The sequence below is a fragment of the Deinococcus misasensis DSM 22328 genome (assembly GCF_000745915.1).
Classification (GTDB): Bacteria; Deinococcota; Deinococci; order Deinococcales; family Deinococcaceae; genus Deinococcus_C; species Deinococcus_C misasensis.
The window spans coordinates 1-56,874 of the sequence record NZ_JQKG01000012.1 but is presented as its reverse complement, the minus strand read 5'-3'; the positions used below and the strand labels follow the sequence as shown (position 1 = coordinate 56,874).

The window sequence follows — 56,874 nt, the reverse complement described above, 5'->3', positions numbered from 1 at the left end:
GATCCTTGGTCACGGTCAGGTGGTATCCCTCTGGCCCGAGGTCCTCTGCGGACCACCCAAAGCAGATGGTTTTGCCCTGACGGTCCTTGACAAGGGGCACAGGGAATCCGGTGCTTTTGCGCAAGTGTTCTGCCAGAAACTGGGCGGTTTGCTCTGCCGATGGCAGGGTTTGAATGGAAGTTTGGGCATCCAGAGTGAAATGGGCGGAATCCGAAACAAGATGCTGTGGCAAAGGAAGGATCATGGGTTCTCCCGTGGGGTGGCCACCGCACCCAGCGCAACACACCACAGGACTCCCGGAGGCAGCAGGGTGGCGGTGATGGATGCCACTCGGAATGTGACGTGTGTCGTACTGAAGCTTGCCAGACCTCTGGAAACGTTTGCAAGCCTGCACGGTTTGGCAAGTTTCAGAAACCGGGCAAAAAAATCATTTCAACAGTTCCTGCAAAGCCCCTTCAAATTTCCCGGTTTCGTACACGCACCCGAGGTGCCCCAGATCGCACTGGATTTCCAGATGCTGGTGCTGCACTCCGGCCTGCTGCATGTGACGGGCAAAATCCCCCATGGGGGCACTCGGGAAGAACTGGTCGCCCAGAATGTTCACGCTGAGCACCTTCAATCCCTGCGCTTTCCAGTTTTCGGTGATCTGCTCCAGAGGGGAGTGCCGGAAAATGTCATGCCGTGCCACCGTTTCGCCCACCGACAGGATGTGGGGCAGACTGGCAAAGTGCTTGCGGCTGTTCAGGAACACATCCACATCGGCCTGCTGAAACTGGCGTTCCATGCCGTCTGACCCCAGACCGCAAAAAGTGATCAGGCGCAGGGTTTCATGCAAACCGTCTTCCGTGCGTGCAAGGTGCCTGAGGGTCGGCAAAAAGAAATGCTTCAACGCCACCGCTGCCTGAGGAGACCCGGCAATGATGCCCAGTCTGTGGGTGCGCTCTGGATACAACGCACCCCACATCAGGGTTTGCATGGCCCCGTAACTCGGGCCAACCACCGCATGCCAGCGCTCAATCTGCAAATGCTCCATCAGGGCTTTTTGCAAACGGGTCACATCTTTGAGGTCCACGGCAGGAAAAGTGGGGTTGTCCTCTGGCCCCGAGGCGATGATGCGCGGGTCTTTGACCTGCACGTTGGCCGGGGTGTTCATGCACACCACGAAAAACCTCTGGGTGTCGATGGTCTTGCCGTCGCCAATCAAAGGGTCCCACCAGCCCACCAGTCCATCTTCAGGGTAAACGGAGGCTGCGTGCATGGTTCCGGTGTAGTAATGGCACACCAGAATGGCATTGGAACGCGCCGGATCAAGTTCGCCGTAGGTTTCGTACCCCAGCTTCAGAGGTGATGTGCTGCCCTCCTCAAAGGTGTGCTCCACCTTGAGGACGCCCTGTCCTGTTTGCATGGTTTCAGCTTAGAGACGGGGCATCACATTGATGTAACACCGAACCTTCAGGCAAAATCTGGGCTTTGCAGAATTTGGAAAAATCCTCAGCTTCTTGTCAGAGAAAACCTCTGTTCCAGAAAGGGTGCAACAACAGCTTTGTTGGGCTCTGGCTCTCCATTTTCTGTCTGTGCTTGACTGCTGTAACACCACTGTGATGCCAGAGGTATACCCTCTAAACACAGACAAATGGAAAGGAGCCGTATGCGCGAATTTGCGGTTCAAACCTCAAGACTCCAGATGTGGGTCAGGGAACAGGGAGAAGGCACCCCGGTGCTGTTCATTCACGGCAATGCCAGCGATTCGGTGTTCTGGGAAGATGTGATGGGTCGCCTGCCCGCAGGTTACAGGGGCATTGCGCCAGATTTGAGGGGTTACGGAAAAACCGAAGACCTGACCATCGATGCCACCAGAGGCGTGATGGACTGGGCAGACGACCTGCTCTCGTTGCTCGAAGCCCTGAACATTGAGCGCTACCATGTGGTCGGACACAGCCTTGGAGGTGCCGTGATCTGGGGCCTGTTGGCAGCAGACGCCCCGAGGATCCTCACGGTCACCCTTGCTGCCCCCGGTTCTCCTTTTGGATTTGGAGGCACCCGGGACCCTCAGGGCACCCCCACCACCGAAGACTTTGCAGGCTCGGGTGGAGGCACCGTCAACCCGGATTTCCCCGCCCGCATCGCCAGAGGGGACACCAGCAACGAACCCGGTTCGCCCAGAGACATCATGAACCGCTTCTACTGGCATCCTCCGTTTGTGGCCCCCAACGAAGACGCCTTGCTTCAGGGGTTGCTGAATGAAAAAGTGGGTGCAGACCGTTACCCCGGTGATTTTGTCCCCTCTCCCAACTGGCCCGGCATGGCCCCCGGCGTGCACGGTCCCATCAATGCCCTCTCTCCGAAGTACGTGGGAGACACCGTGCAGCGTTTGCTGGCCCAGAGCCACAAACCCCCTGTTTTGTGGGTGCGCGGAGACAAAGACCAGATCGTTTCCGACCAGAGCCTGTTTGAACTGGGGACCCTCGGGATGCTCGGGGCTGTGCCCGGCCACCCCGGTATAGAAGCCTATCCCCCTCAGCCGATGGTGGCCCAGACCCGCCACGTGCTGGAGCAATACGGCCCTTACCGCGAAGTGGTCTTCGAGGACGTGGGGCACACCCCTTACCTCGAAAAGCCAGAGGCGTTCATGCAGGAATTCCTCTCCCACCTGAAATCCGCCCCTGTTCACCCCGAGAAGGCCTGAGGAAAACCATGACACCCAACCACAAAAAACACCTGATGCTGCTTGGAATTGCCCTGCTCTCTTCCGCTTCTGCGGTGAAAATTGGCGCACTGATCCCCCTGACTGGTGCCTCCAGTGTGTCCGGTCAGGCCCAGAAAAACGGCCTGATGCTGGCCCTTGATGAAATCAACAAAGCCGGAGGGGTGCTCGGACAGCCCCTCGAACTGGTCATCGAAGACGACCAGAGCAACCCCGCCAAAGCGGTGCCGGCTTTCACCAAAATGGTCACCGTGGACAAAATCGAATTCATGGTGGGCGGACTGGGCTCCAGCACCACCCTCGCGATCACCGGTCCGGCCAAACAGTACAACACCTTCATGGCGTGGTCCGGGGCTGCTTCCCCTCTGGTGGAAGATGCCATGAAGGATTACCCCTACTTCTTCCACTACCACCCTTGGGCCTACTACAACTTTGAGGCGATTCTGGGCTTTTTCAAGAACCTCAAAGGGAACAAGAAAGCCAAAAACATCGCCATTGCCTACGAAGACGGTCCTTTTGGTTCCACAGGCATTCAGGACACCGTCAACGCCTTCAAAAAAGCCGGATTCAACGTGGTCCTCACCGAAGCCTTCAAAGCGGGCAGCGGCAACTTCGCCCCTCTGGTCAACAAAGCCAAAACCCAGAAAGTGGACATCTTCTACTGGGTCGGCTACGACGTGGACGCCCTTCCCCTGATGCAGCAAATCAAAGAATCGGGTCTGGATGTGGGCATCGTGTACGGCGCACCCCCGAGCTGGCCCGTCAACTTCGAGAAAAACAAACTTGCTCAGGGGGTCGCCAGCCTGACCATGTGGACCCCAGAGCTTCCCTCGACGGCCTCCAAAAACTTTGTGAAAGCCTACAAAGCCAAGTACGGCAACATCACCGACGAGTACTTCGCCCCTCTGGCCTACCTGAACCTCAAAACCCTTGCCGAGGCCATCAACAAAGCCGGAAGCCTCAACAAAGACAAGGTCGCAGAGGTCATGGCGAAAAGCACCTTTGACACCCCGCTCGGAAAACTGAATTTCAGCCCGAGCCAGAAGATCAAATACCAGGGCTTCAAAGGCTCCAACTGGGTGACCTTCCAGTTCAGGGACGAGAAACGGATTCCGGTGTTTCCCCTGAAGGTGGCCAAAAAGACCGTGCTGTATCCGATGCCTTAAAGCCGAGGGCTGAGAGCCGAGGGCGTTGCAAAAGTGAACCCTCTGGGGGATCCTCTGTGGATCCCTCTGCAAGCCTCATGCCTTCCCAACCATCCCACAATGGAGAACCCACTTGACACTCTTTCTGGAAACATTTCTTGCTGGATTGCTGCAAAGCGGAATTTATGCGCTGGTGGCTTCCGGGTTGGCGCTTTCGGTGGGGGTGATTCACATCGTGAATTTCGCCCACGGGGAATTCCTGATGGTGGGGGCGTTCCTTTCGTGGGGCCTGTTCACCCTGCTGGGGATGGACCCCTTGCTGTCTGCTGTGGTGGCTGCACTTGCCATGTTTGCTGGAGGTGCCCTGACCTACCGCACCACCATCAAGCATGTGCTGCTGGCCCCAGAGCTGAACCAGATGCTCCTGACGTTTGGCATCAGCATCACCTTGCAAAACCTTGCGCTTTTGCTGTTCGGGGGCAACACCCGCGTGGTGAACACCAGTTATCAGGGTGAAGCGGTGGTGCTGTTTGGCCTGTCCATCGGGCTCACCAAACTGATGGCGTTCCTGCTGGCCCTTGTGCTGTTGGTGGGGTTGTACCTGATGCTGTACCGCTCAAAACTCGGGCGCAGCATGCGTGCTGTGGCCCAGAACCGTCTGGGGGCGCAAATCATTGGTCTGGATGTGCACCGCATTTACCTGATTGCCTTCGGGATTGCTTCTGCACTGGCCGGGGTGGCCGGGGTGCTGGTGAGTGTGCTGCTGTTCGCCAGTCCAGCGGTGGGTCTGGTTTACACCCTCAAAGCCTTTGCGATCATTGTGATGGCGGGCCTCGGGAACATGACTGGGGTGCTGTGGGCCAGTGTGCTTTTGGCCCTTTCGGAAGCCTTCGTGCAGACCTACATTCCCAACGGTGGCCGCATGAGTGAAGCGGTGTTCTTCCTGTTGATTTTTGCCACCCTCGTGTTCCGGGCCTCCAGAGGTGCCCGATGATCCGCACGGTCCTTTCCGTGGTGCTCGGGCTTCTGGCACTCAGTTTTCCGTTCTTGCCGCTCGGGGCTCAATCGGCGTTCATGCTGCAAATCGCCAACTTCACGGTGATCACGGCGGTGCTGTCTTTGAGCTGGGACATTCTGGCCCGCACCGGGCAACTTTCTCTGGCCCACGCAGCGTTTTACGGCATCGGGGCATACACCTACACCATCCTGATGGCCCAGTCGGCCCCGTGGTGGCTTGCGGTGCTGGTCTCGGGCCTGATGGCGGGTCTGCTCAGCCTGATCCTCGGGGCGGTCACTTTGCGTTTGCAGGGGATGTACTTTGCCATCGCCACCCTCGCTTTCACCGAAGTGATCAAAACCGTGATCCAGAACCTCCCCGAGAAGTTCGCCGGGGGTTCCACAGGCATGCTGGTGCCAGGCCTGTTCAACGGGCAACCCACCGCCCAGTATTACGCTGCGGTGGTGCTCTTGGCGGTCACGTTGCTGGTCAGCATCTGGGTGAGGAACAGCAAACTGCATTACGCATTCACTGCCATCCGTCAGGGAGAGCAGGTGGCGAGGGTGCTCGGGGTGTCGGCCAACCGCTACAAGCTGCTGGCGTTTTTCATCAGCAGTGTGCTGGCCGGATTTGCCGGGGTCTTGTACGCCTCCAAGACCTTTTTCATCATTCCTGCCGAGACCTTCAGCCTGTCGGTCAGTGTCAGCAGCCTGACCACCGCAATTTTTGGGGGGCTGTACACCACCCTCGGGCCGGTGATTGGGTCGGTCATCCTGATCACCCTTGAAGAACTTTTGCGCCTGAAAATCCCCAACGGGTACCTGGTGGTGTACGGGGTGATGCTGGTCCTGACCATCCTGTACCTCCCCAGAGGCATCATGGGCCTGCTGGAAAGGAAAAAGCCATGATTCTGGAAGTCCGCAACGTGCAGAAATCCTTCGGTGGCCTGATGGCGGTGCGGGACATGGGCCTCCACCTCGATCAGGGGGAAATTCTGGCGGTCATTGGCCCCAACGGTGCTGGAAAAACCACCCTGCTGAACTTGCTCTCCGGGCTTTTTCTGCCCGATGCAGGGCAGATTGTGCTGTCCGGCCACGACATCACCCGCGCATCCCCAGAGAAACGCTGTCACCTCGGGATCGGGCGGGCTTTTCAGGTGGTGCGGCCTTTTCTGGAAATGACCGTGTTTGAAAACGTGATGGTGGGGGCGATGTTCGGCAAAAACGGCCTGACCCGCAAGCAGGCCACCGAGCACACCGAAAAAGTGCTGACCCTGACCGGACTGGAGCAGCATGCCAGCAAAAACGCCCACGACCTGACCCTGATGCAGGACAAGCGTCTGGAGGTGGCCCGTGCTCTGGCGACCCGGCCCTCGGTGCTCTTGCTGGACGAGGTGATGGCGGGTTTGCGTCCCACCGAAGCGCAAGATGCCGTGCAACTGGTCAAGCAGGTGCGCAGCAGTGGGGTGAGCGTGCTGTTCATCGAGCACGTGATGCCGGTGGTGCGCGATCTGGCAGACCGGGTGGTGGTGATGGAATACGGCTCCAAACTGGCAGAGGGGCTGTACCACGATGTGGTCCGCAACGAGAAAGTGATTGCTGCCTACCTCGGGGAGGAGGTGTCATGAAACTCGAACTGCACAACCTTCAGGCTGCTTACGGCAAAATTCAGGTGCTCTGGGAGGTTTCCCTGACCGTGGAAGAAGGCCAGTTTGTGGCCCTGATTGGCGCAAACGGGGCAGGGAAGACCACCACCCTGAGGGCCGTGAGTGGCCTGATGCCTCTGAAAGCCGGACAGATCCTGCTGGGCGGTCAGGACATCTCCAAACAGTCCAGTGCTGCCAGAGTGCAGCAGGGCCTCGGGCACGTTCCAGAGGGCAGGCAACTGTTCCCCTTGATGACCGTGCAGGAAAACCTCGAACTCGGGGCGCAGGTGCGCAGTGCAGCATGGCAGGTCAAAGACCAGACCCTGCAAAAAGTCTACGCCCTTTTCCCCCGTCTGGGAGAACGCAAAACCCAGCTTGCAGGCACCCTCTCTGGGGGTGAACAGCAGATGGTCGCCATCGGACGGGCGATGATGGCTTTGCCCAAAGTGCTTCTGGTGGATGAGCCTTCTCTGGGCCTCAGTCCCCTGCTCACCAAAGTGGTGTTTGCTGCCCTCAAAGAAATCAACACCCATGGGGTGGGGGTGCTTCTGGTGGAGCAAAACGTGCGCCAGAGCCTGCACCTTGCCGATCAGGCTTACGTGCTGGAAAACGGTCAGGTGGTCCGCGAAGGACCGGGTCAGCGTTTGCTGGAAGACCCTGAAGTGCAAAAAGCCTATCTGGCGTTCTGAGCAGGGGTTTACCCCCAGCAGATTTCAGAAGATTTGACAGTTTCGATCCTCCAGAACAGGCATGCTGCTCTGGAGGGTTTTGCTGGGTTTGCAAAACCATGCTCTTTTAACCATGAATGAACTTTATTTTAGGTGGGCCTAAGATTCAGGGTGTAAAGTGGACCCTGTTGAATGCAGATCCATTCTGGCATCCACCCATTGACACCTTTTGCTGAACTTGCAGCACAGAATTGAGGAACCCCATGGCCACACCCCCCGAAAACCAAACCTCTGGCTGGAGGCAAGCCAACACCTCCCAGTCGCTTTCCGAAGCACACGCTTCGATTCCTGTTCACGACAACAAACCGGCATGGCGCAGGTTTCTGGCCTACGTCGGACCGGGTGCTCTGGTGGCCGTGGGCTACATGGACCCCGGCAACTGGGCCACCAACCTTGCAGGTGGCTCCAAATTTGCCTTTGCCCTCCTGAGCGTGATCCTGATCTCCAACCTGATGGCGATCTTGCTGCAAACCCTGTCGTTGCGCCTCGGGATTGCCACAGGCCGGGATCTGGCACAAGCCTGTCGGGACCACTATCCCAAACCTGTTGCAGTGGTGCTCTGGCTCCTTGCAGAAATCGCCATTGCAGCCACCGACCTCGCAGAACTGATTGGGGCTGCCGTGGCCCTCAATTTGCTGTTCGGGCTTCCCCTCATGTGGGGACTGGTGATCACCGCCTTTGATGTGATTTTGCTGCTGGCCTTGCAAAACAAGGGTTTCAGGTGGCTGGAAGCTTTTGTGATCACCCTGATGGTCACCATCTTCGTGTGTTTTGGCATCGAAATGCTGCTGGCCCAGCCCGCGTGGTCACAGGTCCTCAAAGGCTACATCCCCACCCGAGAGATCCTCAGCAACCCCGAGATGCTCTACATCTCGATTGGCATTCTGGGGGCCACCGTGATGCCCCACAACCTGTACCTGCATTCCAGTCTGGTGCAAACACGGGCCTTCAAACGCACCGAGCAGGGCAAAAAACAGGCCATCAAATTCGCCACCCTCGACACCGTGATCTCCCTGATGCTGGCCCTCCTGGTCAACTCGGCCATGCTGATTCTGGCAGCCAGTGTCTTCTTCAAAAGTGGGCGCACCGAAGTGGTTGAAATCACGCAGGTCTATGAACTGCTGTCTCCCATGCTGGGCACCGCTCTGGCCAGCACCCTTTTTGGGGTGGCCCTTTTGGCCTGCGGTCAGAACGCCACCATCACCGGGACCCTCAGCGGTCAAATCGTGATGGAAGGCTTCCTGAACTTCAAAATCAAACCGTGGATCCGCCGCCTGATCACCCGCCTGATTGCCGTCACCCCGGCGATCATCGTGACCTACCTGTACGGCGCAAAAGGGGTGACGGACCTGCTGGTGCTCTCACAGGTGATCCTCAGCCTGCAACTGTCCTTTGCGGTGTTTCCCTTGCTGGTTTTCACCTCGGACCGCAAAAAAATGGGGGTGTTTGTCAGTCCACTCTGGTTGAAAGTGCTGGGCTGGACGGCTGGATTTGTGATTGCAGCCCTCAACATTTACTTGTTGCTGGTGACGTTTGGTGTGGTCAAAAGCGTGGTTTGAAGCTTTTGGCAGTGAAACCAGAGGTTTTTATGGCATCCTCTCGTTTTACGGATCAATCAAGAAAACCAGACACTTCTTTTGAACCTGTTTTTGTGTAACATGAAACCAAGTGCTTTCGTTTTCTTGGAATGCGTTCACAAAATAAAAAGGAGTGCCCATGAACCCACAATTGTTATGGAATGCCCTGCTTTTCCCATTTCAACCTGAAAAAAAGGGCCGTGTGTTGCTGGAATCCCCCCTCAAGCATTTCGGACTGGTTTTTTTGCTGGCTGGAGCGTTCTGGCTCTGGTCGATGTATGCCGGATGGCAGGGTGCATCATCCATGCTGGACATCACCATGGGATTGGTTTCGTCAGGATTGTCCATCTGGTTGACAGCCCAGTTGTTGCAGATGATCGGCGTGCACATCCAATTCGTGGATTTGCTCAAATTGGGCATTTCTTCCAGCCTTTTGCTGATGGTGCTGGCACCTTTTCTGATCCCCAATCAGGTGATGGTCAGCACAGGTGGTCTGGCTTGGACGGCTGTGATCTTCATGGTGATGTTCTGGTCCATCGCAGCTTACTGCATTGCTTTGGGAAGGTATTTTCAGAGAAGCCCGTGGGCCATTTTTGGCATTGGTGTGCTGTCTGGCCTGTTGATCTCAGGGTTGGGCTTTGTGTTGGGGGCTCTGGGACTTCCCATGGATTCCTGGCAAGGTTTCAACACGGTGTACCTCAAACCCAACTGATCCACACATAAACTGCACCTGAGACCGGGCTTATGAAAGATGAAGCCCGGTTTTTGTCATCTGGTACAGTGCTCAATCAAAAAACCCCGAGAATGGGCTGGTTTTTCCAGTTTCAACTTTGTTTGATGCAGCCCAACCCGAGGCAAGCCTTCATGTTTCTCTTGCAGCATGAGGTTTTTGGTGAAGTTCGCTTTGCTGGAACATCACCTGTTGTCTTGCACGGCCTGAGATCATGAGGGTGTCGATCTGTGAAGTCGAATCTGATTTTGTTTTCACTGTTTTCATTGCCCTGCATGCACATTCTTTCACCACAGGGGCATCCGGAGGAAGAAACCATGACCACAACCATGACCACCCTGAATCCAGACCCCCATGCACCCAGCAATTCACGCATTTTGATGTTCCAGCACGATCTGGTTGAATCCATGATGATCCGGCGTTTTGTGAACCAGTTGGGTTACTTGGTGCACGAGGTTGCCCACCCAGAGGACGCCACCGAAGCCCTCAGCCATGAAGAAGGGTTTGGTGCGATTTTGCTGGACCTCGGGGTGAAAATGGACCGGGCTTTTCAACTGCTCAAATCCTGCCGTGAACATTTTCCCAACACCCCTGTGATCGTGGTGTCCAGCATCCGTCAAGAGGAAGTGCTGGAATGGCTCAAGCGTTTTGGGGTGCAGGATGTGATTGTCAAACCCCGTTCCTTAAGAGAACTGCTCTTGCGCGTGGAGAACGATCTGGAAAAATACGCCCCTCTGGCTTCCTGAGGGAAGTTTTCACGGAAGAGATTTCAATCAGCCATACATCAAAAGAGGACAGGAATGCTCCTGTCCTCTTTTGTGTGTTCTGTCTTCACCGGTCAAAACGGAAGATGTCCCAATCGGGATGAGACCCCTTGAGCAGCACATCCCGGATCATCTGGGCGGCCAGAATGCTGTAGGTGATGCCGTTCCCTCCGTACCCCAGAGCAAAATAAGCCTGCGGAAAGTCCGGGTGGTCCCCGATGTAGGCCAGACCGTCGCGGGTTTCTCCGAAAGTGCCGGCCCATGAGTAAGCGGTTTCCAGAGGAATCTCTGGGAAAAGCGCCCTGAATTTGGTTTCCAGTCTGGCTTGCTTGAAGGGAATCCTTCGTTCACGGATGGGCAGGGTGCGGAAGGTTTCGTCTTCTCCGCCGATCATGATGCGGCCATCTTGCGTGGTGCGGGCATAGTGGTAAGGCCGCGCTGTTTCCCAGACAAGGGCCTGTTCGTGCCACCCCTCAAAAGTCTTCACGGGTTCACTGACCAGAGCGTAAGAGTTGCGCAGATTGACCACTTTTTGCTTCAGGATGCTCTGGGCCTCATAGCCAGAGGCGAAGATGATCTTTTTGGCCCTGACCTCCACGTTGCGGTTGGTCCTGACAGTCACACCAAAATGGTCCATGTCCCAGGACAGGGCTTCGGTGCGGTCAAAGATGTGTGCCCCTTTTTGCTCTGCCTCTTTCAGCAGGGCATGACACAGGCGGTAAGGATCCACCTCTGCTGCCACGGGCGAGTAAAGGGCTGCTTTTTTCTGGAAGGGGAAACGTGCAGCAAGGTCCTGTTCGTCCCAGAGTTCCAGTTCGATGCCGTGTTTTTTGCGGAGGTCGTATTCGGCCCTGAGAAGTTTGACATCCTGAGCTCTGGAGGCATAGTACAGGCTGGATTTTTTCTGGAAACCCACATCCGCATCCAGCTTTTCAGAGAGCTTCTCGATGTCCAGAATGGCCTGCAAGCACAGCAGATACGCTCTGGCTGCGTGGTCTTCGCCCAGCATCTGGCTGAGTTCGGTGAGGGGCGTGTCAATTTCGTATTGCAGCATGGCTGTGGACGCACTGGTGCTGCCATAAGCCACATCCCGTTTGTCCAGCACCACACAACCGATGCCTGCTTCAATGAGGTGCCATGCCAGAAGGGCTCCGGTGATGCCTCCTCCCAGAACCACCACATCGGTGTTCACAGGGGCATCCAGAGCGGGATAACTTTCCATCAATCCATTTCGAATCGGCCAGAAGGCCTTGCCTGATCTGAGGTCCATATGCTGGCATTTTCTCTGGTTTTCGGGCTTCAAACTGCAAGCCTGCACGGGATTGATTTGTGTGCTGGACGGTCCCATTCTCATGTTGTTCTTGCTCTGGTTGTGGCTGTCTTAACACTGTGTCGATTCTTCCTTCTCTGGCTTTCAGAAATCCCTAGCCTGTCATACAGAAGCACGTGATTTTCATTCAGGAGGACCCATGTTGAACAACGAACAAACCATCAGTAAACTGCAATTCTTGCTTGGCACCCTGCGCGACGGCGAAAAAGGCTACCGCGAATCTGCCGACGAAGCCACCCACGCCGATTACAAGCAACTTTTCAATGAATACGCTGCCCAGCGTTCCCGTTTGATCGGTGAACTGGAGCAGGCCATCAGCCGACTGGGTGGAAAGCCTCAGGACCACACCAGTGTGGGTGCTGCTTTGCACCGTGCATGGATCAATGTGCGTGATGCCATCACCGGCAAAGACGATTACGCCGTGATTGCCGAGGCCGAGCGCGGTGAAGACGCTGCCGTGGAGAACTACCAGGACGTGCTGAAAGAAGAACTTCCCAGCGAGATCCGCACCTTGGTCGAGCGCCAGTACGCCGAAGTCAAATCCGCCCATGACCGGGTGCGCGACCTGAAACACAGCCTGCAAGCTGCCCGAAGCTGATTTTTGCTGCTGAACTGCTGAAAAGAGAACCCCCGAGTTGCTGCGCTCGGGGGCTTTTTGTTTCTGGATGGTACAGTCAGCGTTTGACCACGAACACCACAAACACCGTCTGGTCCAGCGTGGCTTCCAGTGTCACCATCAGGTCTCCGTCAAACTGGACCAGATCTCCGGCTTGCACTTCAAAGGGTTGATCGTCCAGCAGGATTTTCAGGGCACCAGAGGTCACCTGAATCAGCACGTCCTCTCCAGGGTGGTTGTGGGGGGGCATGCTCTGGCCAGCATCCAGTTTCTTGCGAACCACTTTGCTGGTGGGGCTTTTGTGCACCACTCCGGTGGCATCAATGGTTTTCAACATGGTTTCTCCTCAGGCAGGCCTCGGGATGGGGGGATGCTCTCCGTACTGGGTGCGGTATTGCTCCCAGCACTGCTGGGCATCCTGCAAGCGGTTGTTGCCGTTCAGGAGGTCAATCAGGGCTTCATAAGCATCAAACTGGAAGGGGTCAATCGACAGGATGCGGTAGTACATCTCCTGTGCATCGGCCTGCTGGTCGTTTTCCTGCAGGAAGTCGGCCATGCGGAACATCACCCGCACCGCCTGTTCTTTCAGGTAATTGCGTTCCAGAGCGCACCAGTCTGCGTAGGCTTCATCGGCCATGAAATCCCCTTTGTACAGCTTGAGGGCCAGACGGTACTGCTGCACCGCTTCTTGCCCCTGCATCTGGTCGGCCTGATGCACCAGACGCTCGAACCGCTCCACATCCAGATGATGCACCGCTTCGGGGGCAAAACGGTAGGTGTTTCCGTCCCGGACAATCAAGGTGGGTTTGGAGGGGTCCTGTTCGATGGCTTTGCGCAGGGCGTTCAAGACCACATGCAGCCTCGGGGTGGCTTTCTCGGGATCCTCCTCGGGCCAGAGGGTGTCCAGCAGTTCTTCGGTGGTGATGGGCCTTCCCCATCTGGACACCAGAATTTTCAGGAGCAGGTAAGCTTGCCTTCTGCCGAAGTCGGTGGGTCCCATCAATTGGCCCTGTTTTTTGACCCGGAAGGCCCCGAGGGTTTCGATTTCCAGCCACGGCACATCCACCGTCTGGACTTCGGTTTCTTTGCGTGGAGCAAGCGCTTGCCATGCCAGACGGTTGAACCACATGAGAGGGGCCACCGCCTGCGTGGACGGTGCCCAGCCTTTCGAGAAGTGCATGGTTTGCACCCCCGAGACTTCCGATCCAGACCACAGGGGCAGGCACACCGTGCGGGTGCTTTTCTCCTGATGGTCGCAGGCCATGCCCGGAATCGAATTGACCAGAATTTTGCCTTTGACCGCCGGACAGTGGCAGATGTGGTTGCAGGCCGGGAGTTGCTCGGGGTGGGACTCGATGCGTTGCCCGTTCAGCAGGTGAATCACCCCGCATTGACCGCCAGAGATTCTCAGGCCCTGTTCCAACAACTGGGTCATCCCTTCTGTGGAAGCCCCGGAGTGCACCGAGTCGGTGATTTGCTGAAAAGCCCCTTCGCTCAGGGAGGTGAGCACCGAATACAAACTGGAAGCCAGCAATGGGGCCACATGGCTCAGGATCCTTTCGGTTTCTGAAGAAATTTGAGGGGCTCTGGTGGCCAGACTCAGCACCCCGATCACCTTGTGGGGCAGCAAGAGGGGATAGCAGATGTAAGACTGGTACCCGAGTTTTTTCACATCGTCGCGCAGGTAACGGCGGTCTTGTTGCACGTCATGGGTGATGATGGGCTGTCTGCTCTCGGCCACAATGCCGGGATAACCCATGCCGAAACGGAACACCATCTTTTCCAGAAAAGCGCTGCGGTGCTTGCCATCGTAAGAGGTGAGCAGCAAATGGGTTTGCTGTGGACTGGCCAGAAACAATTCCGCAGAATCCACTGCGGTTTGTTGCCGCAATTCGGACAGGAACACTTTGAGGATCTGGAAAAAGTGCTCTGGGGATTGCAACAAGCGTCCGGTGGCCCAGCTCAGCGATTGCAAAACAGACTGTACAGCAGGCGTGTTCATGGGGCTCCTGAGGGTGACCCTGTGAAACAGGTCCAGAAAAGGGGAGATGTGCTCAAGGTGTCCCCATTATACTTTTCTGTTCAAGGACAAAACCCTTAAGGTGCATGTTAAATGCACTTTACAATTCGGATCAACGCCCACAGCAAAAAAGACCCATCCAGAGATGGGCCTGACTGCTTTGAAACCTTCACCAGCCTTCCAGCACGATTTTTCCAATGGTGCGCCCGGTTTCCAGTTTGGCATGGGCCTGTTTCAGGTGCTCTGCATGGATGGTCCCGAGGTTCTCCTGCACGGTGCTTCTCAGGGTGCCTGCATCGATTTCTCGGGCCACGCTGGTCAGGATGTGGTGCTGCTCGATCATGTCGGGGGTCTGGTGGGTGCTGCGCGTGAACATCAGTTCCCAGTGGAAGCTGACGCTTTTGCCAAACAGTGCCCCCAGAGCCAACTTTTCACCGGTGCCATTGATGCACACGATGCCTCCCTGTGGCCGGATGATTTTGACACTGACATCCCAGTACTGCACGGTGTTGACGGTGTTGAAAATGAAATCCACCTCGGGGATGCCCACACGGGCCAGTTCCTCATCCAGAGGCTTGCTGTGGTCAATCACCACATCGGCCCCCATTTCCTTAACCCATGCCCGGGTTTCGGGTCTGGAAGCCGTGGCGATCACCTGCAGACCGGCATTTTTGGCCATTTGAATGGCAATCGAGCCTACCCCACCTGCACCGCCAATGATCAGGATGCTCTGGCCCTGGTGCTCTTCAGAGAGGCGCAGGCGGTCATGCAAAGCCTCCCACGCAGTCAGGGCAGTCAGAGGCAGGGCTGCGGCGTCTGCGAAGCCCAGAGACTCAGGCTTCAGGGCCACAATGCGTTCATCCACCAACTGAAACTGGGCATTCGAACCGGGGTGCACAATCGACCCCGACCAGTACACCGGATCTCCCACTTTGAACAACGAGACCTGATCGCCCACGGCCTCCACCACCCCGGCCCCATCCCACCCGAGGATTTTCGGCTCGGGCAATTCAACCCCGGGTCGGGCTTTGCGTTGTTTGAAATCCACCGGATTGACCGAAATGGCCTCCACGCGGATGAGCAGGTCCCGTCCTGTGGCCACAGGGATGGGCAACTCCAGATCCAGAAAACTTTCAGGATGTTCGATGGGCAGGTGTGCTTTGATGCCAACGGCTTTCATGTTTGACCCCTTGAAGGTGTGAATGGATTGGGCAGCCTGCCTTGCTTGCTGCTCTGTCATGCAGTATCGTGCAAACATGCAGCATGCACAAGTACTTACAGTTCTGATACGTAGTCACAAAAATGAGACCATTGTGTCTGGAACGCAACCAAGAAAGGATGCCTGATGTCTGAAGACACCTCAAGCATGGACCGCAAATGGGATTGTCGTTTTGGTTGCCCGGTCGAACTGACCCTCGAAGTGATTGGGGGTCGCTGGAAAGGGGTGATCATGTACCACCTCAGCAAAGGCACCCTGCGTTTTGGACAACTGAAACGCCTGATTCCCGGCATCACCCAGAGGATGCTGACCCTGCAACTCCGTGAACTTGAGTCCGATGGACTGGTCACGCGCACGGTGTACCCGGAGGTGCCCCCTCGGGTGGATTATACGCTCACTGAAGTGGGGAAAAGCCTGCAACCCATCATCCACGCCATGCTGGAATGGGGCCGTGAGAATCAGGATTACGTGTACGCCCTGAGAAACAAAAGCAACACAGTGGCCTCTGCCGGTTGAAGGGCGCAGAAAGGTGAATTGAAAAACCACCTGCAAATGCAGGCGGTTCGGGTTGGAGGGTTTCAGGGAAGGTTGCTTTCTGCAACACCCGATTCGGTGGCGGTGTACAGGCGTGTGCCCTGTCCATGTTTGACAAGGTAAGTGAAAGAGCCACTGCTGACTGCTTCACCTGCCACAGTCAATTGGTCGTTCTGGCAAGCATGTGTGCCGTACAACTCTGGTGAAGCGGTCAACACAGATGCAGCAGGATAACCTGTAGAAAAGAAATTGTCGATTTTCCAGATGGCGGCGGCCCTGACCAGGTTTTGAGCACAAGCCAGTGCTGCGGCATTGGGTGGGGTATATCCCGGAGTGATGCCTTGCTCAGTGACGGTGTATGTGATGTTGCCGTAGCGGTGACCGACGGCATAGTTGTAAGAACCGCTGTTGACAGGAGCCCCAGTAAGGACCAGATTGTAATCGCTGCAAACCCCGGTCCCGTATTGAGCGGCTTTGCTGGAATCTCCATACAATGAGACGACAGAAGGGTAGCCAGTAGAAGTGGGGTTGTCAATCTTCCAGATGGCAGCGGCTGTTCCCAGAGCCCGCGCACATGTTCGGGCCACTTCGTTGCTTGCCTCAAAAGCAGGGTTGGCTTCCACATCGGCCCAGAAGCAACGGGTGGCGTTGGTGGCCTGAGACAACTGGCTCTGGCAGGTGCCCGATCCGCCAGCAGGATTGACTTCACGGGGATTGCTGAACGCCAGGTCGGTGGTCAATTTGCTCTGGAAGTCTGCAAGGGGATTGCTGCTCGCTTGGGGTCCACCGCTTTGACCCTCTGCAGGGAAATCCACGTTCACGTAGGTCTGGGTGCCATTGCTCCATCCGTACAGGGTGGTGGCTGCACAGATCACTTTGATGTTGATGCCGCTTCCAAAAATCCAGTTGGCACCCGCAGTCTGTCTCGGATCGTTGGTGTACAACCTGAGCTGCTGGGAGTAATTGAGCAGAAGGGGTTTTCCTGTTGCTGGATCAATGGGGCATCTGCCAGACACCGTGACGGTTCTCGAGGTGCCCGGGGCCAGGGTTTTGCTGAGGTTTTCATCACTGAGAATCAAGTCATGACCGCTGCCCCAACTGTAAGTCAAAGGCTGCGTGCCAGAGTTCTTGAGCACAAAAGAAGTGGTGGCTCTGGTTTCGCTGATCTTGGTGTCCGGACTGGTGACGGTTCGGGCCGTTCCAGAGGTCACGGATGGACCGGCCAGTTTGGGTGCGTTCACCACAGAGGCTGGCATGATGTGGTCAAAGCGCCTCTGGTCGTTGTAGACGGTGGTGGTTTTGCTGATGCAGTTGAGCTGGTTGGTCGTGGACGGTGTGCCCAGATTCCAGTCCTGCAAGTTTTTCACTTCGGTGGGTGCAGAGGGGTTGTTGTTGGCATCCACGGTGACTTTGCCGATCTTCTGGTCAAAGACGCTCCAGTTCAGGACGTGGTCCTGACGGCTTTCCAGCCAGCTGTTGAATGCAGAAGTGCCCTGAGGGATGGATTTTCCAGCTGTTGCATCATAAGGCGCGTCGTAATACAGCTCATTGCGGAACCAGAAGGCATGGGATGGATCTGCAGCGTTGTTGAAACCGCGAACCGGCACCACAAACGTCTGGATGGGGTTGGGGTTGCCTTCCAGATTGTAAGGATCGGTGTTGATGCGCACCACCAGGTCCTGATGGGGCATGGCCACCTTGAACCATTTTTTGGGGTTGCTGCCCTGACCCTGATAATTGGCCAGAACCATTTCGTTTTTGTAGGTGATGTTGCCTTTGAGGAACGTTTCCACTTTCAGCACGGCACCGGGCTTGAACCGTTTGCTGGGGAAGAACGTCCAGCGGTCACCACGGGTCACCACCGAACTGACGGTACCCGCGTCATTGATGGTCCGTAGGTCTTCTGCCGCATTGCGCACCCGCAGATCAAACATTTTCACGTCGTTGAGGTAAGCAAGGCCCACCAGAGCATAGGTGTTGATGTACACATTGGTGGTGGCACCTCCTCCTTCAGGAACCCCGGCAAGGGTCAAAGTGGGACGGTAAAAATAGTCGTAGTGCAGAGGAGAAGGCACAGATGTGGTGCCTGCAGCATTGATCGGGTAGGGCACCAGTTGCATGTCGGTGGTCTGGGGCAGCACCGTGGTGTAGGCGTGGTAGTTGTAAGGGGTGGCCCCATCGCTCAGGGTGAAGCTCTGGTTCCATCCTGCACCAAACCGGGTGAAGGCAGAGCAGGTGGGGGCAGTGGCCATTTCTTCCACCCGGGTGTCAGGGGATTCCGTTGGCCTGGGTGTGGGCTGCACGCCACAACTGGCCAGTCCCACAGAGAGCACCGACAACACATGAACAGCATTGATTTTCATAAAAGACCTCGACAAAACAAAAGACGCGAAATGGCTGGGGGTTGATGCAAACGATACAGATTGACGATCTGGAAAATGAAACCTCCTGTGAGAATTGTATCTTTTTTCTCATCCTTGTGCAAAAACCTTGATTTTGATTTTCAATGGCTCTTTGATGTCATGGGCGGGCCATACATCTCCAGCATGCTTTGCCATTTGGACTGGGCCGTTTCCTCTGGTTCGCCGACCACCAGTTCAACAAACCGGCCCTCTTCTGCTGGATCTCTGGGCTTGAGGGCCACTTGGTAAGCCTTGCAGGTGTTGCAGGCAAAATACCGCTCCAATTTGGGTGAACTTTCAAACGGACTGACATCAAACAACCGCAAAATGCCCACTTTGCAGGCAGGACATTGAATGTGCACCTCTGGTCCCTGACTGGCTTTCATCGCGGCATCCAGCCACTGTTGTTGCAAGGTTTTGCGGTGCCCCATCCCGAGAGCATACCGTTTTGTCTCGACTTACAGGACATTTCTGTAAGTGGAAACCTCTGCATGTTTTTGGACTCGGAGCTTGAAGTCTGGTTTTTGGTGTGTGGAGAAAGAAATTTCCTGAACCTTGAAACCCCCCACTGGTTTTTCGGGACATAAATCCCACATGAAAAACCTGTAAGTGGGCTGTAAGTGGGCTGGGGCATCATACACCCATGGGTTCACCTTCGAGAACAAAATCACATACCAAACCCACCTACGTTGTGGTGATGTGGCGCGCAGAAAACGGTGTCTGGCAGGGTCGTGTCAAAGCCCTCCCCGATGGCCGGGAACAACTGGTGCCCGACATGCGCGGTGTGGTGGATGTCGTGGAGACCTTACAGGAGGGTCAAGATGCAAAGCAGTCTGAATAATCCCAAAACCGAATCCATCCAGATTCCCATGATGGATGTCAGTCTGGACCGCAAGGGAGTGATGGCCGGTCTGGTGTTCTCGGTGGTCCTGAGCATCCTGATTTTCATCGGATCCAACCGCCTGAAAAGCTTTGACGGGGCTCTGGCTGGATACTGCTTCTCGACCCTGTTTGCCCTCTTTGGCGTGGTGTACCGCTACGCGGTGTGGCTCCAGAGGCCCGCCACCAAACTGTACTGGGAGCGCGGCTGGCAACTGTTCTGGCAAAAAGGCCACCGGTGGCAAAACACCCGGAAATTCTTCGTGCTGGCCTGGGAGAAACTGCTGGAGCAGCGCTTCATCCGCCAGCGTTCCAGAGGCCGCTGGGCCGCCCACCAGTTCATTTTCTGGGGTTGCGTGCTGGCCATTCTGGTGACCTTCCCCCTGACTTTCGGATGGCTGCACTTTGCAAGCCTGCCCGAGAAACCCGACCACTACTACATGGTGCTGTTCGGCATCGACATGACGTTCACCGCGTTTTATGCCCGAAGCGTGGTGGGTTGGCTGTACTTCCACATGCTGAACATCGCTGCGGTGCTGTGCCTGATCGGGGTCACCCTCGCTGTGGCCCGCCGCATGAAAGACGAAGCCGAAATCACCACCCAGCGTTTCGACAACGACATGATGCCCCTGATCCTGCTGTTTGCGGTCAGCGTGACCGGCATGATGCTGACCGTTTCCAACATGTTCATGGAAGGGAAGTTTTACTACTGGATCACCACCACCCACGCCGTGACCGTGATGCTCTGGCTTTTGTACCTCCCTTTCGGCAAGTTCTTTCACATCTTCCAGCGCATCGCCAACGTGGGCGTGTGGTTCTACAAAGCCTCTGGCGCCGAAAGCGAGCAAGGCAAGTGCGCCCGCTGCGGAGACGAATACATCTCCCTGATGCACCAGCAGGACATCAAAACCATCCTCCCCGAACTGGGCTTCAACTACGAGCACGAGCAGGCCGAAAACTGGCAGAACCTCTGCCCCTCCTGCCGCCGCAAAATGGTCACCGCCAACCAGTTCCGCATTTCCGGCAAGGAGTTCATGTAATGGCCAAGGTTCCGCTCACCCGAGAAGAAATGGTGGACCTGTACGGTCCCACCCTGCACTACACCCCTGCTGGTGGTTTCAAGACCATCGAAGAGTACGACCGACTCGTGGCCACCCACTGCTGCTTCTGTGGACAGCAATGCGGCATCAACCTGAAAGTCAAAGACAACGCTGTGGTCGGTTTTGAACCCCGCACCGACTTCCCTTTCAACAAAGGCAAACTGTGCCCCAAAGGGGTCAAACGTTACCTGCAAGGCTCACACCCCGACCGCCTGATGTACCCCATGAAGCGCACCGAAAAAGGCTACGAGCGCATCTCGTGGGATCAGGCCCTTGAGGAAACCGTTTCCAAAATCAAAGAAATTCAGGCCAAATACGGACGTGACAGCTTTGCGATGCTGAGTGGGGTCAGCCTCACCACCGAAAAGAGCTATCTGGTCGGAAAATTTGCCCGCCTTGCCCTGCAAACCGCCAACCTCGATTACAACGGCAGGCTGTGCATGGTCAGCGCCGGAGCAGGCAACAAAAAAGCCTACGGCATCGACCGCGCCTCCAACCACTGGGAAGACATCACCAAAGCCAAAGTGATTTTCGTGATTGGCACCAACATTGCCGAGTGCTTCCCCATCACCACCGATTACGTGTGGCGCGCCAGAGACAACGGAGCCAAACTGATCTACGCCGATCCACGCATGGTCCCGATGGCAAGGACTGCGGATCTGTACTTGCCCCTCAGACCCGGAACGGACAGCGCACTCCTGATATCCATGCTGCACGTGATCATCAGGGACGGCCTCACCGACGAGAAATTCATTGCCGAGCACACCTCGGGCTTTGAAGAAACCCGTGAAGCCGTGAAAGACGCCACCCCAGAGTGGGCCGCCAAAATCACCGGCATTCCGGCCCACCAGATCGAGAAAGCTGCCCGCTGGTATGGTGAGGCCGAAACCGGCATGATCCTGCACGCCCGAGGTCTGGAACACCAGACCAAAGGGGTCGAGAACGTGGTCTCCTGCGCCAACCTCGCCCTGGCCACCGGAAAAATTGGCCGGGAGGGTTGCGGTCACAGCACCATCACCGGGCAGGGCAACGGTCAAGGGGGCCGCGAGCATGGCCACAAGTGCGACCAGCTTCCCGGAAACCGCGACATCACCAACCCCGAGCACCGCCAGTACATTGCAGACATCTGGGGCGTGGAAGAATCCGAAATTCCCGGAAAGGGCCTCTCTGCGCAGGAAATCCTCAATGAGATCCACGCAGGGAACATCAAAGGACTGCTCTCGATTTGCTTCAATCCTCTGGTCAGCCTGCCAGACGCCAACTTCAACCGCGAAGCCCTTGAGAAACTGGAGCACTACACCGTGATTGACTTCTTCCTGTCGGAAACCGCACAACACGCAGACATTGTGCTGCCCGGCAGCTTGCAAGAAGAAGACGAAGGCACCACCACCTCTGGAGAAGGTCGGGTCATCAAGATCAATCAGGCGATCACCCCTCCCGGAGAGGCCAAAAAAGACTGGGAAATCCTGCTGGACATTGCCCACCGTCTGGGACGCGGCAAATACTTCCCCTACCAGAACACCAAAGAGATCTTTGAAGAATTGCGCCTCGCCTCCCGTGGCGGAACCGCCGACTACTCGGGCATCACCTGGGAGCGGGTTGAAAAAGAAAACGGCGTGTTCTGGCCTGCCCCCCAGACCACCGAAAAAGGCAAAACCGCCAAACGCTCCGAGGACCTCGACACCCACCACCCCGGCACCCCCAGACTTTTCGAAGGTGGAAAATTCTACCATCCCGACGGACGCGGTCACTTCAACGCCGTCAAATGGCGCGAATCTGGCGAAGTGGTGGACACCGAGTACCCCATCTGGCTCACCACGGGCCGCGTGGTCAGCCAGTACCTCTCTGGCACCCAGACCCGCCGAATTGGACCCTTGGTGGACCAGTACCCCAACCCCAGAATGGAAATCCACCCTCGACTGGCCCTCAAACTGAACATTCAGGACAACGACTGGGTGACCGTCAAAACCCGCCGGGGCCAGATCACCGTGCGGGCCATGGTGGTCAACACCATCCGCCCCGACACCGTGTTCGTGCCTTACCACTGGGGCGGCAAACAGAGCATCAACATGCTCACCCAGCGGGCTCTGGATCCGGTCTCCAAAATTCCCGAGTTCAAAGTCAGTGCCTGTGTGGTCTCCAAAGCCACCCCCGAAGAAATCCGTGAAGGGGAAGAAGCCCAGAGGCTCTCTGGCAAAACCGAGAAACTCCCGGTCAATTACGGCATCAATGACCGCAGAAGGGAGTTCTCCAGATGAGTGTTCAGCGGTCAGCGGTCAGCGGTCAGCATTTCCATCTGGCTTTTGCTGAAGCATTTTACAGCCCTCGGCCCTTTGCCCTCGGCCCTCGGCGTTCTGGAGGCCCCCATGTCTGAAATGCGCTTCTTCATCGATCCGATCCGTTGCATTGGTTGCAAAAGCTGCATGCAGGCGTGCAGTGAGTGCGCCACCCACAAAGGCAAACCCATGATTCACCTCGAATACATGGAACGCGGAAACTCCACCCAGACCGTGCCGATGGTGTGCATGCACTGCGAAAACCCCACCTGCGCTGCCGTGTGCCCAGCAGACGCCATCAAACGCACCGAAGATCAGGTGGTCCAGAGCAGCCTGAAAGAACGCTGCATCGGCTGCAAAAACTGCGTGATGGCCTGCCCCTTCGGCGTGCCCCGTTACTACCCCGAGATGGACCAGATGCTCAAGTGCGACATGTGCTACGACCGCACCTCTCAGGGCCTGAAACCCATGTGCGCCACCGTGTGTCCCTCGGAAGCCCTCTTTTACGGCACTTTAGAAGAGTTCCAATCCAGACGCAAAGGCACCCCCATCAACACCTTCGATTTCGGGATGCAGGAAATCAAAACCCGCGTGTTTCTGGTGGCCCCCGACGGTTACGTGAACCTGTCCATGGACGTGATGCACCACCTCGATGGCCGTTTTGAAGACGGCGCTTACGACCACCTCGATCCTTTCAGTCACCTTGAAGCCATGCCGATGTCAGGAGGCCTGCTGTGAAAAGCAAGACCCAACAAGACCCCCACTGGAAAGCCGACTTTTCGGTGGACTGGGACAAAACCAGCTACATCACCCGCCGGGAATTCACCCGCTTTCTGGGCCTCTCCAGTGCTGCTCTGGGCCTCGGTAGTGCCCTTCTGGCGGTCGCGGGCACCGTCCAGCAAGAAACCACCTCCCACCCAGAGAAAGAAGTGGCCAGCGTGGACAGCCTGAAACCCAGAGGATTCCTGGCCTTCCGCTACCCCGAAAAAGACGACCACGCCCTGCTTTTGCGCCACGAGGACGGCACCTTCAGTGCTTATTCCCAGAAGTGCCCCCACCTCGGTTGCCATGTGTTCTTCGCAGAGCACACCGGAAAACTGGAATGCCCCTGCCACGAAGGTTTCTTTGATGCAAAAAGCGGTGACGTGCTGGCCGGACCTCCCCAGAGGGGCCTTGACCGGGTGAAACTCGAAATCAGAGAAGGCGTGGTCTACGCCATCGGAATGGAACGGGCATGAACAACACCCAGAAGCAAAAAACCGTGATGCTCGACCTGATTCTGGTGTTCATTCTGGTGCTCTGGACCATCCAGCTCTTTCTTTTGATCACCGGACTGGACGCTTATCTGGGCGGAGACAAAGGCATTTTGTGGCCCATTGCAGCCAGTTCTCTGGTGCTGGGTGGGATCAATTTGAAACTGGTGTCGATGATTCGCAATTGAGCCGAGAGCCTTGTAGGGGCTAGGCGTGCCTCGCCCTGAAGCCGAGAGCCAAATCAATCTTTAAAGTCCCAAACGCCATGTCAAGGTTAAAAGCCATCGCAAAAGCCCGATAGAAATGCCCTCGGCCCTCGGCCCTGCGCCCTCGGCAATGAAGGAGCCCCCATGCAGAGCGTACACATGAACAAAACCACCCAACAAAGCGAGGCATCCAGAGTCCTCTGGCTCTCCACACTCGGCTTCACCCTGATGTTTGCGGTGTGGCTGATGTTCGGGGTGCTGGGGATTCCCATCCGCAAAGAACTGGGTCTGACCGACCTGCAAATGAGCTGGCTGACCAGCGTGGCGGTCCTGAACGGGGCCATCTGGAGGCTGTACTTCGGCATCCTCACCGACCGCATTGGTGGCCGCAACGTCTTTCCGTGGATGCTGCTGCTCACTGCGATTCCCACTGCTCTGGTGGCCTTCACGCACAGTTACGTGCTGCTTTTGGTGCTGGCCTTCATGATCGGCATGGCCGGGAATTCCTTCTCGGTGGGGATTGCATGGAATTCCGCATGGAACAGCAAAGAGCATCAGGGGTTTGCCCTCGGGGTGTTCGGAGCTGGGAATGTGGGAGCCAGCGTCACCAAACTGGTGGCCCCGACCCTGATTGCCCTTCTTCCTGCTGCAGGCTTTCTGGGTGGAGTGATTCCCGGAGGGTGGCGTTTCATCCCGATCATGTACGCCGTGCTTCTGGTGGTGATGGCCCTGTGCATGTGGGCTTTTGGACCCAAGCAGGACCGCATGCCCGGACAGGGCAGACCCATGTCCGAAATCCTTAAGCCCCTGCGTGAAGTGCGGGTGTGGCGTTTCAGCCTGTACTACGTGGTGGTTTTTGGGGCTTACGTGGCCCTGAGCGCATGGCTTCCCAAGTACTACGTGGATGTGTACGGCCTTGACCTCAAACATGCAGCCCTCCTCACCACCATTTTCATTTTCCCGGCCAGTTTGCTGCGTCCTCTGGGTGGCTTCCTGAGTGACAAATTTGGTCCCAGAGTGGTCATGAAACTGATGTTCGCCCTGATTTTCATTCCCTCGGTGGTGCTGTCCCTTCCTGTGCTGGAATTGCCGGTGGGCACCTTCACGGCCCTGCTGTTCGTGATGGCGGTTGGGATGGGGATCGGCAAAGCTGCCGTCTACAAGTACATTCCCCAGTATTACCCCAGCGATGTGGGTGCGGTGGGTGGACTGGTGGGCATGTTCGGTGCTCTGGGTGGATTCGTGCTGCCCCCCCTGTTCGCAGTGTCCCAGAGCCTGATCGGTGTCCCTGAAGCCACCTTCATGGTGATGTCGGTGATCACTTTGCTGGCTGCCCTGTGGCTGGCTGCGGTCCTGAACAAACTGCACGCTTTGCCTTGAAAGTTCACAGTAAACAGTTCACAGCGAAAAGATCCTGTGCAGTACACCCCCAAATCCCCTTGCCCCAATTGCCTTTTGAAAGGATGTCAACATGCTCAGTCAAAACCAGAAACCCGCCCAGGACCCCACATGGCTCAGTGAATGGACCCCCGAGAAGGAATCCTTCTGGGAAAGCGAAGGCAAAGCCAGAGCCTGGAAAACCCTCACCGTCACGACCTTCAATCTGGTGCTGGCCTTTGCCACGTGGTTCATGGTGTCGGCCATCGTGACCCGATTGCAGGGGGTGGGGTTCAACCTCTCCACCACCCAGCTGTTCTGGCTGACCGCCATGCCTGGTCTGGCTGCCGGAACCCTGCGCATCGCCCACACCTTCTTCATTCCGCTGTTCGGTTCACGGCACACCATCACCATTTCGACGTTAAGTCTGCTGATTCCCGCCATTGGCTGGGGAATTGCCGTGCAAAACCCCGAGACCCCTTACTGGGTCCTGATGCTGCTGGCTTTCGCTGCCGGTTTGGGCGGAGGCAACTTCTCCAGCTTCATGCCTTCCACATCCCTGTTCTTCCCCAAAAAACTGCAAGGTACCGCGCTTGGCATTCAGGCTGGAATCGGCAACTTCGGGGTGTCTCTGGCCCAGTTCCTGACCCCCTGGGTGATTGGGCTGGCCGGGTTTGCCTCTCTGGCCGGCGGTTCTCAAACCTTCCATGACAAAACCAAAACCTCAGAAATCTTCCTGCAAAACGCCCCTTACGTTTACGTGCCCCTGATCCTGATCGGTGCCGTGTGGGCATGGTTCGCCCTGAAAAGCATTCCGGTCAAAGCCAACCCCAGACAGATCCTGACCATCTTCAAAGACAAACACACCTGGGTGATGACCTCGATTTACCTGATGACCTTCGGGGCCTTCTCTGGACTGTCCAGCGCTTTCCCCCTGCTCATCAAAACCCTGTACGGCGGATTTGAGAACGCTCCGGTTCCCCTCCAGTACGCCTTCTTTGGTCCATTGATTGGCAGTGCAGTGCGCGTGGTGTTCGGCATGGTTGCCGACAAAACCGGCGGAGCCATCCTGACCACCATCTCTGGGGTTGGAATGCTGACCAGTGCCATCTTCACCAGCTTTTACGTCACCCCCAAAAGCCTTGAAGAGTTCCCCTTCTTTGTGGCCGGAATGCTCTCCCTGTTCTTCTTCTCTGGCATTGGCAACGCTTCGACTTTCCGCCAGATGCCCGTGATTTTTCCCGCCACTCAGGCTGCGGGCGTGATTGGCTGGACCGCTGCGATTGCTGCTTACGGCCCTTTCATCGTGTCCATGCTGATCAGCAGCACCATCGCTGCCACTGGAAACACCGTTGCTTTCTTCTACGGCATTGCAGCGTTCTTCCTGTTCAACGTGGCCCTCAACCATTACTTTTATGGACGCAAAGGGGCCGAACGCCCGAGCTGACCTTCACCTGCTTCTCTCTTCCCAAATCCCTTCTGTTGCCCCTGCTGCCTCGCAGGGGTTTTTCTTTATGCTGAGGGTATGGTTCACAGGCGTGTGTTTTTGATGGCTCCGTTGGGATGGTTGGCAGGCAAGGCCAGAGCTGCCGAACAGAAAACCGTGCTGGTCATTGGGGCGGGCATCTCGGGTCTGGCTGCCGCTCAGAAGTTGAAGTCAGAAGGTGTGCGGGTGATGGTGCTGGAGGCCAGAGACCGCATCGGGGGGCGCATTCACACGGACACTTCACTGGGAATGCCTCTGGACCTCGGGGCCAGTTGGATCCATGGCAGCGAGGGAAATCCGATGGACAAGCTGGCCCGCCAACTCAAAGTGAAAACCGTACCCACCGATTACGACGACTTGGAACTGTACCCCGAAGACCTGCAAATGCCTTCTGAAAGTCAGGTGCAAAACTGGCTGAACCGCGCCACCACTTACGCAGAATCCCAGAGCAAGGATTTGTCGCTGGAACAGGCTTTGAAGCAGGTGGGGGTGGGTCTGGACACCCGAGGCCAGCGTTATGCGTTCAACAGCACTGTGGAGCACGAATTTGCAGCAGACCTGTCAGAACTCTCGGGTCGGCACTGGAACACCTCCGGAGACCTCTCTGGGCCGGATTTGCTGTTTCCGGGCGGTTACAGCCAGATCCTCAGGCCTTATCAGGGCTTGGACGTGCGTCTGGGCCAGCAGGTGAAACGCATCGAGCAGGACGCCCGTCAGGTGCGGGTGGTCACACAGAAACAGACCTTTCAGGCGGACCATGTCCTCGTGACGGTACCTCTGGGGGTCCTCAAAGCCCGAAAAATCGAGTTCGTGCCCGCTTTGCCCCAGCTTCAACAGCAGGCCATCGGGCGTCTGGGGATGGGCCTCCTCAACAAAACCGTGCTGGTCTTTCCAGAGGTGTTCTGGGATGAATCTTTGCTGCTCGGTCATGCCGACACCCAGCCCGGCAGGTGGGCAGAGTGGCTGAATTTGGAGCGGTTGCTGCAAAAACCTGTGCTGCTGGGTTTCAATGCCGGGTCTTATGCACGCAAACTGGAAGGCTGGTCGGACCAGAGAATTGTAGAGGATGCTTTGCAGGTGCTGTCCCAGAGGTACGGCCCTGTGCCCAGACCGTTGAAATTCAAAATCACCCGCTGGGGTCAGGACCCCCACAGCCTCGGGTCGTACTCGTTTTACCCCACCCACAGCAGCCCCGAGGACCGCGAAAATCTGGGTCAACCGTTCAAAAAGCTGTTTTTTGCCGGAGAGGCCACCAGTCTGGATCACCCTTCCACCGTGCATGGTGCGTATGTCTCGGGTTTGAGGGTTGCGGACGAACTGCTGGAAAACCTGTAAACCTGAAAAAAAGACACCCCTCTGGAAGTCCAGAGGGGTCTTTTGTGCCCTGTGTTTTCAGTTCAGTTGCAGGCCCAGAATGATCGGGTCGTGGTCGCTGGAACGGAAAGGGGTGGGGGTGTACAGGTCGAGGATTTTCTGGCGGTAATCAAGGTACTGCGATTCGTCAGAGTTGATGTGCCAGATGCCCACGCCGTAAATTTTGGATTGCAGGCTGGGGGCCACGAAGATGTGGTCCAGAGATCCACTCTCGCCCGCGAAGGAGTAAGAGTAACGCTCAGGTTCGGGCAGGCGTTCTTCGGCAGACTGGTAACCGGCCTCTTTGATCACTTTGACCGGATCTTCTGCGCCGTAGGCGTTGAAGTCTCCAACCAGCACCACATTGGGCGTACTGAGGGTGTTCACGAAGTTCAGCAGTTGCTTGGACTGCTCGGTGCGCTTCTGGTTCCAGCAGCCCTGTCCGGTGTCGGTGTCGGTGTTGCCACAAGACCCTTTGGATTTGAAGTGGATGCCCACCACTGTGAAGGTCTCTTTGCTGCCTTTGCGGGAGAAGGTCTGGGCCAGAGGGGGCCTTTCAAACACATTGCTGCTGTCGATCTTGAAGTTCCCAACAGGTGCAATGGTGTCCAGTCGGTACAGGTAAGCCACCCGGATGTCGTCTGAGCCCAGTTTGGGGGTTTTGATGCTGCCGTACACCTTGCCTCCCAGAGCTTCGTTCAGGCCGTCGGTCAGGTCCTGAAGGGGGTCTTTGGGGTCTTTGGGGTTTTCGGTGGGGACGTTGTTTTCGATCTCCATCAGGGTGATCACATCGGTTTGCAGTTCCACCATGGTGGCAATCAGTTTTTTGCGCTGGCGTTCCAGCTCAATTTCGTCGGTGGCTCCGCGCATCTCCAGCGTGGTGAAGTAATTCAGCACGTTCATGGAGGCGATTTTCACGTTTCCGGCCACAAAAGGGGGTTTCTCTGGACGTGGGCTGGTGCGGGTGATGGTTGGGGCTTTGACCGGCTCGACTTTGTAGGTGTCGAGGTCGTACCGCAGCACCCCGGTCACCCCATCCACGGTGTCCCCGAGGCGGATGTAATCTTGCATGAAGGGAACTGGGCTGGGGTACTCCTCACTGGCCCCGTCGCCCAGCACGATGCGCAAATCAAGGTTCTGCTGTTTGGTGCGGGTGGTGTTGCCGTTGGTGGGCACGAACTGGCGGCCTTCGGCAGCCAGACCCATTTCGCCATAACGCTCCAGTCGGTACAGGTCGGTGATGGTCAGTTTCTGTGGAAAGCTGAGCAGCATGCCTTCCAGAGCTTCCCAGCTGTTTCTGGGCAGGGTTATAGGGGTCGGTGCAAGGGTGTTCCCCGAGCTGCACACCGTCACTTCGGAGGGCAGTTCGATGCTGGTTTCGGTGTCTTTGCCTCGGGCTTTGGGGTTCAGGTATTCCTTGACCGTTCCGGTCACCTGCACCTCATCCCCGATCTTGAGGTCCAGAGCACCCAACTGGAACACGAACAGGCCATCAGAGGTCGCGGGATCGTTGTCCCCTTCTTTGTCCTGAATGAAAAAGCCGTTGAATTTCAGGCGGCCTTCGAAGATGCCAGTCACCACACCACGGGTGGTCACTTTCTGGTCTTTGAGGGGGCTCTGGGCGGTGTTGCCCTGAATGGCGGGAATGGGGGTGGTTTTTTCGGGCGTGGGGCAGGCAGCGAAAGCCACTCCGCCGCACATCAGCAAGGTCACGAGGGTTCGGGCAGGGTTGTTGGGCATGTTGTCCTCAGAGCTGGGGGTTTTTCAGGCTGGTGGTGGACACCACTTTGGGCTGGAAGTTGGGCTGCACTTGCATCATGAACAGCTGGGAGAACACGCGGTCCCCTGCGCTGTTGAAGCGGATGTCGCCACTCAGCAGGTCCAGAGCGTTGATTTCACGGACCATTTTCATCAGTTGCTCGCGGGTGGGGACTTCGCCTTTTTCCAGACCGTAGGCTTTGATGCAGCGCTCCAGGGCACGCAGGTACACTTTGGTGGCGTCGTAGCCGTACATGGCCAGACCGTGGGGGTCCTGACGGTAGTTGCTGCGGAATTCTTTCACGAACTCCTGGCTGTTGGGGTAAGCCGACACCGGACCAATGCCGGTCACGAAGTAGGTGCCCACTGTGGCGGCCCCACCGATGCGGGAGTAATCTTCAGAGTCCAGTCCCGATGTGCCCACGAAGTCGGCGGCCACCCCTGCGTCGCGCAACTGTTTGATCAGGTATGCGCCCTGCTCGTACACCCCTCCGAAGAAAATCACATCGGGTTTGAACACCTTCAGTTTGATCACGAAGCTCTGGAAGTTGGTGCGGTCACGGGTGCCTTCGTAGCCCAGCACCTTCACCCCGGAGCGCTCCAGATTGATTTTGAGGGTTTCAGCGAGGGTTTCGCCCACCGAGGTTTTGTCGTTGATGATGTAGACGGTGCGGGCTTTGAGGGTGTTGGCAATGAATTCTGCAGCCACCGGGGCTTGCAGGGCGTCGCTGGCCACCATGCGCTGCACATTGGGGAATTTCTGTGCAGTCAGGTTGTTGGCGGTGGCGTTGGGGGTGATCATCGAGATGTTCTCGGGGGCGAACACGGTGGCGGCGGCTTGCGTGGCCCCCGAGTTGATGCTGCCGATCACGGCGTAAATGTTGCGGTCTTTGATCAGGCGTTTGGCGTTGCTGGTGGCCTGATAGGGAAGACCCCGGTCATCGAATTCGGTCAGGGACAGGTCAATGTCGTAGGCCCGTTTGAAGTAGGCTCTGGATTCTTGCAGGGCCATGCTGGCTCCGCTGACCACCTGATTGCCGAAGTACGACTGGGAGCCGGAAAGGGGCAGCAGGGCTGCAATTTTGAAGGGTTTGGCTTCGGCTGCACCCGCAGCAAGCGCCAGGACAAGCATGGTTTTTTTGAGCATGGTTTCTCCTTGTCAGCAGAAAAATCTGCTGATCTTCAGGGTGTTTGAACAGGCAAGGGAGGTTGCCTTTTAAGAAATTAGACTCAGCCCAATTTTTGGGCGCATTCACCATGCTAATACGAATCTTAAGTTTTGTAAATTCCCTTAAGTCCCGTAAGTAAAATTAAACCAAGACATCACACAAGAATGACAAAGCTGACCGACACGAGAGAAACAAAGGAAACTTTGTTTCTTGAAAGAACCAACACCCAAAAGAAAGCTCTGGGGTCAAATGACCCCAGAGCTTTCCAGCAAAGTGAAACAGGTGTTCAGTATTTGGGTGTTCAGTATTTGAAGGTGAAAGGATTGTTGATGGTGACCGTCCAATCTTTGCTGGGGTCGGCACTGTTGCCTGTGCCGGGCAAAATGGATCCGCCACCGTAATTGTCCCCACCGACCACCACAGCAGAGAGCCTGATGGTGCTTCCTGCTCCCAGCACACTGCGGGCCAATTTGGCTTTGAGGGTCAACACCCCGTTGTCATTGACGACCTTGAGGGTCTCGGTTTCGACCAATTCGGTTTTGCCATCCGCCAGAATACGGCGCAACTCGGGGGTGGCATTGGTGTTGTAGTTGGCAATGAAGAAGTTGGGGGCCACACTGCCAAACTGCACTTTTCTGGCCCAGGCATCCAGGGTGTTCATGTCCTGCACCGGACCGCCATCGCCCATCGACAGGTACTGGATCATGGAGTTGTTGTCCACCCGGTAGGTGATGCCGGTGTACAGGTACTGGGCGTCCTGAGCGGCGCACAGTTTGCCCAGAGCGTTGCCGTCTCCCCAGCCTGCATACACGTTGGTGGTGCATCCAGCAGCATCAAATTCATCCAATGTGGCGAGGTCCAGATTGAAAGCAGATTTCAGGGCTGGCAGGGCAGGCAACTGGAAGGTCACCTGATCGGCGTCTGCAATCAGGGTGGACAGGGCAGGCACCGTGACCGTGCCAGAGACGGTTTCCAGAGGGGTGCTGCTGAAGGTGTCTCCTTTGACATGAACCCGGAAGGTGCCCTCGGGAAGGTTGACCGTCTGTGCGGTTTCGCTGGCATTGAAAATCACCAGAGCATTCTTCCAGCTTTCGCCCTCCACACCACTGGCGTTCAGCACGAAGCCCACCAGACCTTTGCTGGCGTCCAGATTGAGGGGGGTGAAAGCCGACTTGACCTGTGCGCTGGTGGACAGGCGGAACACCGGATGGGCAGCACGCAGTTTGATGATGCTTGCGTAGTAGGCGTTCACATCGGCAAACCGGTTGCTTTGCAGGCGGGTCCAGTCGAAGGCGTTGATGTCATCGCCCGAGTTGTAAGAGTTGCCGTCCCCTTTCTTGGTGCGGGCAAATTCTTCACCTCCGGACATGAACGGCAGGCCTTGCGCAGTGAACACCAGAGCCCCTGCCATTTTCTGCATTTGCTTGAGGGTGGCCTCGTCTTTGCCTTTGCTGGCCCCCATGGTCAGGCGGTCCCACAACACGTAATTGTCGTGACTGGTGGCGTAATTGGTGCTTTCGCCGGGTTCCTGAGTGAAGTCGTCCAGGCTGCCTTTGAGGCCCGTCAGGATCGCTCCAGAGCGGCCAAAATCGCCCTGAATGAAACCCTTGGTGTCGATCTCGAAAACCCCTCCAATGATGCCATTGCGGAAGTTGTCGTTGAACACCCCCTGCTGCATGCCTTTTTGTGCCCCTTTGCCGAAGTAGATGGGGCCACCACCGGTCCACGGCTCACCGTACATCACGATGTCGGGTTTGAAGGCGGTCAGGGCGTTGGTGATGTCCTGAACGGTTTCTTTCTTGAAGGTGCCCAGCAAATCAAAACGGAAGCCCTGAATGTGGTACTCGCTCACCCAGTATTTCAGGGAGTCGATCACAAAATTTTTGACCATGGGGCGTTCGGTGGCCATCACATTGCCGACCCCGGTGTCGTTCAGGTAATTGCCCCCATCGGTGGTGCGGTAGTAGTAGTAAGGCACCAGTTGATCGAAAGGAGAACGCTCTCCGGTGTGCTTGGTGTGGTTGTACACCACGTCCATGATCACCCCGACCCCGGCATCGTGGAAGCCTTTGACCATGGTTTTGAATTCCCGGATGGTGGCTGCCGGATCGTTGGGGTTGGTGGAATACTGCGCCTCTGGGACGTTGTACAGGTAAGGGTCATAACCCCAGTTGTAGGCCCCTTCGGTCTGGTTGCCGAAATCGTACACGGGCAGAAGTTGCACGGCATTGATGCCCAGACCTTTCAGGTGGTCCAGACCGGTGGAGACTTCCGTGCCGGGCACTTTGGTGCCGGTTTGCACCATCCCAAGGTATTTGCCCCGTTTGGCGGCGTCCACCCCCGAGGAGGCATCCACCGTGAAGTCCCGCACATGCACCTCGTACACCGACACATCGGTGCGTTTCTGGAAGGTGGGCTGCTTGTAGGTGCCCCAGTTCTCGGGCTGGGTGCTGCTCAGGTTCACAATGGCGGATTTGCTGTTGGCGATCGGCAAATCTTCAAAGTAATTGCTGGCTGCTCTGGAGTACGGGTCCACGGTGGTTTTGGTGGCTCCGTAACGGGTGACTTTCAGTTGGTAGAATTTGCCGTTCAAGTCTCCATTTTCGGTTCCGGCCCACACGCCTTTGTCTCCACGCACCAAATCCACCGTTTTGTACGGAGTTGCGTCTGCTGCGCTGTTGAACAGCAACACCTGCGCTTTGGTGGCCACTGGCGTCCACACTTTGAAGGTGGTGGATGCTGGGGTGTAATTCGCCCCGAGGTCCCCTCCTGCATAGGTGAAATCCGGGGTGCTCAGCACGTCTCTGGCATACACGGTCATGTTGCCCTGCACGCCGGGCGCAGCCACCTGAATGTTTTCACTGATCTGCTCGGGCTTGATGGAGGCCCCGAGTTGAATCACTGCGGTGGTGCCGTTCATGGTGACCCCGGCAATGGCCTGCTTGGCCCCACCAATGGTCACGCTGATTTTGTCTTTGGACAACTCTGAAGGAGGCTGGCTGTAAGACAGACGGATCTCGTTGGCTTTGTCCATGAAAGCAAACTGGGCTTTGGCACCCAGGTCAATCTTGCTTGGATCGGTGTAGAAGTCTTTCTGTCCACTCACCACCCAGATTTCCCCGAGTCCACTGTCAGGAATGTTGGCGAAACGGTCGTCGGAAGTGTCTTTTTCCGACCAGTCGTCTTTGCGCACAATGAATCCCCGTTTGCCGGGTGCTTCTTTGGAGCCGATGATGGCAATTTTGCCGTATTTGTCGTCTTCGGTGAAAGCAAAAGCTTGACCTTCTTTGTTCTCAGGCCAAGACCACACATCCCATTTGGTGTAATCGTTGTCGAAACGGTGGTAGTGCAGCACCAGCACGCTCTTGATCTCTGGGTCACCGAGTTTGGTTTTGAAGAAGTTCAAGTCTTTGCCGGTCAGGTAAGAGGGGTAGGTTTCGGTGGGTGGGGGTGTGGTGTTGAAATTGCAAGCAACAAGACCAAGCACCGCCGTGCCAAGCAGCAGAGGGCGTTTCAGAAACACAGGGTTTCTCCTTTCCACACAAGGCATGAGCAACCCTCTGGACCGGGGGAAGTCCAGTTGGAACCGCTACCAAGATGTGATCTTTCTTAGAGTAATCAAAGACAGACCAAAAAGCAAGCGCTTCATGGAACCGATTCAAAAAACCGCCAATCCAAGTAAAAATTGAGGTTCCAGAGGGCATCCACAACATTTTCTGCCTGTTCAAGCCAACGGCAGCATGCTACCCTGCTGGACAACCTTCTCAAGAAGGCCAAGCCCACCCTCTGGAGGTTTCACATGACCGTCCTGACCGAACGTTACACCCGGGCCATTGCATTCACCCTGCTGCACCACCAGCGCCAAACCCGCAAACAATCCACGGTGCCTTACTTCACCCACCTGATCGGGGTGAGCAGCGTGGTTCTGGAATTCGGAGGCAACGAAGACCAGGCCATTGCTGGCCTTTTGCACGACACTTTGGAGGACATCAGCGGTGACCTCGCAGGTGAAATTGCAGGACTTTTTGGAGAGGGTGTGCTGGAGATGGTGCAGGGCTGCACCGACCTCAGCAAAGAAAAACGCGACCAGCAAGGACGCAAAGCCAGTTGGTACCAGCGCAAGGAAAGCATCATCTTCACCCTGACCCAAAAGCCCGAGACGGTGCTGCTGGTGGCCCTCTCCGACAAGAACCACAATGCCAGAAACCTGCTCGAAAACACCATCGTGCAAGGAGACCTCTTCTGGGACAGGTTCAACGCTGGAAAATGGCCCACCCTCTGGTATTACAGACGGCTTCGTGAAACCCTCAGGGACTTACAGGTGCAGCATGAAGGACTCGGGCAGCTCTTACAGGTGTTTGAATACACGGTGCAGGAACTTGAACGGGTCAATGGTGTGTTGCAGGTTCCCACAGAAGAACTGAAAATCCCCCTCAATGGATCGATTCAACCCCCTTCAACCCCCTGAAACACCCCCACCACAGGCGCATGGTCCGAAGGTCTTTCATGCCTGCGCGGTTCAAGCAACACATGACACCCAGAGCACCTGCCTGCCAGAGCTGGTGACACCAGCAGGTGGTCGATCCTGAGACCCCAGTTTCTGGGAAAGGCCAGACGGCCGTAATTCCACCAGCTGAACACCTTCTCGGGTTGCTCAAACAACCGGAAAGCGTCCTGCAAGCCGAGTCCCAGCCAACCCTGAAACGCCTGACGTTCCGCTTGGCTGACCAGCACTTCACCTTCCCAGCGTTTCGGGCTGTGCACATCCCGGTCCTCTGGAGCCACATTGAAATCACCCATCACCAGAACCTCTGGGTGATTTTGCAGTTCGGTGCGTAGCCATTCCTGTACGGCCTGCATCCACTGGAGTTTGTACTGGTACTTGTCGCTTCCCACACTCTGTCCGTTTGGCACGTACAAACACACCACCCGCACCCCCAGAGTGCTGGCTGCAATCACCCGTTTCTGGGCATCTTCAAAGCCGGGAATGCCCACCTGCACCTCCTGAAGAGGCACTCTGGACAGCAAGGCCACCCCGTTGTAGGTTTTCTGCCCCGAGAACGCCACATGGTAACCGAGATCTGTGAAGGCGCTTTCAGGGAAAACCTCATCGGTCGTCTTGGTTTCCTGCAAGGCCAGCACATCGGGCTTCTCTGACTCCAGCACCTCCAGCACCTGAGGCAGGCGCACTTTCAATGAATTGACGTTCCAGGTGATGGCTTTGTGCAGGGCAGGCTCGGGCATGTCCTGATCATGCCACACCCATTTGATCCCAGAACACAACAAAACCTGCAAACCCCTTGACCTTCCAGCCACTGGAAGCCTCAAGATGAAGAAGCATGCAAGGCACCCTCACCATCTCCCGTTTTGCTTTCCTGACCGGTTTGCCCGCCAAAACCCTGCGCTACTACGACGAAATCGGCCTGTTCAAACCCGAGGCAGTGGACCAGCAGACCGGGTACCGCCAGTACAGCGTCTCCCAGATTGGCAGCGCAGCAAAAATCCGTCAGTGGCGGCAAATGGGCCTACCTCTGGAAGACATCCGCACCCTGCTGGACCACCCTGAGCAGAGCTTGGCGGTTCTGGAACAGCACCAGATCCGTCTGGAAGAAGAAATTGCCATCCGACAGCAGTCCCTCTGGCATTTGCAGCACCACCTGAAGGAGGACCCCATGGAATACCGCACCGAACAGATCCCCACCCTGCAAACCCTCTCCATCCGCACTTTTCTGGAAGTGCCCGAGTACGAAGTGATCCCTCAGGCTTTCCGAGAATTGATGGGTCACCTGAAAAAACACCAGTACCAGACCCCTTACCCGAGTTTCTTTGCCTGCTACACCGAGAAACGCGACAAAGAAATGCTGGTCGAGATGTGCATCCCGGTCTCGGGTGCAGTGCAGGGTGAAGGTCGCATTGAGGTGCGCACCTTTGAAAGCCGTCCCGCTTTCATCGGGCGGTTTGTGGGGCCTTACGACCGTGTGGGCGCAGCATACACACAGGTGGTGGAGGAGGCCCTCAGGCGCGGTCTCAAAATTGACGGTTCCACCGCAGAGTTCTACGTCAAAAGCGTGCCAGACACCCCCAACCCCGAGGAATACGAGACCGACATTGCCTTTTTCTTGCAGCAGCCCTGAACAACAGCAAACCTGCTCTTTTTATGCCTCTTGTTCACTGCGCAGGTCTTTCAAAATGCCGATCAACAGGAACACCATCGCCACTTCCAGCAGGGTGGTCACCACCCCGTAAAAATCCCAAGCCTCCACCTGCCCGGCTTCTGGACCAAAAAACGGCACCCCCGAGGTGCGACTGGCGACATAAAGGGCAATCACTGCCAGATTTCCCCAGATGCCCGCCTGATAATAGCCCCGCTCCCACGGCACTTTGCGCGTCATTCGGGGATCCGGGTTCTGGCTGTCCTCTCGGGCTTCCCAGTAACGCATCAGCATGATGAATCCGTAAAACGCCTGTGCCATGGTGGAAAACAAAAAGAAAATGCCGTACCCGATCCATTCGGTGAAGTGGGCTCCGGTCACCCCTCCGTGCAGGGCTGCAGCGAGGAGGGACAGGACCGCCACATTGATCACGTTGGGACCGGTGAAAGAGTAGCCAGAGAGGGAATGTTCGGTGTCAGGTTCAGGGATGGGGGCAGCAGAATTCATGGACCCCTCCTTTCGAGGTTCGGGAAACGAAAAGGCATGGGAGTGGTCACTGTGCAATCAGTTGCAGGCCGGTTTCACTGGTGGTGTAGGTCCCAGCCACAGGCAAAACCAGCATCAGTTGTGTGGTCTGACCTTGCTGCAAATCGACTTCGATGCCCAGTTGAGGGATCCTGAAAGGCCCATTCTCACGGGGTTGCAACTTCAAGGTGACCATCTCGCCAGCTTTGACGCGCAATGTGTTTTCTTCATGGGATCCATCCGCATAATGGGCTTCCCAACCGCTTCTTTGCTCGATCAGGAAAATGTGCCCCTCTGGAATGGTGCGTGGGGTTTGCAGCATGAACACCATCAGGCAGGTGAACACCACCCCCGATCCCAGTACCTGCCAGAGGGCTTTCATGCGGTGCCCATCGGTGCTTTTTCTGGACAGGGTCATGATGCTGTTGACACCCCTGAGGAGCATCAGCAAACTCAAAACCGTGAAGACCACCAGCAGGCCCCTGGCCCAGAGGGGCAAACTCGGGTCACTGAGGGGGCGACCTTGGTGGGCCAGAGCAAGGTCCAGTCCAGAAAGGGTCAGCGTCAACCACAGGCGTTTCATGGGGCACAGCGTATGGCAACACCTCAAGCAGAATGTCCTCAGAAATTTTCTGAGGACATTCTGCTGCCTGATCACATCCAACGAAAGAGGCACATCTCCAAGAAGGGAATGGGGAAGACCTCTGCCGGGCAAGCGCTGTCAGAAAACCATCACTTCTGTTTTTCGATGTTTCCAATCCCGGCAAAGCCCATGATCACCAGCACAGGCCCAAGGGCCAGAGCCCAGTACCACTCGAACAGGCTGCCGAACAGGGCACCTGCCAGACCCAGCATGATGATGAAGGTCATCAGGTCAATTGTTTTGTCTTTTGGTTGCATGTTGTGCTCCTTGGGAAACAGGCCTCGGGTGGGCCGGATGCTTGACAGTATAACACAAATGGACAGAACAATTCAAAAAGATATTTATTTCACAAAAAAAGTACAACAAAAATCATTCACATATCATGGATTCTGATCTACATTCAAATTGAAACCCAAAAGATGACCTCACTGGACACAAACTCCCGGTACAGGAGCCTTGCTCTGGTTGGGAATGGACCGTGTGGCCCGAACTTTTGCACTGGCATGCCATCTGTCTGTCGGCGCACGCGTGTACCAGTTGACGGTGTGGTACACCCACACATGTGCATCCCGAAGGAAAGAATCAAAGGTGACTTTGCTGGGGACAGAAGAGAGACACAGGGAGATGTCGCCCTTCCACACTTGTTTGATGCTCGCAAGGGTGCTTGACACATCTGGAACGGGGGCTAGTAGAATCTTGCCCAAGGCCCTGTCCAGTTCGCTTTGTCCGCTCTTGGCGGTGTCTGATCCCACTTTGTCCAGCACAACCGGGGTGGGCAGCAAAGGGCTGTTTTCCAGTTCGATGATGAGTGTGACCGAGGGTGAATCCTGTTGCCCTTCTGTCCAGATGTACCATTGGGTGGCTTGCATCTGTTCACGCCAATGCCTGACCTCTTTGAGCACTTCAGGGGGAGGCAAACCACGGGTGATTTTGGGAACCACGGTGCGCTGGGGCTGTGCTGGAGTTTGGGCTTGTGGAATAAACCCAAATTGCACCCAGAGCACCCCGAAGATGACCATGGCTCCAATGACAATGCGTTTTTGCAACTTCTGTGGATGATAACCTGTTTGCAATTGCAGACCAGCACACCAACCCGAGTCCGTTCATCATGTGGTCCTCAGCCAGAGTTGCACAATGTTGATCATGATGCGTCCTTTGTTTTTGCTGGTGTTTCTTGCTGTGGGTGCGACGGGTTTTGCGCACACCGGAAGTCCCATTCCTGACAGCCGTTTGCCTGAGCCGAAGGAGCAGTTTGGTTTGCCGTTCAGGGACCCGCCGGGTCCGGACACCTGGTTGCTCGGGCAGGTGTATGGGAACACCACGGGGGCGTACCGCCAGAGGAATTCCACGTACCGGGCAGGGCAGGGGATTCATTTTGGTCTGGATTTTTCGGCGGCGTGTGGGACACCGGTGGTGGCGATTGGGGATGGGGTGGTGCAGGAGGTGGATGGATCGCACGGCTCACCTCCGCACAATCTGGTGATTGACCATGGGAACGGTTTGTCGAGTTTGTATGGGCACCTGCTGAGGCGTTCGGATCTGAAGGTGGGGACCCGGGTGAAGCGTGGGCAGGTGGTGGGCCTGAGTGGGGACAGCCAGTTCACCTGCCGGGGTGCGCCGCATTTGCATCTGGAGATCCGGGATTCCAGCCATGTGCGGTTTTTCAACCCCATTCCTTACATCAAGGCCGATTGGGACACCTTGTTTGTGCAGGGGGGATTCTCCAGAGGCTTTCAGCGTGACCTGGCAAACGTGCGGAAGTGGCAGCACCCTGAGGATCAGCCAGATGCCAGAAGGGGAGGGGGCCTTTTGAATGCGTTTGCACTCAGTTGGCCGCCCGACCGGGTGCAGAACACCCCTCAGGGGGGGAATTTTGTGGGTTACCAGCCTGCAAGTGTGGTGTGGCCAGAGAAAGACACCCGGATCACCTCGGGGGGGTGTTGTGTGCTTCCGGTGTTCACGCCGGACAGCAAGCAGGTCTTGTTCATTGACCGTCCGAATGCCCAGAGTCCTGTGGGGTGGTATGTGGCAGGTCCGCAGAAGAAGCCTGTGCCTGCTTTGCCTCTGGGGTTTTATTCGCCGTCTCTCAGGCATCAGGTGCTTCCGGCCACAAGTTCAGGCACCCGCATCAAACGCCTGTCGGATGGGAAGGTGGTGAACCTTTCCTCGGAGGTGTCGAATGTGCTGTGGTCTCCGGATGAGTCGCGTTTTGTGTGGAATGAAACCCAGAGCACCGGGAATTTTGATGAACGCCAGACCCGGGTGAGGATTTCGGCTTTTGGGCAGCAGCCTCGCACGCTGACCACCCTGTATGGGGGTGGAGCTCAGGGTTTCCTGGACCAGAACACCTTGTTGTTGCTGGGGAAATCCAGTCGCACTTCGGACAGTCGGGTGCTGTACACGCTGGATTTGAAGTCAGGCCAGACCCGAAAGCTGGAGACGGCCCTCAACATCCGTGGGGTGAGCATTTCTCCTTCAGGGAAATGGGTGGCTTACTTTCTGGCCTTCAACAAGGACCGCAAGAATGGCCTTTTTGTGGTGAATGCTCAGGGTGAGAAACAGCCCGTTCCGGGTTTTGGGTCTTACCGCTGGAAGGACCCGAGCACCTTGCTGCTGGTGCCCCTGAAAACCACACCGGATAGGCACACTGTGTACCGCTGGAATGTCGGGCAAAAGCAAATGCAGCCTCTGGTGAAGCTCTCGGGGAAAATCAGTTACGACCAGTGGACCCTTTCACCAGATGGCAAGAATCTGGCGTACTTGAATGCCAAGGACCGGAACGTGTATGGCTTGAAGTTGCCATAAAGCGTTGATTTCTCGCACTGAACATTCAGGCACACGGTACAATGCAGGCAGGATGAACCTTTCATTTTCACTGCCTTGGGAGATCCCTTTTGTATGGGATGGGAAAAACCCGAGTCGGATTCTGTTTGACTCACAAGACCCAGAGCACATGGACCTGTGGAACCTGTTGTGGGAGTACGCCCGGGTGGATTTTCAACAGGGCATTCCATTTTTGTGTGTTGCAGTGCAGCACGGAGATGCCCATATCGCCAGACAAGCCTTGTTGTATTTGCTGTATTGTGCTCACGAAATCGACGAGATGCTTTATTCGTCTGATCCTTTCAGGAAGAAACAACTGGCAAATGAATACCCTGACCCTGAAGCTTTCAAAGCCATGATGTCTGCCCATTTTGAAGCTCTCGAACCCCACATCACTGCGGAACTGCGAGGCATTTATGAACTGCTCGGGGTGTTGGTGGGTGCCTTCGAAGTGAATGACCTACGGCGTCTGCAACAACACCCGCATGTGGACCGGGAATTTTTCGCTGCAAACATGCTTCTCCGTGCACCACAGATCGAAGAGATCCCGGAAATGCTCACCTGGATCCGTGACCCGGATGAAAGGCATTTGCTGGAGTTTGCCTACCTCTATCCTTATCAACAAAAAACCATGTCCATTCATGACTTTGCATGCCTCTGGAGCAAAGGTTGGAAGGTTGCCGATTTGACAGAGACAGATGACGAGATGCAAGTGCTGAAGCGCTGGCAGTCCGATGTCATGGAGCTCATTTTTCACAATTTGACAGTCCATTTCACTCTGGAAGAAAGGGTTCTGGAAAAATGGTTTTTGGAGGATGGATCCCACGAGTTGGGCACAGGCTTTGAGTCTCACATGGATGAGGCCATTGAAATGCTGGTGATCAAATGCCTGTCTTCCGTTTCGCCACATGGCAAACAGGTTTGTTTCAATGACACGGGCAAAGCCATTGATGTGCTGGTGGATCTGGCCAACCGTACCGGGATTGCTGAATGGGTTCCGGATTTGATTGAGTGGCAACCAGAGCCTGAAGCCCACCGGATCTTGCTCGACCTCTACAAGTGGGGCAATGTGCCGCAATTGCTTCTGCAACTCGGGCTGTTTCACACCGAGGAAGAAATCTGGTCTCGCTTAAGAGCGGGGTTTGATCAGGGGTGATGTAACCCCGATCAAACCCATCTACGATAACTATCCTTATCGTAAAAATGCTATGATGGTCTCACCATGACCTTTGAACTCGAAGTGTACCGGGGCCAACTTGAACAGGCCCGTCACCTCACCAACCTCACCGACGACGACAAACGCAAAAAAGCTGTTCGGGCATGTGCCGAAAAAAACTTTGATGGCCTGTGGGAGATTGTGCTCGGGTACCTGACCCTGTACGCCCAGAACAAGATCCTCACCAGCACCCACACCATCCGCAGTTACCACACCGGCATCCGCCAGTTCGTGGAATACGCCACCCAGAACGCCTGGAATTTGCTGAACCCCAAGCGGGATGATCCACAACTCTGGGTGAATGCGCTTCTGGTGACCCCTGCGATCAACCCCAAAGCCACCAAGCCCCCCAGAAAGCCCAAAACCCTCAGCATCGATACCGTGCGTTCCAGAGTGGCTGCCGTTCGCACCTTGTACAAGGCTTTGCGTTGGGCTGGGGCCACTGAAGCAGATCCTTTTCAGGATGTGCGGCTTCCCAAAGACAACACCCACAGTCTGGAAAAGAATGCCCCTTACGGTGATGAGGAGGTTGAGGCTTTTCTGGAGCATGCAGATGCCACCATGAAAGTTCTGATTTTTCTGCTTTCACACGGAGGTTTGCGGATCAGTGAAGCTCTGGCGGTGGAATGGGAGGACCTTGATGAATCCCGTAAACGCTTACGGGTGAATCAGGGCAAAGGCCGCAAAGCCCGCACCATCGCCCTGTCCTCTTCCCTGCTGCAAGCCTTAAGGGAATACCGCCGGGAACTTGGAGGCAGACCCGAGGGTCAGCTTTTCACATTTGGCACCAGAGAAACCGCCCATTACCACATCGACAAGGTGGCCTTGCAGGCCGGGGTGCGCTTCCGGGGGTTTCACGCTTTCCGCAAGTACGCCGGGACCCGTTTGATGGAACAGGTCAAAGACCTCTCACGGGTGGCCAACCACCTCGGGCATGCTTCGGTGGACACCACCCGCAAATATGCCAAACCGGCCGCCGATGACCTGAAAGATGAACTCTCCGGCTGGTGAAAAACCCGGTGATTTTTCCCGGGTCTTCTGATACCTGTTTTGAATTGGAGGGGGCTTAAAAGCGATTTTAGAAGGCGGCTTTTTGAACGGTTCGCGACACTGGATGTCACCCTGAAGAAATGCGCTCTGGACAATCGAATCCTCATTTCGACGGCATGTTGCCGACTTGAACCCGGTAAAAAAGAGTGTCCTGAACGAATTTCCTGAGCAATCAGCAACAAAACGGCTCCAAACGTTGCATAATGGTGACCAAATGCCTGACCAGGATCAATCCCTCCAATCCATCCGCGCCCTTTTTGACCGGGCAAAACAGGACCCCGAGCTCGCCCGGGAGTTGCTGCACCTTGCCCATGACATCATCGGACTGCACCTCAACCTGAATGTCCCATCCGTCCCCACCAGCAAACCGGAGCCCATCCCTGCTGCACCTGTCATCCCGGCGTTCTCAGAGCCGGATGAACTCGATGACCTGATGGACCACTTCTACGCCACCCTGCCCACCCAGAGTGCTCCTCCCACCCTTCTGGAGCACGGAGACTACCATGTGGGTGAGAGCCGTCCAGAGCCCAAACCTGAACCTCGGCAAGAAATCTACCCCTTGCAGCCTGATGATGTGCTCTCCACGGTGATTCAACGCACCCGCGTGAAAGCCCAGCTGATTCAGGCCATCGCTGATGCCGATCAAGTCCGCATTGAGCAACACGCCCGTGAACTGCGCAACCTCGAAGGCCGCTACACTTGGCACCAGGAACTGAACCCCAGACTCGGGCAGGAAAAACTCAACACCATGGCCCAGAATTATGCGGTGCTTTCAGAGGTGGCCACCTACCTGAACCGCAGTGGCACCACTGTTCGTCATGCTCTGGAACTCGCCGCAGAAGCCCAGAGTGCGGTGCGCAGTGCCAGCCTTGAACTCGGGGAATCCGGCGACGACAGCGACCAGCGGGCCATGTTCGGCTGGCTGAAAGCCTACACCTCCCAGCACCGGGTGTTCCTGAGCCGCCACATGCGCCTCAACGACCCGGCCAACCCCTACAACTTCGAAGACCGCAAGCGTCAACTGGAAGACCTGCTGGAACACCACGGCTGAACCGAACATCCACCAGCCACCCGGCCTTGTTTTGAGCTCGGGTGGCTTCAGCCTATAAAATGGTCTCCATGACCCTCACCTTCCCCACCCCTCAAGAGATCCAGTCCCTCAGCCCAGAGGAACTGGCCTCAAAACTCAACGGCATTCCCGGCACCCTCGGAAGCAAACTGGGCATCCAGATCACCCACGCCACCCCCGGGCGCATCCTGGCCACCATGCCCGTGGAAGGGAACCGGCAACCCGCAGGCAGGCTGCACGGCGGAGCCAGCATCGCTCTGGCCGAAGAACTCGCCAGTGTCGGCTCATGGTTGAACCTCGATGTCAGCACACAGGTGGCCGTCGGGGTGGACATCAACGCCACCCACATCCGGGGCGTCACCGCAGGCGAGGTCACCGCAGAAGCCACCCTCACCTACCGTGGACGCACCACCCTGGTCTGGAACATCGTGCTCAGGGATGAACGTGGAAAAGAAACCTGCCTTGCCCGGTGCACCTGTCAGGTCATCCGGCGGTGACTCTGGGGATGGAAGCGGATTTTACATCTTGAAGATCACAAAAAGGGAATGACCTCAACCTACAGCAGATCTTGACACCTACCTATGAGTAGGTATACACTCTCTGTATGTCAGAGAAAGCCGACACCTACAACCGAATTCTGGATGTCGCCCAGCATTTGGTGCAGGAACGTGGCTTCAATGGCTTCAGTTACGCCAACATCAGCCAGACCCTCGGCATCAAGAATGCCAGCATTCACTACCATTTTCCTGGCAAGATCGATCTTGGGGTGGCACTGGTGCGCCGATACCGCCAAAGGTTGCAACATTTGCTCTCGCACCTTCAGGCCCAGGACATCCCAGCGCCAGCCCTCCTCGAAAGCTATCTGGTGGGATACCGCAATGTGGTGCATGAAGATGGTCGCATTTGCCTGTGTGCTGTTCTGGCAGGAGAGCTGAACACCCTTCCAGAGAGCATCAAGGCAGAGGTGGAGGCTTTTTTTCAGCTCAATCAAGACTGGCTCACAAAAGTCATCCAAGATGGCATGATGAAAGGTCAACTGAAGTCCTCTGGCTCACCCGATCACGCTGCGGAAGTTTTTCTGGCCACCCTTGAAGGAGGCATGCTGCTCTCCCGTTCCTATGCTGACATGGGCCGTTTTGAGCAGATTGGACGCCGGGCCATTCACCTCATGTTGGTCTGACCCTTCCCTGGTTCCTTGTGGTTTTGGTCTTCTGCTGTGGTGGGATAGTGTGTTGAAAATCTACCTACATGTAGGTAGATAAAGCCCAGTGGCCTTGTGCCCATCATTCTCGTCCTGCTTCAAGGAGAAACATCATGAAAAAAGCCATCCACATGCTCACTGCCCTGCTCCTCTCCAGTGTTCCTGCCTTTGCCCAGCACCCCCCCACAGTTCTGCTGGTGCACGGGGCATTTGCAGATGGGTCCAGTTGGAATCTGGTGATCGAGCAGTTGCAGAAATCCGGAATCAAGGCCCAGGCCATTGCCAATCCCCTCCGAGGCTTACAGTCCGATGGTGACTACGTCGCCAGCATTGCAAAACAAATCGCAGGTCCAGTGTTGCTGGTAGGACACTCTTACGGGGGTCCGGTGATCACTGTGGCTGGAAACAAAGCTCCCAATGTCAAAGGTCTTGTGTATGTGGCCTCTTTTGGTCTCGATCAAGGACAGAGCATTCAGGACAGCCTCGCAGGCTTCAAAGAGCCCCTGATCAACTCTGCACTGCAAGGCCTGACGTTCCCCAATGGACAGGCTGAAATGCTGGAGTTCTACATCCAGCCTGACCGTTACCATGAGGTCTTCGGTGCAGATCTGCCCACCACCATGACCGATGTCCTGAAGCTCACCCAGCGTCCAGTGGTGGCCTCTGCCTTCGGTGAGAAACTGCAGGTTGAACCCGCCTGGAAAAAACTCCCCTCCTGGTTCTTGGTGGCAATTGAAGACAACGCCATCAACCCTGATGCCCAAAGGGCCGCAGCCCAGCGCATCCATGCCAAAATCATGGAAGTCGCTGCTTCCCACGCTGTGGCCCTGAGTCGCCCTCAGGACGTTGCTGGCCTCATCCTGGAAGCCCTGAAAACCCTAGAGCACAACTGAACATGACAGCCCAAGCATCCTCTGCACTGTACAGGCTTTCTCCATGAATCCGTCGTGCCAGCAAACCTCATCTGCGGGTTGAACCTAACGGATCTGCAAATCCACACGGATGCCATTTCCGTAAAGCCGAAGGACGGCTCAATGGGAAAAAACCTGCCGAAGCAGGTGCACCCCTCAGACCAGTGGAGGGGTGCGTGCATGCAGAACGTGGACACTCACATTGCCAGAGCGAGCGTACACGGACAGCCTGCTTTCGCCCTCCTGAGGGAAGAACATTTCGGTGAACACCAGTTTCCCCCCATCCACAAAAACCTCCAGAGAGGAGTGGTCCAGGATCAGGCGCACATCCTGAACTCCCATGGACACCATGGGAGCGGTGTGTTGCCCCTGGAAGCCCTCCTCGTCCACAGTGCCCTGGCGGGTCAAGGTGAGGGTGTGGTTCAGATGGTCGAATTCCAGCGCCCACTCCAACTGCCCAGCACAGTGCAGGACAAGACCATAGACGCTTTGATCCGTGGAGTTCATTTGCACGTGGAGGTCCAGCACAGCTTTCTTCAAGGCCAGCAGGTCCTTGTGCTGCACGGCCCTCAGCTGGGTTTCGGAGGGCACCTCAATGGGTTCCCACAGGCCATCCAGTTCCCGGATGGGCGTCTGGGCCAGAACCAAACCTTCGGAGGTGTTGAGGAGGTACAGTTCTCTGGGCAGGGACATGTTGCCGCTGTACTGACCGGTGGTGTGGGTGCGGGCGTACTGCCAGTTGTTCATCCAGGCCAACCACACGGTGCGGCCTTCCAGGTTGGCGAAGGTGATGGCGGCATAAAAGTCCTTGCCGTAATCCAGCCACCTGGCTTTCTGGGTGGGGGTGAAGGTCTGGCCGTCGAACTGTCCCACGAAGTACTGGCAGCCTGATCCGCCTTGCGGACCTCCGGGGTTCAAATCCACTTTCACAACCCAGTGGGATTGTCCAGCATCGTCCTGGAGTTCCAGCAACTCCGGGACTTCCCAGATGCCTCCGGTGTGGCCTGCAGGTCCGAAGGTGCTCTGTTTCTCCCAGCTTTTCAGGTCCAGAGAAGCGTAAAGCGCCACTTGCCGGTGCTCGGCGAGGACCACAGCCATGATCCAGCGCTGTGTGCTTTCATGCCAGAACACCTTGGGGTCGCGGAAATCCCGGATGCCCTCATCGAGCACCACCCCGTACTTGGCCCAATTCTGGCCTTCGTCCAGAGAGTAAGCCAGGTTCTGGGTTTGCAGGCCGGTTTGATCGTGGTGCGCGGTGTAGAGGGCAATCAGTGGAGGATGCTCCAGGGTGCCCAGCCCAGAGGTGTTCTGAAAATCCAGCACGCAGCAACCTGAGAAGATCATGGCTTCATCGTCTTCGGGCAGGGCCACGGGAAGTTCTTTCCAGTGCAGCAGGTCTCTGGAGACGGCGTGACCCCAGCTCATGTGTCCCCAGTCGGTTCCGAAGGGGTTGTGTTGAAAAAACAGGTGGTACTGGCCGTTCATGAAAATCAGGCCGTTGGGGTCATTGATCCAGTTCTTCTCGGGCGCAAAATGCAATTCAGGACGATGGTGAGGGGCGTAAGGGTGCACGGTCAAAGTGGAGGGATCAAAGTTCATGGGCATCCTCTGGAGGGCAGGTCAGCAAGAAAGGCGTTCTGGAGGGTGGAAAGTGGACGGCTGCACCGGTCAGTTGAAAATGGATCATCCTTTGACGCCACTGCCCACCACCGAGGCCACAAAGTACTTCTGGAACACCAGAAACACGATGATGATCGGGAGGGTCATCAAGACCGCGAAGGCCATGATGTTGCCCCAGTAAGCCTGCTGGGTGCCAAAGAAAGCGGCCATCGCCACGCCCAGAGGACGGAATTCGGTGCCACGGGTGACCATCAGGGGCCAAAGGTAACTGTTCCAAGCATCCAAGAATCCCAGAATGGACACAGTGGCGATGACCGGGGTGCTGAGCGGGAAGGCAATCCTGAAGTAAATCTGGAAGAGTCTCGCCCCATCCATGCGGGCCGCCTCGATGATCTCCTGCGGCAGTTTGGAGAAGAACTGGTAAAACAGGAAAATCGAGAAGGTGCTGGCAATGAATGGCACAATTTGCACCTGATAACTGTCGATCCAGCCCAGTTTGGACACCACCAGGAGCAAGGGAATGGTCAGGGCCTCTCCAGGGATCACGAAGACAGCAATGATGATCATCAGGTAGATCTTGCGGTATCCCCCGTTCCCCCAGGCGAGGGCAAAAGCAGCAGCGGAGTTGATGAAGATGCCTGTCCCCACCGTGCAAAACACCACCAGCAACGTGTTGAACAGGTAGCGGAGGAAAGGTTGATAGGGGTCCTGGAGCACTTCCTTGTAGTTCTGCAGGGACACCACCTGTGGAATGAAGGCGTGGATGGTGCCCATGTTGATGAGGATGTTCTCCTCACTGGGGTTGAGGCTGACGGTCACCATCATGGAAAGCGGAATCAGCACGCACAGCAAGACCACCACGGCTGCAAAGGTGCGCAAAGCCTTATGGACATTGAAAGGGAGGCGGACCCTGGCAGTTTTGGGTTTGAGGATCGCTTTGTCGTTCATGGCTGCTCCTTTACTCGTTTTTCAGCAGCACGCGCTGCAGGATGGCGAAAGCCCCCACCAGAATCACAAAGACCACCGCAACCGCAGAGGCATAACCGACTTGTTGCGCGGTGTAGCCTTCCTGCACCATGTACCGGACCAGCGTGTTGGTGGATCCCAGCGGTCCGCCATGGGTGAGGATGTCCACCTGGGTGAAGAGTTTGAAGGCCTGCAGGGTGGTGATGATCAGAATGAAGATGTTGGTGTTGCGAAGGCCGGGCAGGGTCACATAACGGAACATCTGCCATGGACCTGCCCCGTCGATTTTTGCCGCCTCATAGCGTTCCATGGGGATGTCCTGCAGACCTGCCAGGAAGATCAGCATCTGGAAGGGAAAAGTGGCCCAGGCCGAGAGCAGCACAATGGCGGGCATGGCGAACTTCGAATCTCCCAGCCAGTCGATGTAGCCCTCCATGCCAAAGAGGTGCAGGATGTTGTTCATGAACCCATCGGGGATGCGGTACAGGGCGGCCCAGATCACGGCGATCACGGTCATGGGGGTGACCAGAGGAAGCAGGCTCACGCTGCGAAAAAGGGAACGGAAGGGCAACTCGCTGTTCAGCAAAAGCGCACAGGCCAGCGAGATGGCGCACTGGAAAGGCACCACCAGCAGGGCAAACCAGGCGGTGTTGCGGAACGCCTGCCAGAACTCGGGGTCTTTCATCACAGCGATGTAATTTTGCAGGCCAACAAATTCGGTGGGGATGGGGCGGGGCACCAGCCGTTCATCCGTGAAAGACAAGTAACCGGCCATGAAAAAGGGCAGGATCAGAAAGGTGAAAAGCAGGATGCTTGCAGGGGCAATCAGCAGCAGTTCGTCCAGCCATTCTTGTGTTGTGTGGGAGCTTCGCCGGGTTTTCGTTCCGGTCTGGGAAGCAAGTTTGGGTTGGTTTTGCATGTCTTGGGTCCCCTTGTTTTTGTCTGCGCGAAACACACCTGCACCGTGCAATGGGTTTTGCGCTGTTTTGCCCTTGAGGTGGGCATGTGGGGTGGTGTCTTGTGTGGCCCCAGAGGGCACCCTTTCACCATTTCATGGGGTTTGAGGCATCAAGATCTGGCCAGGGGTGGGAAAGGGGTTCACCCCTGGCCGGGGTGTGGATTTACTTGTTGAAGGGGGGGTAGCCTTTGTTGGCTGCAATGTCCTGATCGATGGCTTTGGCGGCCTTGTCGAGTTCAGATTTGATGTTGGCTCCGTTGAGGATGTTCAGCACGGCGTCCCCGAAGGATTTGGAGATCACTGGATATGCGGGGTGCACGGGACGGACCACTGCAATCTTTGCAGACTGTTCGGCCATGATGGCTCCCTCTCCGCCTTTGCCGTACAGTTTGCTCAGACGGATGGCAGATTTGCGGGCAGGCACGTATCCGGTGGTGTCGGAGTACAGGGCCACCTGTTTGCTGGACATGGCGAAGTCAATGAAGGCTCCTGCCTCGGCCTTGTTGGGACTGACTTTGGGGATGGCGTAACTCCAGCCTCCGTTGGGTGAAACCTGCTTGTTGCCACAGAATTTGGGGGCAGGGATCAGCACGAGGTCATCTTTCAGGCCTTCTTTGTGGGCACGCCACATCCAGTTGCCGACCCACACCAGAGCGGCGGTCTTGTCTCCGTAGAAGCGGTTGTCTCCGGCACTGGCGGGAACCACCCACTTGTTTTTGGCCCAGCTTTGCAGGTGCTCCAGGATGTCCACGGCAGCGTCACTGTTGATGGTTCCGGTGGCCTTCCAGGTTTTGCGGTTGATCAGGTCGGCTCCACAGGCCTGCAAGAAAGGAGAGAATCCGTAACTGAGCCATTCGCCGGTGTAGTTGAGTTTGAGGTCGAGGGGCCAGGTGACCCCTTTGACTTTGGAGAGTTTCTGCAGGGCGTCTTCAAACTCTTTCAGGGTCCAGGCGTCCTTGAGGTTTTTGGGAATGCGCACGCCTGCTTCTTGCAAATATTTTTTGTTCCCCCAGAGCAGCACAGAGGAATCGTAGGGACTCATGGCATAGAGTTTGCCGTCTGGGCTGTAGGTGCCTTGGTCTTTGATGGCAGGCAGGATGTCTGAGAGGGTGCCCTTGCTGAAATAGCTGTCCAGCGGTGCCAGCTGGCCGGACCAGGCGTAGTTGGCCATGTTGGGGCCGTCCAGCATGAAGACATCGGGGAGTTTGCCGCTCAGGAAGCCGGACTGGATGGCGTCGTTGATGCTGGGGACCGGGACGATCTTGGCGGTGAGGCCTTTTTTCTCGTTGGCTTTGTTGAAGGCGTCTTGCAGTTGCAGGAAGTAGGGGCGTTCGGAATCGCCATCAATCACCCAGACGGTGATCTGTTTGGCGTGGGCAGCACTGAGGGCAAGGGTGGCGGTGAGCAGGGCAATGGACAGTTTTTTCATGGTTTCCTCCGGGGTTGAACAGAGAAGGGGCAAGAAATCGTTATCTCAAGAGAAGCAGGGCTGGCTACATGTGTGCGCCTCCATCCGCCCCCGGATCGCACGTCAGAAGGCAGTTCGAAAGGTATTTATGGGGTTTTGTGACGATGGGCTTGGGTCTGGTGTCCTGATTTTAGCACAAGAAAACGTTATCTCAAAATACCGAGTCCAGAAATTTCAGGACTCATCCATCAAACCTCGGTGGGCCTGTCGAATCACGCACGATCAGTTTGCCGGACATGCGATGCACCCTGGGCACCACACCATTCTGGCCTTCCACACACTGGATCAGCAGACGGCAAGCTTCATAACCCATCTCGTACGGGGGCTGGGCCATCACGGTGAGGGCAGGAACCATCATGCGCACCCAACGTTCATCGTCCATGCCGATCAAAGAAATGTCATCTGGGATGCGAACGCCCAGGTCTCGGGCTGCCACCACCACCCCGGCCAGCATCTCGTTGGTGGTGACAATCACTGCCGTGACGGGCAGGCCACTCCCGACCAGACGCTGGAAGGCACGGTGTCCGCCTTCTTCAGTGAAATCTTCACTGATCAGGAACTTGGGGTCCACGGGCACGCCCCCTTCTTTCATGGTGCGCAGGAAACCCTGGTAGCGCTCGACTTCGGTGCTGACCAGTTCAATGCCGTACAGGAGAGCAATGTTGCGGTGACCCAGTGAAAGCAGGTGGCGCACAGCCTCCCCCATCACTTCGGTGTTGTTGAGGAGCACGGCATGGCGACTGTATTCTCCCACCGTGCGGTCCACTTCAACAATGGGTATCCGGGACGACAGGGTTTCCAGGTAAGGGTCGACGGTGCTCGATGGCACCACCACCATGCCATCCACCCGGTAACTGTCAAAGAGTTTGGCGTAGGTCTGCTGGTCCTTGTCTCCCTCCATGTGGTGGTTGGAGCCCAGAATCATGGTGTAACCCAGATCGAACGCCGCGTCCTGCACCCCTCTGGCGAGGGTGGCGTGGAAGTTCGCATTCAGTCCAGCGGTCAGGTGGGCCAGAATCCCAGTGCGTTGCTCGCGCAGGCTTTTGGCCATGCGGTTGGGCTGGTACCCGAGCTCCTCCACGGATTTCATGACCTTTTCTTTGAGTTCAGGGGCGACCGTCTGCACCCCATTGAGGATGCGGCTGACGGTGGGGATGGACACCCCAGCGTGGCGAGCCACATCAGCAAGGCGAACAATGGTTTTCATGGCTCCTCCAGATAACGTTTTCTCAAGAGTATATCAAAGAAATCAGGATGTCAACTTCAAGAGGGAAGCTTGGAGCAGGTGAAACACAACCCCATTGAAGTAAAAACTTCCAATGCCACACAACAAAAAACACTCACATGATGCCTGGTGACAACCATGGCCGAAACCCCCACACGTGTTGTACTCAGGGGTGGGAGACGCGGATCTCCTCGGGGTGGATTTTCACGTGCTGGCGTTTGGGACCCCGGCCCACCGCTTTCACCCTGGGGGTCACCTGTGCTCTGGACATCCTGATCACCCTGATGCTGGGACTGAAACCCTGAGGGTCAGCCCATTGCTTGGGTTGCTGTTCCCTGTTGGCCCCACTGACATGTGGCTTCTTCTGAGGATCGAGAAACTCAGCGAAAAGCAGAGAAGCCCGTTGACCGGGCTTCTGCTGAACCCAGTAAAATGACAGACCATGGATTCAAAATGGATGAACACCCCTTGGAATGAACTTCATCACGCGTATGGAGTGGCCTCAGACATCCCCAAATGGCTCACCAACCTCCGGTCCCCAGAGGCCGACATCCGCGATGACGCATGGAGTGAACTGAATGCATGTTTGGAGGACCGGGGCACCGTGTACAGTGCCACCCCACATGCGGTTCCCCACCTGCTGGACATCTTGCAGGACCCACAGGTCCAGGACCGCAAGAAAATCGTGTGGTTGCTGAGATCGTTGATCCTCGGAGCGTCCGATCCTCCAGAGTTTGGGGATCAAGTGCGGGAAAAAGTCACGGCAGCTTTGCTTCTGGTGCAGCAGCTGATGCTGCACGACCCGGACCCCGAGGTCAGGCGTGACCTCCACCTGATTCTGGTGCACCTTCCCGGATGCACAGCCTTTGCTCTGGGGGTGCTGCACGAAGCCCTGACCCAAGACCCGGACGCAGGTGTGAAAGCCAGTTGCCTCACTGCCACCCTCGAACTCCTCTTGAAAGAGAACAGCAAAAACATTCCCGAGGAAGCCAAAAAGATCCTCAACCTGCTTCCACATTGTCACAACTCCACAGAGGACGCAGCGGTCCGTCTGGTGTCCTGCTTTCTCACGGTGCGTTACGTGGACCGTGACTTCACGGTGATTCCCAAGATGCTGGAAGACTTCGAAACAGCATGCAGGCCTTATGAAGAGGAATGGGTGGAACAAGGCCCGTTGGACCGCCTGATCTTGCAGACTCTGGAAGAAGATCCAGAGTTGGCTCAGGTGTGGTTTCAGGTGATGATTCAAAACCCCAGTGTGTGGCTGCGCGAGCATGCCTTTCGGAACATGAGGCGCAGGGTGGAAGGGTTTCGTGACGTTGAAGGAGAAGCTTGTGAGCTGGTCACCGCAGGCTTGAAGGATCCTGAAGCTCAGGTGCGGATTTGGGCAAGCAGTTTGGCCTGCATCATGGGTCCACTTGCTCAACCCTTGAAGGAGGTGCTCTGGGAGGCCCTGCTGGATTCGGAAGTGCGGGTGCGCTGTTATGCCCTGATGTGCCTTGGGCAACTGGACCCTGAAGTGCGCCCCCACATCGTGCGGTTTGCCCTGTCTGACCACTGGGAAGAAATGGAAGCCGCTGTGGACACCATGGAACGGACGGGAGGACTGTACCCTGAAATTCATGACCATTTTGTACGGTTGCTGCGCCTGAACGATGAGGAATTGAAAGCACGCCTCTCAGACATTCCCCTGTACCACCAGAGCACACACATCCGGCAACCCCTGATTCGGGGACTGGGTTTCACGGAGGAGGGGTTGCCAGAAGATGTGCTGAGGACCCTTGATCCCACCCTCCATCTCACCGCCTTGCAGGTGCTGAAAAAGACCGGAACCCTCACTGAAGCTCGGGTGGACCTGCTTTTGGAACACCTGCTGGACCAGCCCGAAAACCTGCTGCGCGAGTTGCAAAGCCTGGAGTTCAGCACACCAACCACTCTGGATGCCCTCCGCAATTTGATGGACCATGAATGGGTGGTGGTGCAGGCCCACGCCGCAGTCCTCTGGTGGAAATGGACAGGGGACGCTGAAACAGCCCAGCCGATTCTGTTGCTGTTCCTGAGTGCTGCGCTTGAGGAAACCGAGTGGGTATGGGCTTCAAACGTGTTGCAAATCTTGATGCTGGTGATGAAAACCTTGCATGAGATGGGGGCGTTGCCTGCCAATCCCGTCACCTGGCTGAAACCACCTCGGGTGGCGAAATGGTTCTGGCACAAGCATACGCTGGAGACCTTGTGGGAAATCACCCATGATGCAGTGTGGATGAAGGAGTGTTTGCTGGCTGGCCTTCAGGTCTGGTGTGCCCATGAGGAGGCTTTGCAGATTCTGGGTGAAATCCCAGACCTGTCCAACTTTCAGCACGAACTTCGGACTCTAAAGAACCAGAAGCCCCGGATGGTGCTTTGGGTGCCCATTTGGCATGAAGAGCGTTTGCGGAAGGACTTGGAACGTTTGCTGGCCTGAAGACGGACCGCACTTCAGACCTGTGACAGCTTCTCAGACACGTTCTTCATCCCTCGGGCACTTGTGACTTCGCAGGCTCTAAGTACCTCCCAGATAAAAAAATGGATAAAATCAGGTCATGAGCAAGCCGCTTCGACTGGTCCACCTGACCCCCGAGGAAGACCAGGGCCTCAAACGTATTGAACTTACCCCCAAGTTCAGCGAAAAAGTTCGGCTCAGAGCCCGTATCCTCAGGCTCAGTCACCAGGGCTGGACCATCGCTGAACTTGCAGAACACTTTGACCGCAGCATAGAAGCGGTCCGACAAGACTTGCTGCGTTACCAGCAGGACGGTCTCAGAGGCCTTGCTGATGGCAAAGCCAAAGGAAAACCTACGCTATTTACCGCCCAGATCGAAGAATTCATGCACGAGAAGCTGAAAGAAGAACGGCTGTGGAATTGCACCTTGCTCAGCGAAGCCATCGAAAAACAATTTGGGGTGCTGATCAAGCGTGAAGCAATCCGCACCAAATTGCATGACCTGGGGTATCGCTGGAAAAGGGGCCGTTACAGCCCCATGAAACAGGCAGATCCAAAGGTGGTTTCCCAGCATGAGGCTTCGCTGGAAACCTTGAAAAAGGGGCTAGAGACGGGAAACTGACCCTGAAGTACCTGGATGAAACCGGCCTGGGATTGATGTTGAGTGTAGTCAGCAGCTGGTTTGTCAAAGGTCGAGGCAAGCAGTTCAAGATTCCCACCCGGTGGGGATCAGACGGGCGGATCAATGTGCTGGGGACCCTCAGCCTCTCTGGAACAGGGGAGCAACTGGAATATCGGTTGTTGGAAGGGCAATGCACCCGAGATCAGGTGGTGGCTTATCTGCAAACACTGGCCGACAGCTGCGATCCAAAAGGGCTTACTGTGGTGGTGCTGGACAATGCGCCGTTCCACAAAGGTGGGGAGCTGGCAAAACGACGTGAAGATTGGGAAAAGCAGGGGTTGTACCTGCGCTCAGTACCCGACAGTTTGATTGAGGCGTAAAAAAGCCAGACTGGTACAGTAAATCTGCTATGAAACACTGTCCGTCTGGCAAAAACCAGCATACCCTAACTGCTGCCCTCAGGGAACACTTTCCCTATCGAAAAAATCACCTCCATACCCTCGGTCAGGTGCTCCAAGCCCTCCTGGAGGGAAAACATGTCATCCAGCAGAGTATTGCTGACCGTCTCCCCGGAGAGGCTCAAAACACGTCCAAGCTCAGACGCGTCGAACGCTTCTTTTCCACCCATCCTCTCAGTCAGCACCACACTGCACCTTACCTGCTCGACAACCTCCCACA

General features: G+C 56.3%; 54 protein-coding genes (1 of these 54 only partly in view). 32 read left to right on the top strand and 22 right to left on the bottom strand.

Annotated elements, in window-relative coordinates:
* Together Q371_RS09590 and Q371_RS25560 are read right to left on the bottom strand one after the other, a co-directional pair.
* A protein-coding gene (locus Q371_RS09590; RefSeq protein WP_051963940.1) for a beta-N-acetylhexosaminidase crosses the window boundary here: on the bottom strand, positions 1–244 show its beginning. Its footprint begins 1,280 nt before the window's first position; the window shows 244 of its 1,524 coding nt (coding positions 1–244); the start codon lies at positions 242–244; the stop codon falls past the left edge of the window.
* Between the two features lie 183 nt (positions 245–427).
* Positions 428–1,405: an alpha/beta fold hydrolase gene (locus Q371_RS25560; RefSeq protein ID WP_051963938.1), complete on the bottom strand. Its 978-nt coding sequence runs from the start codon at positions 1,403–1,405 to the stop codon at positions 428–430.
* A gap of 243 nt (positions 1,406–1,648) precedes the next feature.
* Here Q371_RS25560 and Q371_RS09580 point away from each other — a divergent pair, with 243 nt between their 5' ends.
* The 9 genes from Q371_RS09580 to Q371_RS09540 all read left to right on the top strand — a co-directional run bounded on the left by Q371_RS09580 (position 1,649) and on the right by Q371_RS09540 (position 10,272).
* Entirely contained in the window at positions 1,649–2,686 is a 1,038-nt protein-coding gene (locus Q371_RS09580) for an alpha/beta hydrolase (RefSeq protein ID WP_211253825.1), read from the top strand.
* Between the two features lie 8 nt (positions 2,687–2,694).
* On the top strand, positions 2,695–3,870 hold the full coding sequence (locus Q371_RS09575) for an amino acid ABC transporter substrate-binding protein (RefSeq protein WP_051963935.1): 1,176 nt from the start codon (positions 2,695–2,697) through the stop codon (positions 3,868–3,870).
* Positions 3,871–3,982: 112 nt separating this feature from the next.
* The gene (locus Q371_RS09570) at positions 3,983–4,843 is read left to right on the top strand and encodes a branched-chain amino acid ABC transporter permease (protein WP_034339441.1); all 861 of its coding nucleotides are present in this window, start codon (positions 3,983–3,985) and stop codon (positions 4,841–4,843) included.
* Positions 4,840–5,754: a branched-chain amino acid ABC transporter permease gene (locus Q371_RS09565; protein ID WP_034339438.1), complete on the top strand. Its 915-nt coding sequence runs from the start codon at positions 4,840–4,842 to the stop codon at positions 5,752–5,754. The genes Q371_RS09570 and Q371_RS09565 overlap by 4 nt, the downstream gene beginning before the upstream one ends.
* Positions 5,751–6,473, top strand: a complete 723-nt coding sequence (locus tag Q371_RS09560) for an ABC transporter ATP-binding protein (protein WP_034339436.1) — start codon at positions 5,751–5,753, stop codon at positions 6,471–6,473. The genes Q371_RS09565 and Q371_RS09560 overlap by 4 nt, the downstream gene beginning before the upstream one ends.
* Positions 6,470–7,180: an ABC transporter ATP-binding protein gene (locus Q371_RS09555; RefSeq protein WP_034339434.1), complete on the top strand. Its 711-nt coding sequence runs from the start codon at positions 6,470–6,472 to the stop codon at positions 7,178–7,180. The genes Q371_RS09560 and Q371_RS09555 overlap by 4 nt, the downstream gene beginning before the upstream one ends.
* Positions 7,181–7,422: 242 nt before the next feature.
* Entirely contained in the window at positions 7,423–8,778 is a 1,356-nt protein-coding gene (locus Q371_RS09550) for an Nramp family divalent metal transporter (protein ID WP_034339432.1), read from the top strand.
* A gap of 157 nt (positions 8,779–8,935) precedes the next feature.
* Entirely contained in the window at positions 8,936–9,508 is a 573-nt protein-coding gene (locus tag Q371_RS09545; RefSeq protein WP_034339429.1) for a hypothetical protein, read from the top strand.
* Between the two features lie 335 nt (positions 9,509–9,843).
* Positions 9,844–10,272, top strand: a complete 429-nt coding sequence (locus Q371_RS09540; RefSeq protein ID WP_034339424.1) for a response regulator — start codon at positions 9,844–9,846, stop codon at positions 10,270–10,272.
* An 85-nt stretch (positions 10,273–10,357) separates the two neighbouring features.
* Here Q371_RS09540 and Q371_RS09535 read toward each other — a convergent pair whose 3' ends face one another.
* A complete protein-coding gene (locus Q371_RS09535; RefSeq protein ID WP_245618305.1) occupies positions 10,358–11,512 on the bottom strand; it encodes an NAD(P)/FAD-dependent oxidoreductase in 1,155 nt (384 codons plus the stop codon).
* Positions 11,513–11,759: 247 nt separating this feature from the next.
* On the opposite strand from Q371_RS09535, the gene Q371_RS09530 reads away from it, so the two are divergent.
* Positions 11,760–12,218 carry a PA2169 family four-helix-bundle protein gene (locus Q371_RS09530; protein WP_051963932.1) on the top strand — a complete coding sequence of 153 codons (459 nt, stop codon included), beginning with the start codon at positions 11,760–11,762 and terminating at the stop codon, positions 12,216–12,218.
* A gap of 76 nt (positions 12,219–12,294) precedes the next feature.
* On the opposite strand, the gene Q371_RS09525 is transcribed toward Q371_RS09530, so the two are convergent.
* From Q371_RS09525 to Q371_RS09515, 3 genes are all read right to left on the bottom strand, one after another.
* A complete protein-coding gene (locus Q371_RS09525; protein ID WP_051963929.1) occupies positions 12,295–12,573 on the bottom strand; it encodes a cupin domain-containing protein in 279 nt (92 codons plus the stop codon).
* 9 nt (positions 12,574–12,582) lie between these two features.
* Positions 12,583–14,238: an AfsR/SARP family transcriptional regulator gene (locus Q371_RS09520; RefSeq protein WP_051963927.1), complete on the bottom strand. Its 1,656-nt coding sequence runs from the start codon at positions 14,236–14,238 to the stop codon at positions 12,583–12,585.
* Between the two features lie 187 nt (positions 14,239–14,425).
* Complete coding sequence (locus Q371_RS09515; protein WP_034339420.1) at positions 14,426–15,436, bottom strand: zinc-binding alcohol dehydrogenase family protein; 1,011 nt, start codon at positions 15,434–15,436, stop codon at positions 14,426–14,428.
* Between the two features lie 165 nt (positions 15,437–15,601).
* On the opposite strand from Q371_RS09515, the gene Q371_RS09510 reads away from it, so the two are divergent.
* Positions 15,602–15,991, top strand: a complete 390-nt coding sequence (locus Q371_RS09510) for a winged helix-turn-helix transcriptional regulator (protein WP_051963924.1) — start codon at positions 15,602–15,604, stop codon at positions 15,989–15,991.
* A 62-nt stretch (positions 15,992–16,053) separates the two neighbouring features.
* Here the strand turns inward: Q371_RS09510 and Q371_RS09505 are convergent, their stop codons facing one another.
* Positions 16,054–18,372, bottom strand: coding sequence for a hypothetical protein (locus Q371_RS09505; protein ID WP_034339417.1), 2,319 nt, complete (start codon positions 18,370–18,372; stop codon positions 16,054–16,056).
* A 140-nt stretch (positions 18,373–18,512) separates the two neighbouring features.
* On the bottom strand, positions 18,513–18,842 hold the full coding sequence (locus Q371_RS09500) for a hypothetical protein (protein ID WP_034339415.1): 330 nt from the start codon (positions 18,840–18,842) through the stop codon (positions 18,513–18,515).
* 266 nt (positions 18,843–19,108) lie between these two features.
* On the opposite strand from Q371_RS09500, the gene Q371_RS27525 reads away from it, so the two are divergent.
* From Q371_RS27525 to Q371_RS09450, 9 genes are all read left to right on the top strand, one after another.
* Positions 19,109–19,252, top strand: a complete 144-nt coding sequence (locus Q371_RS27525) for a hypothetical protein (protein WP_169743819.1) — start codon at positions 19,109–19,111, stop codon at positions 19,250–19,252.
* The gene (locus Q371_RS09485; protein WP_051963921.1) at positions 19,233–20,330 is read left to right on the top strand and encodes a hypothetical protein; all 1,098 of its coding nucleotides are present in this window, start codon (positions 19,233–19,235) and stop codon (positions 20,328–20,330) included. Before Q371_RS27525 ends, Q371_RS09485 begins: the two co-directional genes overlap by 20 nt.
* Positions 20,330–22,648: a molybdopterin oxidoreductase family protein gene (locus tag Q371_RS09480; protein WP_084571357.1), complete on the top strand. Its 2,319-nt coding sequence runs from the start codon at positions 20,330–20,332 to the stop codon at positions 22,646–22,648. The genes Q371_RS09485 and Q371_RS09480 overlap by 1 nt, the downstream gene beginning before the upstream one ends.
* 108 nt (positions 22,649–22,756) lie before the next feature.
* A complete protein-coding gene (locus Q371_RS09475; protein ID WP_034339603.1) occupies positions 22,757–23,404 on the top strand; it encodes a 4Fe-4S dicluster domain-containing protein in 648 nt (215 codons plus the stop codon).
* Positions 23,401–23,904 (top strand): QcrA and Rieske domain-containing protein, encoded by a 504-nt coding sequence (locus Q371_RS09470; protein ID WP_034339407.1) that lies wholly within the window; start codon positions 23,401–23,403, stop codon positions 23,902–23,904. Before Q371_RS09475 ends, Q371_RS09470 begins: the two co-directional genes overlap by 4 nt.
* Positions 23,901–24,107 (top strand): DUF6755 family protein, encoded by a 207-nt coding sequence (locus tag Q371_RS09465; protein ID WP_034339404.1) that lies wholly within the window; start codon positions 23,901–23,903, stop codon positions 24,105–24,107. Before Q371_RS09470 ends, Q371_RS09465 begins: the two co-directional genes overlap by 4 nt.
* A 162-nt stretch (positions 24,108–24,269) precedes the next feature.
* Complete coding sequence (locus Q371_RS09460; protein WP_211253824.1) at positions 24,270–25,505, top strand: MFS transporter; 1,236 nt, start codon at positions 24,270–24,272, stop codon at positions 25,503–25,505.
* Between the two features lie 91 nt (positions 25,506–25,596).
* Positions 25,597–26,949 (top strand): MFS transporter, encoded by a 1,353-nt coding sequence (locus tag Q371_RS09455; protein WP_034339401.1) that lies wholly within the window; start codon positions 25,597–25,599, stop codon positions 26,947–26,949.
* Positions 26,950–27,027: 78 nt separating this feature from the next.
* Entirely contained in the window at positions 27,028–28,323 is a 1,296-nt protein-coding gene (locus Q371_RS09450) for a flavin monoamine oxidase family protein (RefSeq protein ID WP_051963915.1), read from the top strand.
* 57 nt (positions 28,324–28,380) lie between these two features.
* Here the strand turns inward: Q371_RS09450 and Q371_RS09445 are convergent, their stop codons facing one another.
* From Q371_RS09445 to pulA, 3 genes are all read right to left on the bottom strand, one after another.
* Positions 28,381–30,081 (bottom strand): ExeM/NucH family extracellular endonuclease, encoded by a 1,701-nt coding sequence (locus Q371_RS09445; protein ID WP_051963912.1) that lies wholly within the window; start codon positions 30,079–30,081, stop codon positions 28,381–28,383.
* 7 nt (positions 30,082–30,088) lie between these two features.
* Entirely contained in the window at positions 30,089–31,246 is a 1,158-nt protein-coding gene (locus Q371_RS09440) for a branched-chain amino acid ABC transporter substrate-binding protein (RefSeq protein ID WP_051963901.1), read from the bottom strand.
* A 323-nt stretch (positions 31,247–31,569) separates the two neighbouring features.
* A complete protein-coding gene (gene pulA / locus Q371_RS09435) occupies positions 31,570–34,791 on the bottom strand; it encodes a type I pullulanase (RefSeq protein ID WP_051963899.1) in 3,222 nt (1,073 codons plus the stop codon).
* A 276-nt stretch (positions 34,792–35,067) separates the two neighbouring features.
* Between pulA and Q371_RS09430 the strand changes: the two genes are divergently transcribed.
* Positions 35,068–35,736 (top strand): HD domain-containing protein, encoded by a 669-nt coding sequence (locus tag Q371_RS09430; protein ID WP_051963896.1) that lies wholly within the window; start codon positions 35,068–35,070, stop codon positions 35,734–35,736.
* Here the strand turns inward: Q371_RS09430 and xth are convergent.
* Entirely contained in the window at positions 35,715–36,512 is a 798-nt protein-coding gene (gene xth, locus Q371_RS09425) for an exodeoxyribonuclease III (RefSeq protein ID WP_034339399.1), read from the bottom strand. The two genes, Q371_RS09430 and xth, sit on opposite strands and share 22 nt — an antisense overlap.
* A gap of 95 nt (positions 36,513–36,607) precedes the next feature.
* On the opposite strand from xth, the gene Q371_RS09420 reads away from it, so the two are divergent.
* Positions 36,608–37,402 carry a MerR family transcriptional regulator gene (locus tag Q371_RS09420; protein ID WP_034339397.1) on the top strand — a complete coding sequence of 265 codons (795 nt, stop codon included), beginning with the start codon at positions 36,608–36,610 and terminating at the stop codon, positions 37,400–37,402.
* Between the two features lie 21 nt (positions 37,403–37,423).
* Here Q371_RS09420 and Q371_RS09415 read toward each other — a convergent pair whose 3' ends face one another.
* From Q371_RS09415 to Q371_RS09405, 4 genes are all read right to left on the bottom strand, one after another.
* Complete coding sequence (locus tag Q371_RS09415; protein ID WP_034339395.1) at positions 37,424–37,927, bottom strand: hypothetical protein; 504 nt, start codon at positions 37,925–37,927, stop codon at positions 37,424–37,426.
* Positions 37,928–37,973: 46 nt separating this feature from the next.
* Positions 37,974–38,528, bottom strand: coding sequence for a cupredoxin domain-containing protein (locus Q371_RS09410; RefSeq protein WP_034339393.1), 555 nt, complete (start codon positions 38,526–38,528; stop codon positions 37,974–37,976).
* A gap of 149 nt (positions 38,529–38,677) precedes the next feature.
* A complete protein-coding gene (locus tag Q371_RS26920) occupies positions 38,678–38,845 on the bottom strand; it encodes a hypothetical protein (protein WP_157442616.1) in 168 nt (55 codons plus the stop codon).
* A 168-nt stretch (positions 38,846–39,013) separates the two neighbouring features.
* Complete coding sequence (locus Q371_RS09405; RefSeq protein WP_034339390.1) at positions 39,014–39,634, bottom strand: hypothetical protein; 621 nt, start codon at positions 39,632–39,634, stop codon at positions 39,014–39,016.
* A 97-nt stretch (positions 39,635–39,731) separates the two neighbouring features.
* Between Q371_RS09405 and Q371_RS26445 the strand changes: the two genes are divergently transcribed.
* From Q371_RS26445 to Q371_RS09370, 7 genes are all read left to right on the top strand, one after another.
* Positions 39,732–41,393 carry a M23 family metallopeptidase gene (locus Q371_RS26445; protein ID WP_084571368.1) on the top strand — a complete coding sequence of 554 codons (1,662 nt, stop codon included), beginning with the start codon at positions 39,732–39,734 and terminating at the stop codon, positions 41,391–41,393.
* 52 nt (positions 41,394–41,445) lie between these two features.
* A complete protein-coding gene (locus tag Q371_RS09395) occupies positions 41,446–42,567 on the top strand; it encodes a hypothetical protein (protein ID WP_034339386.1) in 1,122 nt (373 codons plus the stop codon).
* Positions 42,568–42,633: 66 nt separating this feature from the next.
* A complete protein-coding gene (locus Q371_RS09390) occupies positions 42,634–43,638 on the top strand; it encodes a tyrosine-type recombinase/integrase (protein ID WP_034339383.1) in 1,005 nt (334 codons plus the stop codon).
* Positions 43,639–43,891: 253 nt separating this feature from the next.
* The gene (locus Q371_RS09385; protein WP_034339380.1) at positions 43,892–44,728 is read left to right on the top strand and encodes a hypothetical protein; all 837 of its coding nucleotides are present in this window, start codon (positions 43,892–43,894) and stop codon (positions 44,726–44,728) included.
* A gap of 68 nt (positions 44,729–44,796) precedes the next feature.
* A complete protein-coding gene (locus tag Q371_RS09380; protein WP_034339377.1) occupies positions 44,797–45,243 on the top strand; it encodes a PaaI family thioesterase in 447 nt (148 codons plus the stop codon).
* Between the two features lie 107 nt (positions 45,244–45,350).
* Positions 45,351–45,926, top strand: a complete 576-nt coding sequence (locus Q371_RS09375; RefSeq protein WP_034339374.1) for a TetR/AcrR family transcriptional regulator — start codon at positions 45,351–45,353, stop codon at positions 45,924–45,926.
* A 134-nt stretch (positions 45,927–46,060) separates the two neighbouring features.
* Complete coding sequence (locus Q371_RS09370) at positions 46,061–46,840, top strand: alpha/beta fold hydrolase (RefSeq protein ID WP_245618303.1); 780 nt, start codon at positions 46,061–46,063, stop codon at positions 46,838–46,840.
* Between the two features lie 174 nt (positions 46,841–47,014).
* Here the strand turns inward: Q371_RS09370 and Q371_RS09365 are convergent, their stop codons facing one another.
* The 5 genes from Q371_RS09365 to Q371_RS09345 form a co-directional block, all read right to left on the bottom strand.
* Positions 47,015–48,457: a glycoside hydrolase family 32 protein gene (locus Q371_RS09365; protein ID WP_051963893.1), complete on the bottom strand. Its 1,443-nt coding sequence runs from the start codon at positions 48,455–48,457 to the stop codon at positions 47,015–47,017.
* Between the two features lie 84 nt (positions 48,458–48,541).
* On the bottom strand, positions 48,542–49,426 hold the full coding sequence (locus Q371_RS09360) for a carbohydrate ABC transporter permease (RefSeq protein ID WP_034339372.1): 885 nt from the start codon (positions 49,424–49,426) through the stop codon (positions 48,542–48,544).
* A gap of 10 nt (positions 49,427–49,436) precedes the next feature.
* Positions 49,437–50,363: a carbohydrate ABC transporter permease gene (locus tag Q371_RS09355; protein WP_084571367.1), complete on the bottom strand. Its 927-nt coding sequence runs from the start codon at positions 50,361–50,363 to the stop codon at positions 49,437–49,439.
* Between the two features lie 202 nt (positions 50,364–50,565).
* Positions 50,566–51,831 carry an ABC transporter substrate-binding protein gene (locus Q371_RS09350; protein WP_034339369.1) on the bottom strand — a complete coding sequence of 422 codons (1,266 nt, stop codon included), beginning with the start codon at positions 51,829–51,831 and terminating at the stop codon, positions 50,566–50,568.
* A 220-nt stretch (positions 51,832–52,051) separates the two neighbouring features.
* The gene (locus Q371_RS09345) at positions 52,052–53,077 is read right to left on the bottom strand and encodes a LacI family DNA-binding transcriptional regulator (protein WP_034339366.1); all 1,026 of its coding nucleotides are present in this window, start codon (positions 53,075–53,077) and stop codon (positions 52,052–52,054) included.
* A gap of 460 nt (positions 53,078–53,537) precedes the next feature.
* On the opposite strand from Q371_RS09345, the gene Q371_RS09335 reads away from it, so the two are divergent.
* From Q371_RS09335 to Q371_RS09325, 3 genes are all read left to right on the top strand, one after another.
* Positions 53,538–55,556 carry a HEAT repeat domain-containing protein gene (locus Q371_RS09335; protein WP_157442615.1) on the top strand — a complete coding sequence of 673 codons (2,019 nt, stop codon included), beginning with the start codon at positions 53,538–53,540 and terminating at the stop codon, positions 55,554–55,556.
* Positions 55,557–55,674: 118 nt separating this feature from the next.
* Positions 55,675–56,196 carry a helix-turn-helix domain-containing protein gene (locus Q371_RS09330; RefSeq protein WP_051963881.1) on the top strand — a complete coding sequence of 174 codons (522 nt, stop codon included), beginning with the start codon at positions 55,675–55,677 and terminating at the stop codon, positions 56,194–56,196.
* A complete protein-coding gene (locus Q371_RS09325) occupies positions 56,193–56,576 on the top strand; it encodes a transposase (RefSeq protein ID WP_342668504.1) in 384 nt (127 codons plus the stop codon). The genes Q371_RS09330 and Q371_RS09325 overlap by 4 nt, the downstream gene beginning before the upstream one ends.
* Before the next feature lie 65 nt (positions 56,577–56,641).
* On the opposite strand, the gene Q371_RS27710 is transcribed toward Q371_RS09325, so the two are convergent.
* Positions 56,642–56,874, bottom strand: a 233-nt coding sequence (locus Q371_RS27710; protein ID WP_034339357.1) for a hypothetical protein, incomplete at its 5' end; no start/stop codon positions are given.

Excerpts from the sequence above, each read along its gene's own strand:
- Q371_RS09395 (WP_034339386.1), top strand. The coding sequence starts at position 41,446 with ATGAACCTTTCATTTTCACTGCCTTGGGAGATCCCTTTTGTATGGGAT.
- Q371_RS09420 (WP_034339397.1), top strand. The coding sequence starts at position 36,608 with ATGCAAGGCACCCTCACCATCTCCCGTTTTGCTTTCCTGACCGGTTTG.
- Q371_RS09575 (WP_051963935.1), top strand. The coding sequence starts at position 2,695 with ATGACACCCAACCACAAAAAACACCTGATGCTGCTTGGAATTGCCCTG.
- Q371_RS09440 (WP_051963901.1), bottom strand. The coding sequence starts at position 31,246 with ATGCTCAAAAAAACCATGCTTGTCCTGGCGCTTGCTGCGGGTGCAGCC.
- Q371_RS09410 (WP_034339393.1), bottom strand. The coding sequence starts at position 38,528 with ATGAAACGCCTGTGGTTGACGCTGACCCTTTCTGGACTGGACCTTGCT.
- Q371_RS26445 (WP_084571368.1), top strand. The coding sequence starts at position 39,732 with ATGATGCGTCCTTTGTTTTTGCTGGTGTTTCTTGCTGTGGGTGCGACG.
- Q371_RS09430 (WP_051963896.1), top strand. The coding sequence starts at position 35,068 with ATGACCGTCCTGACCGAACGTTACACCCGGGCCATTGCATTCACCCTG.
- Q371_RS09505 (WP_034339417.1), bottom strand. The coding sequence starts at position 18,372 with ATGAAAATCAATGCTGTTCATGTGTTGTCGGTGCTCTCTGTGGGACTG.
- Q371_RS09415 (WP_034339395.1), bottom strand. The coding sequence starts at position 37,927 with ATGAATTCTGCTGCCCCCATCCCTGAACCTGACACCGAACATTCCCTC.
- Q371_RS09345 (WP_034339366.1), bottom strand. The coding sequence starts at position 53,077 with ATGAAAACCATTGTTCGCCTTGCTGATGTGGCTCGCCACGCTGGGGTG.
- Q371_RS09555 (WP_034339434.1), top strand. The coding sequence starts at position 6,470 with ATGAAACTCGAACTGCACAACCTTCAGGCTGCTTACGGCAAAATTCAG.
- Q371_RS09510 (WP_051963924.1), top strand. The coding sequence starts at position 15,602 with ATGTCTGAAGACACCTCAAGCATGGACCGCAAATGGGATTGTCGTTTT.
- Q371_RS09550 (WP_034339432.1), top strand. The coding sequence starts at position 7,423 with ATGGCCACACCCCCCGAAAACCAAACCTCTGGCTGGAGGCAAGCCAAC.
- Q371_RS09580 (WP_211253825.1), top strand. The coding sequence starts at position 1,649 with ATGCGCGAATTTGCGGTTCAAACCTCAAGACTCCAGATGTGGGTCAGG.
- Q371_RS09520 (WP_051963927.1), bottom strand. The coding sequence starts at position 14,238 with ATGAACACGCCTGCTGTACAGTCTGTTTTGCAATCGCTGAGCTGGGCC.
- Q371_RS09390 (WP_034339383.1), top strand. The coding sequence starts at position 42,634 with ATGACCTTTGAACTCGAAGTGTACCGGGGCCAACTTGAACAGGCCCGT.
- Q371_RS09365 (WP_051963893.1), bottom strand. The coding sequence starts at position 48,457 with ATGAACTTTGATCCCTCCACTTTGACCGTGCACCCTTACGCCCCTCAC.
- Q371_RS09455 (WP_034339401.1), top strand. The coding sequence starts at position 25,597 with ATGCTCAGTCAAAACCAGAAACCCGCCCAGGACCCCACATGGCTCAGT.
- Q371_RS09380 (WP_034339377.1), top strand. The coding sequence starts at position 44,797 with ATGACCCTCACCTTCCCCACCCCTCAAGAGATCCAGTCCCTCAGCCCA.
- Q371_RS09565 (WP_034339438.1), top strand. The coding sequence starts at position 4,840 with ATGATCCGCACGGTCCTTTCCGTGGTGCTCGGGCTTCTGGCACTCAGT.
- Q371_RS09535 (WP_245618305.1), bottom strand. The coding sequence starts at position 11,512 with ATGGAAAGTTATCCCGCTCTGGATGCCCCTGTGAACACCGATGTGGTG.
- Q371_RS09545 (WP_034339429.1), top strand. The coding sequence starts at position 8,936 with ATGAACCCACAATTGTTATGGAATGCCCTGCTTTTCCCATTTCAACCT.
- Q371_RS09465 (WP_034339404.1), top strand. The coding sequence starts at position 23,901 with ATGAACAACACCCAGAAGCAAAAAACCGTGATGCTCGACCTGATTCTG.
- Q371_RS26920 (WP_157442616.1), bottom strand. The coding sequence starts at position 38,845 with ATGCAACCAAAAGACAAAACAATTGACCTGATGACCTTCATCATCATG.
- Q371_RS09480 (WP_084571357.1), top strand. The coding sequence starts at position 20,330 with ATGGCCAAGGTTCCGCTCACCCGAGAAGAAATGGTGGACCTGTACGGT.
- Q371_RS09460 (WP_211253824.1), top strand. The coding sequence starts at position 24,270 with ATGCAGAGCGTACACATGAACAAAACCACCCAACAAAGCGAGGCATCC.
- Q371_RS25560 (WP_051963938.1), bottom strand. The coding sequence starts at position 1,405 with ATGCAAACAGGACAGGGCGTCCTCAAGGTGGAGCACACCTTTGAGGAG.
- Q371_RS09335 (WP_157442615.1), top strand. The coding sequence starts at position 53,538 with ATGGATTCAAAATGGATGAACACCCCTTGGAATGAACTTCATCACGCG.
- Q371_RS09450 (WP_051963915.1), top strand. The coding sequence starts at position 27,028 with ATGGTTCACAGGCGTGTGTTTTTGATGGCTCCGTTGGGATGGTTGGCA.
- Q371_RS27525 (WP_169743819.1), top strand. The coding sequence starts at position 19,109 with ATGTGGCGCGCAGAAAACGGTGTCTGGCAGGGTCGTGTCAAAGCCCTC.
- Q371_RS09500 (WP_034339415.1), bottom strand. The coding sequence starts at position 18,842 with ATGGGGCACCGCAAAACCTTGCAACAACAGTGGCTGGATGCCGCGATG.
- Q371_RS09525 (WP_051963929.1), bottom strand. The coding sequence starts at position 12,573 with ATGTTGAAAACCATTGATGCCACCGGAGTGGTGCACAAAAGCCCCACC.
- xth (WP_034339399.1), bottom strand. The coding sequence starts at position 36,512 with ATGCCCGAGCCTGCCCTGCACAAAGCCATCACCTGGAACGTCAATTCA.
- Q371_RS09485 (WP_051963921.1), top strand. The coding sequence starts at position 19,233 with ATGCAAAGCAGTCTGAATAATCCCAAAACCGAATCCATCCAGATTCCC.
- Q371_RS09560 (WP_034339436.1), top strand. The coding sequence starts at position 5,751 with ATGATTCTGGAAGTCCGCAACGTGCAGAAATCCTTCGGTGGCCTGATG.
- Q371_RS09350 (WP_034339369.1), bottom strand. The coding sequence starts at position 51,831 with ATGAAAAAACTGTCCATTGCCCTGCTCACCGCCACCCTTGCCCTCAGT.
- Q371_RS09355 (WP_084571367.1), bottom strand. The coding sequence starts at position 50,363 with ATGCAAAACCAACCCAAACTTGCTTCCCAGACCGGAACGAAAACCCGG.
- Q371_RS09330 (WP_051963881.1), top strand. The coding sequence starts at position 55,675 with ATGAGCAAGCCGCTTCGACTGGTCCACCTGACCCCCGAGGAAGACCAG.
- Q371_RS09360 (WP_034339372.1), bottom strand. The coding sequence starts at position 49,426 with ATGAACGACAAAGCGATCCTCAAACCCAAAACTGCCAGGGTCCGCCTC.
- Q371_RS09385 (WP_034339380.1), top strand. The coding sequence starts at position 43,892 with ATGCCTGACCAGGATCAATCCCTCCAATCCATCCGCGCCCTTTTTGAC.
- Q371_RS09515 (WP_034339420.1), bottom strand. The coding sequence starts at position 15,436 with ATGAAAGCCGTTGGCATCAAAGCACACCTGCCCATCGAACATCCTGAA.
- Q371_RS09530 (WP_051963932.1), top strand. The coding sequence starts at position 11,760 with ATGTTGAACAACGAACAAACCATCAGTAAACTGCAATTCTTGCTTGGC.
- Q371_RS09445 (WP_051963912.1), bottom strand. The coding sequence starts at position 30,081 with ATGCCCAACAACCCTGCCCGAACCCTCGTGACCTTGCTGATGTGCGGC.
- Q371_RS09475 (WP_034339603.1), top strand. The coding sequence starts at position 22,757 with ATGTCTGAAATGCGCTTCTTCATCGATCCGATCCGTTGCATTGGTTGC.
- Q371_RS09375 (WP_034339374.1), top strand. The coding sequence starts at position 45,351 with ATGTCAGAGAAAGCCGACACCTACAACCGAATTCTGGATGTCGCCCAG.
- Q371_RS09370 (WP_245618303.1), top strand. The coding sequence starts at position 46,061 with ATGAAAAAAGCCATCCACATGCTCACTGCCCTGCTCCTCTCCAGTGTT.
- Q371_RS09540 (WP_034339424.1), top strand. The coding sequence starts at position 9,844 with ATGACCACAACCATGACCACCCTGAATCCAGACCCCCATGCACCCAGC.